Annotated in this window: 51 protein-coding genes, 1 tRNA gene and 1 pseudogene (1 of these 53 only partly in view); 32 read left to right on the top strand and 21 right to left on the bottom strand. The window is 69.0% G+C overall.

Going from position 1 to position 56,382, the window contains the following annotated elements; genetic code table 11:
- Both ACP7CD_RS06580 and ACP7CD_RS06575 read left to right on the top strand, forming a co-directional pair.
- Positions 1-3,373, top strand: partial view of a DNA polymerase III subunit alpha gene (locus tag ACP7CD_RS06580; RefSeq protein ID WP_368828149.1) — the 3' portion only. 11 nt of this gene lie to the left of the window's left edge; 3,373 of the gene's 3,384 nt are visible here — the last part of the coding sequence; its start codon lies beyond the left edge, outside the window; its stop codon occupies positions 3,371-3,373.
- Between the two features lie 185 nt (positions 3,374-3,558).
- Complete coding sequence (locus ACP7CD_RS06575; protein WP_284563678.1) at positions 3,559-4,569, top strand: PRC and DUF2382 domain-containing protein; 1,011 nt, start codon at positions 3,559-3,561, stop codon at positions 4,567-4,569.
- Positions 4,570-4,642: 73 nt separating this feature from the next.
- Here the strand turns inward: ACP7CD_RS06575 and ACP7CD_RS06570 are convergent, their stop codons facing one another.
- Complete coding sequence (locus ACP7CD_RS06570; RefSeq protein WP_017834422.1) at positions 4,643-5,833, bottom strand: MFS transporter; 1,191 nt, start codon at positions 5,831-5,833, stop codon at positions 4,643-4,645.
- A gap of 205 nt (positions 5,834-6,038) precedes the next feature.
- On the opposite strand from ACP7CD_RS06570, the gene thrS reads away from it, so the two are divergent.
- Together thrS and ACP7CD_RS06560 are read left to right on the top strand one after the other, a co-directional pair.
- Positions 6,039-8,156 carry a threonine--tRNA ligase gene (thrS, locus tag ACP7CD_RS06565; RefSeq protein ID WP_052133061.1) on the top strand — a complete coding sequence of 706 codons (2,118 nt, stop codon included), beginning with the start codon at positions 6,039-6,041 and terminating at the stop codon, positions 8,154-8,156.
- Positions 8,153-8,731: an HIT family protein gene (locus tag ACP7CD_RS06560; RefSeq protein WP_017834420.1), complete on the top strand. Its 579-nt coding sequence runs from the start codon at positions 8,153-8,155 to the stop codon at positions 8,729-8,731. Before thrS ends, ACP7CD_RS06560 begins: the two co-directional genes overlap by 4 nt.
- A 49-nt stretch (positions 8,732-8,780) precedes the next feature.
- Here the strand turns inward: ACP7CD_RS06560 and ACP7CD_RS06555 are convergent, their stop codons facing one another.
- The gene (locus ACP7CD_RS06555; RefSeq protein ID WP_426119523.1) at positions 8,781-10,868 is read right to left on the bottom strand and encodes a M3 family metallopeptidase; all 2,088 of its coding nucleotides are present in this window, start codon (positions 10,866-10,868) and stop codon (positions 8,781-8,783) included.
- Between the two features lie 202 nt (positions 10,869-11,070).
- Between ACP7CD_RS06555 and ACP7CD_RS06550 the strand changes: the two genes are divergently transcribed.
- A complete protein-coding gene (locus ACP7CD_RS06550) occupies positions 11,071-12,207 on the top strand; it encodes a lycopene cyclase family protein (protein ID WP_426119521.1) in 1,137 nt (378 codons plus the stop codon).
- A gap of 307 nt (positions 12,208-12,514) precedes the next feature.
- Here ACP7CD_RS06550 and ACP7CD_RS06545 read toward each other — a convergent pair whose 3' ends face one another.
- Positions 12,515-12,934, bottom strand: coding sequence for a nuclear transport factor 2 family protein (locus tag ACP7CD_RS06545; protein WP_426119519.1), 420 nt, complete (start codon positions 12,932-12,934; stop codon positions 12,515-12,517).
- A gap of 403 nt (positions 12,935-13,337) precedes the next feature.
- On the opposite strand from ACP7CD_RS06545, the gene ACP7CD_RS06540 reads away from it, so the two are divergent.
- Both ACP7CD_RS06540 and ACP7CD_RS06535 read left to right on the top strand, forming a co-directional pair.
- Positions 13,338-13,408, top strand: a tRNA-Gln gene (locus ACP7CD_RS06540).
- 367 nt (positions 13,409-13,775) lie between these two features.
- On the top strand, positions 13,776-14,045 hold the full coding sequence (locus ACP7CD_RS06535; protein ID WP_336650698.1) for a hypothetical protein: 270 nt from the start codon (positions 13,776-13,778) through the stop codon (positions 14,043-14,045).
- A 240-nt stretch (positions 14,046-14,285) separates the two neighbouring features.
- On the opposite strand, the gene ACP7CD_RS06530 is transcribed toward ACP7CD_RS06535, so the two are convergent.
- Positions 14,286-15,095 (bottom strand): hypothetical protein, encoded by an 810-nt coding sequence (locus tag ACP7CD_RS06530; protein WP_426119516.1) that lies wholly within the window; start codon positions 15,093-15,095, stop codon positions 14,286-14,288.
- A gap of 654 nt (positions 15,096-15,749) precedes the next feature.
- On the opposite strand from ACP7CD_RS06530, the gene ACP7CD_RS06525 reads away from it, so the two are divergent.
- Entirely contained in the window at positions 15,750-16,343 is a 594-nt protein-coding gene (locus ACP7CD_RS06525; protein WP_426119514.1) for a recombinase family protein, read from the top strand.
- Between the two features lie 100 nt (positions 16,344-16,443).
- Here the strand turns inward: ACP7CD_RS06525 and ACP7CD_RS06520 are convergent, their stop codons facing one another.
- Positions 16,444-17,007: a hypothetical protein gene (locus ACP7CD_RS06520; protein ID WP_426119512.1), complete on the bottom strand. Its 564-nt coding sequence runs from the start codon at positions 17,005-17,007 to the stop codon at positions 16,444-16,446.
- A gap of 327 nt (positions 17,008-17,334) precedes the next feature.
- Here ACP7CD_RS06520 and cls (ACP7CD_RS06515) point away from each other — a divergent pair, with 327 nt between their 5' ends.
- Positions 17,335-18,810, top strand: a complete 1,476-nt coding sequence (cls, locus tag ACP7CD_RS06515) for a cardiolipin synthase (RefSeq protein ID WP_426119511.1) — start codon at positions 17,335-17,337, stop codon at positions 18,808-18,810.
- Between the two features lie 207 nt (positions 18,811-19,017).
- The gene (locus ACP7CD_RS06510) at positions 19,018-19,440 is read left to right on the top strand and encodes a hypothetical protein (protein WP_426119509.1); all 423 of its coding nucleotides are present in this window, start codon (positions 19,018-19,020) and stop codon (positions 19,438-19,440) included.
- Between the two features lie 94 nt (positions 19,441-19,534).
- Here the strand turns inward: ACP7CD_RS06510 and ACP7CD_RS06505 are convergent, their stop codons facing one another.
- Entirely contained in the window at positions 19,535-19,960 is a 426-nt protein-coding gene (locus tag ACP7CD_RS06505) for a hypothetical protein (protein ID WP_426119507.1), read from the bottom strand.
- Positions 19,961-20,368: 408 nt separating this feature from the next.
- Between ACP7CD_RS06505 and ACP7CD_RS06500 the strand changes: the two genes are divergently transcribed.
- On the top strand, positions 20,369-21,214 hold the full coding sequence (locus tag ACP7CD_RS06500) for a metallophosphoesterase (protein ID WP_426119505.1): 846 nt from the start codon (positions 20,369-20,371) through the stop codon (positions 21,212-21,214).
- A gap of 88 nt (positions 21,215-21,302) precedes the next feature.
- On the opposite strand, the gene ACP7CD_RS06495 is transcribed toward ACP7CD_RS06500, so the two are convergent.
- Positions 21,303-21,863, bottom strand: coding sequence for a hypothetical protein (locus tag ACP7CD_RS06495; RefSeq protein WP_426119503.1), 561 nt, complete (start codon positions 21,861-21,863; stop codon positions 21,303-21,305).
- A 204-nt stretch (positions 21,864-22,067) separates the two neighbouring features.
- Between ACP7CD_RS06495 and ACP7CD_RS06490 the strand changes: the two genes are divergently transcribed.
- The 4 genes from ACP7CD_RS06490 (at position 22,068) to ACP7CD_RS06475 (ending at position 27,259) form a co-directional block, all read left to right on the top strand.
- Positions 22,068-22,595, top strand: a complete 528-nt coding sequence (locus ACP7CD_RS06490; RefSeq protein WP_426119501.1) for an HPP family protein — start codon at positions 22,068-22,070, stop codon at positions 22,593-22,595.
- A 400-nt stretch (positions 22,596-22,995) separates the two neighbouring features.
- A complete protein-coding gene (locus tag ACP7CD_RS06485) occupies positions 22,996-25,485 on the top strand; it encodes a molybdopterin oxidoreductase family protein (RefSeq protein WP_426119499.1) in 2,490 nt (829 codons plus the stop codon).
- On the top strand, positions 25,482-25,943 hold the full coding sequence (locus tag ACP7CD_RS06480) for a hypothetical protein (protein WP_426119497.1): 462 nt from the start codon (positions 25,482-25,484) through the stop codon (positions 25,941-25,943). The genes ACP7CD_RS06485 and ACP7CD_RS06480 overlap by 4 nt, the downstream gene beginning before the upstream one ends.
- A gap of 146 nt (positions 25,944-26,089) precedes the next feature.
- A complete protein-coding gene (locus ACP7CD_RS06475) occupies positions 26,090-27,259 on the top strand; it encodes a cation:proton antiporter (protein WP_336649475.1) in 1,170 nt (389 codons plus the stop codon).
- A gap of 58 nt (positions 27,260-27,317) precedes the next feature.
- Here the strand turns inward: ACP7CD_RS06475 and ACP7CD_RS06470 are convergent, their stop codons facing one another.
- Entirely contained in the window at positions 27,318-29,219 is a 1,902-nt protein-coding gene (locus ACP7CD_RS06470; RefSeq protein WP_426119495.1) for a glycoside hydrolase family 15 protein, read from the bottom strand.
- A 60-nt stretch (positions 29,220-29,279) separates the two neighbouring features.
- Here ACP7CD_RS06470 and ACP7CD_RS06465 point away from each other — a divergent pair, with 60 nt between their 5' ends.
- From ACP7CD_RS06465 to gnd, 3 genes are all read left to right on the top strand, one after another.
- Positions 29,280-30,686: a glucose-6-phosphate dehydrogenase gene (locus ACP7CD_RS06465; RefSeq protein ID WP_426119493.1), complete on the top strand. Its 1,407-nt coding sequence runs from the start codon at positions 29,280-29,282 to the stop codon at positions 30,684-30,686.
- Between the two features lie 92 nt (positions 30,687-30,778).
- Positions 30,779-31,141: a DUF488 domain-containing protein gene (locus tag ACP7CD_RS06460; protein ID WP_081994526.1), complete on the top strand. Its 363-nt coding sequence runs from the start codon at positions 30,779-30,781 to the stop codon at positions 31,139-31,141.
- Between the two features lie 176 nt (positions 31,142-31,317).
- Positions 31,318-32,298 carry a phosphogluconate dehydrogenase (NAD(+)-dependent, decarboxylating) gene (gene gnd / locus ACP7CD_RS06455; RefSeq protein ID WP_237740464.1) on the top strand — a complete coding sequence of 327 codons (981 nt, stop codon included), beginning with the start codon at positions 31,318-31,320 and terminating at the stop codon, positions 32,296-32,298.
- Positions 32,299-32,337: 39 nt separating this feature from the next.
- Here gnd and ctaD read toward each other — a convergent pair whose 3' ends face one another.
- Positions 32,338-34,053, bottom strand: coding sequence for a cytochrome c oxidase subunit I (gene ctaD / locus ACP7CD_RS06450; protein ID WP_426119491.1), 1,716 nt, complete (start codon positions 34,051-34,053; stop codon positions 32,338-32,340).
- Positions 34,054-34,799: 746 nt separating this feature from the next.
- Here ctaD and ACP7CD_RS06445 point away from each other — a divergent pair.
- A pseudogene (locus ACP7CD_RS06445) lies at positions 34,800-35,156 on the top strand (recombinase family protein); the annotation flags it as partial.
- Between the two features lie 166 nt (positions 35,157-35,322).
- Here the strand turns inward: ACP7CD_RS06445 and ACP7CD_RS06440 are convergent.
- From ACP7CD_RS06440 to ACP7CD_RS06430, 3 genes are all read right to left on the bottom strand, one after another.
- Positions 35,323-35,781, bottom strand: coding sequence for a DUF4383 domain-containing protein (locus ACP7CD_RS06440; RefSeq protein WP_035928677.1), 459 nt, complete (start codon positions 35,779-35,781; stop codon positions 35,323-35,325).
- 110 nt (positions 35,782-35,891) lie between these two features.
- Positions 35,892-36,092, bottom strand: coding sequence for a CsbD family protein (locus ACP7CD_RS06435; protein ID WP_035928674.1), 201 nt, complete (start codon positions 36,090-36,092; stop codon positions 35,892-35,894).
- A 182-nt stretch (positions 36,093-36,274) separates the two neighbouring features.
- Positions 36,275-36,805, bottom strand: coding sequence for a hypothetical protein (locus ACP7CD_RS06430; RefSeq protein WP_426119488.1), 531 nt, complete (start codon positions 36,803-36,805; stop codon positions 36,275-36,277).
- A gap of 399 nt (positions 36,806-37,204) precedes the next feature.
- On the opposite strand from ACP7CD_RS06430, the gene ACP7CD_RS06425 reads away from it, so the two are divergent.
- Complete coding sequence (locus ACP7CD_RS06425; protein WP_035928669.1) at positions 37,205-37,807, top strand: hypothetical protein; 603 nt, start codon at positions 37,205-37,207, stop codon at positions 37,805-37,807.
- Positions 37,808-37,937: 130 nt separating this feature from the next.
- Here ACP7CD_RS06425 and ACP7CD_RS06420 read toward each other — a convergent pair whose 3' ends face one another.
- The 6 genes from ACP7CD_RS06420 to ACP7CD_RS06395 form a co-directional block, all read right to left on the bottom strand.
- Positions 37,938-38,501 (bottom strand): hypothetical protein, encoded by a 564-nt coding sequence (locus ACP7CD_RS06420; protein WP_035928665.1) that lies wholly within the window; start codon positions 38,499-38,501, stop codon positions 37,938-37,940.
- Between the two features lie 71 nt (positions 38,502-38,572).
- Positions 38,573-38,986, bottom strand: a complete 414-nt coding sequence (locus tag ACP7CD_RS06415; protein ID WP_035928661.1) for a hypothetical protein — start codon at positions 38,984-38,986, stop codon at positions 38,573-38,575.
- A 53-nt stretch (positions 38,987-39,039) separates the two neighbouring features.
- Entirely contained in the window at positions 39,040-39,462 is a 423-nt protein-coding gene (locus ACP7CD_RS06410; RefSeq protein WP_035928658.1) for a hypothetical protein, read from the bottom strand.
- A 340-nt stretch (positions 39,463-39,802) separates the two neighbouring features.
- On the bottom strand, positions 39,803-40,942 hold the full coding sequence (locus ACP7CD_RS06405) for an AI-2E family transporter (RefSeq protein ID WP_109223202.1): 1,140 nt from the start codon (positions 40,940-40,942) through the stop codon (positions 39,803-39,805).
- A gap of 225 nt (positions 40,943-41,167) precedes the next feature.
- Entirely contained in the window at positions 41,168-41,476 is a 309-nt protein-coding gene (locus ACP7CD_RS06400) for a hypothetical protein (protein ID WP_035928654.1), read from the bottom strand.
- A gap of 89 nt (positions 41,477-41,565) precedes the next feature.
- Complete coding sequence (locus ACP7CD_RS06395) at positions 41,566-41,808, bottom strand: hypothetical protein (RefSeq protein WP_426119484.1); 243 nt, start codon at positions 41,806-41,808, stop codon at positions 41,566-41,568.
- 525 nt (positions 41,809-42,333) lie between these two features.
- Here ACP7CD_RS06395 and ACP7CD_RS06390 point away from each other — a divergent pair.
- The 5 genes from ACP7CD_RS06390 (at position 42,334) to cls (ACP7CD_RS06370) (ending at position 47,340) form a co-directional block, all read left to right on the top strand.
- On the top strand, positions 42,334-43,041 hold the full coding sequence (locus ACP7CD_RS06390; protein ID WP_052133042.1) for a Pr6Pr family membrane protein: 708 nt from the start codon (positions 42,334-42,336) through the stop codon (positions 43,039-43,041).
- Positions 43,042-43,289: 248 nt separating this feature from the next.
- Complete coding sequence (locus ACP7CD_RS06385; protein WP_035928645.1) at positions 43,290-43,661, top strand: hypothetical protein; 372 nt, start codon at positions 43,290-43,292, stop codon at positions 43,659-43,661.
- A gap of 436 nt (positions 43,662-44,097) precedes the next feature.
- Entirely contained in the window at positions 44,098-44,625 is a 528-nt protein-coding gene (locus ACP7CD_RS06380) for a hypothetical protein (RefSeq protein WP_035928642.1), read from the top strand.
- Positions 44,626-44,909: 284 nt separating this feature from the next.
- A complete protein-coding gene (locus tag ACP7CD_RS06375; RefSeq protein WP_035928637.1) occupies positions 44,910-45,515 on the top strand; it encodes a hypothetical protein in 606 nt (201 codons plus the stop codon).
- 355 nt (positions 45,516-45,870) lie between these two features.
- Positions 45,871-47,340, top strand: a complete 1,470-nt coding sequence (gene cls / locus ACP7CD_RS06370; protein WP_426119481.1) for a cardiolipin synthase — start codon at positions 45,871-45,873, stop codon at positions 47,338-47,340.
- Between the two features lie 147 nt (positions 47,341-47,487).
- On the opposite strand, the gene ACP7CD_RS06365 is transcribed toward cls (ACP7CD_RS06370), so the two are convergent.
- Positions 47,488-47,823: a hypothetical protein gene (locus tag ACP7CD_RS06365; protein ID WP_207307522.1), complete on the bottom strand. Its 336-nt coding sequence runs from the start codon at positions 47,821-47,823 to the stop codon at positions 47,488-47,490.
- Between the two features lie 181 nt (positions 47,824-48,004).
- Entirely contained in the window at positions 48,005-48,499 is a 495-nt protein-coding gene (locus ACP7CD_RS06360) for a DUF6326 family protein (RefSeq protein WP_426119478.1), read from the bottom strand.
- Positions 48,500-48,622: 123 nt separating this feature from the next.
- Here ACP7CD_RS06360 and ACP7CD_RS06355 point away from each other — a divergent pair, with 123 nt between their 5' ends.
- The 4 genes from ACP7CD_RS06355 to ACP7CD_RS06340 all read left to right on the top strand — a co-directional run bounded on the left by ACP7CD_RS06355 (position 48,623) and on the right by ACP7CD_RS06340 (position 52,994).
- On the top strand, positions 48,623-49,291 hold the full coding sequence (locus ACP7CD_RS06355; protein ID WP_426119476.1) for a TetR/AcrR family transcriptional regulator C-terminal domain-containing protein: 669 nt from the start codon (positions 48,623-48,625) through the stop codon (positions 49,289-49,291).
- A 17-nt stretch (positions 49,292-49,308) separates the two neighbouring features.
- Positions 49,309-50,274: an NAD(P)-dependent alcohol dehydrogenase gene (locus ACP7CD_RS06350; RefSeq protein WP_426119474.1), complete on the top strand. Its 966-nt coding sequence runs from the start codon at positions 49,309-49,311 to the stop codon at positions 50,272-50,274.
- A 447-nt stretch (positions 50,275-50,721) separates the two neighbouring features.
- Positions 50,722-52,035: a heparan-alpha-glucosaminide N-acetyltransferase domain-containing protein gene (locus tag ACP7CD_RS06345; protein WP_426119472.1), complete on the top strand. Its 1,314-nt coding sequence runs from the start codon at positions 50,722-50,724 to the stop codon at positions 52,033-52,035.
- A 182-nt stretch (positions 52,036-52,217) separates the two neighbouring features.
- Positions 52,218-52,994: an HAD-IIA family hydrolase gene (locus ACP7CD_RS06340; protein ID WP_095650922.1), complete on the top strand. Its 777-nt coding sequence runs from the start codon at positions 52,218-52,220 to the stop codon at positions 52,992-52,994.
- Positions 52,995-53,256: 262 nt separating this feature from the next.
- Here ACP7CD_RS06340 and ACP7CD_RS06335 read toward each other — a convergent pair whose 3' ends face one another.
- A complete protein-coding gene (locus ACP7CD_RS06335) occupies positions 53,257-53,976 on the bottom strand; it encodes an alpha/beta hydrolase (RefSeq protein ID WP_109222679.1) in 720 nt (239 codons plus the stop codon).
- Positions 53,977-54,144: 168 nt separating this feature from the next.
- On the opposite strand from ACP7CD_RS06335, the gene ACP7CD_RS06330 reads away from it, so the two are divergent.
- The 3 genes from ACP7CD_RS06330 to ACP7CD_RS06320 all read left to right on the top strand — a co-directional run bounded on the left by ACP7CD_RS06330 (position 54,145) and on the right by ACP7CD_RS06320 (position 56,102).
- Positions 54,145-54,969, top strand: coding sequence for a sugar phosphate isomerase/epimerase family protein (locus ACP7CD_RS06330; protein WP_426119469.1), 825 nt, complete (start codon positions 54,145-54,147; stop codon positions 54,967-54,969).
- Positions 54,970-54,998: 29 nt separating this feature from the next.
- Complete coding sequence (locus ACP7CD_RS06325) at positions 54,999-55,772, top strand: SDR family NAD(P)-dependent oxidoreductase (protein ID WP_031282360.1); 774 nt, start codon at positions 54,999-55,001, stop codon at positions 55,770-55,772.
- A gap of 75 nt (positions 55,773-55,847) precedes the next feature.
- On the top strand, positions 55,848-56,102 hold the full coding sequence (locus ACP7CD_RS06320) for a hypothetical protein (RefSeq protein ID WP_419966927.1): 255 nt from the start codon (positions 55,848-55,850) through the stop codon (positions 56,100-56,102).
- The last annotated feature ends 280 nt before the right edge of the window (positions 56,103-56,382 follow it).

Here is a 56,382-nt window from a genome sequence, read left to right as displayed (position 1 = left end):
GCACCTGCACGTCGCCACCGCCTTCAGCGCCCACTTCGGGGTCAGCCGACCTGCCGTCCTGGCGGCCGCCGCCGCGGCGGACGGCGCGGACGCGCTCGCCTGCACCGACCGGGACGGGCTCTACGGCGCGATCAAGCACCTGGGCGCGTGCCGGGAGCACGGCATCGACCCGGTCCTGGGGGCCGACCTCGCCCTGCTGGACCCCGGCCGCGAGCGCGCCCTCGGCCGCGTGGTGGTCCTGGCGGCCGGCGGCACCGCCGGTGCGGGCTACGCCGCCCTGTGCCGGCTCGTCTCCACCGCCCACGCCGCAGCGGGCCCGCCCGGGGTGACCGCCGCCGAGATCGCGGCCGCCGCACACTCGCCCCGGCACGGGGAGCCGGTCCTGACCGTCCTGCTCGGGCCCTCCTCCGACGTCGGGCAGGAGCTCGCGGCCCGCCGCTACCGCACCGGGCGCGCCGCCCTGGCCCGGTGGCGGACCCTGCTCCCCGCACCGGCGCTCGCCGTGGAGGTGGTCTCGCACCTCGCCGCCCCCGGCACGGCGTGCAGCACCTCCCACGCGGCCCGGATGCTGCGCGCCGCCCTCGAGGCGGGGCTGACCCCCGTACTGACCAACGCGGTGCGCTACGCCACGCCCGCCGAGGCCGCCACCGCCGACGTCCTCGACGCCGCCCGCGCCCTCACCCCGCTCGAGACCCTCGGGGCGCGCACCGGCCACGCCCCCGGCGGCAGGGCCACCGGGCGGACCGGGACGTCCCGACGGACGACGGCGCCGGAGCCGCTGCAGCCCAACGGCCAGGGCTGGCTCAAGTCCGCCCGGCAGATGCGCGCGCTCGCCGCGGAGATCGCCCGGGCCGCGGACCTCGGCGCGGCCGGGGCCGCGGCCCTGCTGGCGGGCACCCAGCGGGTGGCCGACCGGTGCCGGCTGGACCCGGTCGCCGACTGCGGCTGGGGGCGGCCGGTGGTGCCCGAGGCCTCCGTGCTGGGCCTGGACCGGCCGGCGCCCGCAGAGCTGCGGGCCCGGTGCGAGACGGGGCTGGGCCGCCGCTACCCGGGCCGCCGCATGACACGGGCCGTGCGGGACCGGCTGGAGCAGGAGCTGGGGGTGATCGAGGACCTCGGCTTCGCCTCCTACTTCCTCACCGTGGCCGAGGTCTCGGCGATGATCGGGCAGATGGGGGTCCGCCACGCCGCCCGCGGCTCGGGGGTGTCCTCGCTCGTCAACTATCTGCTCGACGTCTCCCAGGTGGACCCGCTCGAGCACGAGCTGCTCTTCGAGCGCTTCCTCTCCAACGACCGCTCGACCCTCCCGGACATCGACATCGATGTCGAGTCGGCCGAGCGCCACCGCGTCTACCGGCGGATCTTCGAGCGCTTCGGCCCCGAACGGGTGAGCCTCATGAGCATGCAGAACGCCTACCGGGCCCGCGGTGCCGTCCGGGACGCCGGGCTGGCGCTCGGCATCGACCCCGAGACCGTGGACGGCGCGGCCAAGCAGCTGTGGCACCTGCCGGCCTCGGCGCTGCGGGAGACCATCGCCCGCCAGCCGGAGCTGCGGGACTTCGCCGAGCAGGTGGCCCAGGAGAAGCAGCTCGACCTCCTCGTGGACCTCACCGAGCGCCTGGACCGGCTGCCCCGGCACATCTCCATGCACCCGTGCGGGGTGATCCTGGGGGACCTGAGCCTCCTGGACCGCACCCCGGTGCAGTCCAGTGGGACGGGGATGCCCATGAGCCAGTTCGACAAGCACGACATGGACCCCATGGGCATGCTCAAGCTCGACATCCTCGGCGTGCGGATGCAGTCGGCGCTCGCCCACGCCGTCGACGAGGTGGCCCGCACCCACCCGGACCGGCCCCGCCTGGACCTCGAGGCGATCCCCGTGGACGACGGGAGGACGTTCGAGCTCATCCGCTCGACCCACACCCTGGGGTGCTTCCAGATCGAGTCCCCGGGCCAGCGCGAGCTCATCGGCAAGATGGCGCCCACGAGCTTCCGCGACCTCATCGTGGACATCTCCCTGTTCCGTCCCGGGCCGATGCACTCGGACATGGTGCGCCCCTACCTGGAGCACCGCCACGGCTGGTCCGCGCCCGTCTCGATCCACCCGTCCCTCGACCCGATCCTCGCCGAGACCCACGGCGTGACCGTCTTCCACGAGCAGGTCCTGCGCATCCTCGACACCTTCACCGGATGCGGTCTCGCCCGGGCCGACGAGCTGCGCCGCCGGCTGGGCTCCGAGCGCCAGCTCGAGGTGGAGGAGTTCTTCCGCGAGCGGGCCCGTGCGCGGGACTACCCCCTGGATGTGGTGGACAGGGTCTGGGAGACCCTGGCGGCGTTCGGCTCGTTCGGCTTCTGCAAGGCCCACGGCGCGGCGTTCGCGGTGCCCACCTACCAGTCCGCGTGGCTGAAGGCCCACCACCCGGAGGCGTTCCTCGCGGGGCTGTGGGAGCACGATCCCGGGATGTACCCCAAGCGCCTGCTCGTGGGGGAGGCGCGGCGGATGGGCATCCCCGTCCTGCCCGTGGACGTCAACCGCTCCGACGAGCACTACCGGGTGGAACGGCTCGACGACGACCCCGCCCGCCTGGGCGTGCGCCTGGCCCTCACCGGGATCCACGGGGTCTCCCGGGCCGAGGTCCGCCGGATCGTGGCGGGGCAGCCCTACGCCTCGCTCGCCGAGCTGCGGCAGCGGGCCCGTCCCGCCCGGCGCACCCTCGAGCGTCTCGCCGCCGTGGGGGCCTTCGACGGCCTGCTGCGCCGCTCCGGCGGCCCCGCGTCCCGCGCCGACCTTGTGCACGCCCTGCGGGCCCGGGCGGACAGCGGCCGGCCCGCCCGGCCGGCCGGGGAGGTCGAGGGACAGCTGGCCCTTCCGCTCGGGGACCTCGAGCTGCGCGCCCTGCCCGCGGAGCGCCCCGAGCCCACCCTGGCGGAGAAGGTCCGCACCGAGCTGGACCTGCTCGCGGTGGACGTCTCGGCGCACCTGCTGGAGAGCTGGGCGCCCCTGCTCGGCGAGCTCGGGGTCACGCCCGCGGAGCGGCTGCTGGAGCTGCGCAACCGGTCCGAGGTGCTCGTGGCGGGGGTGCGGGTCTCGACCATGACCCCGCCCATGCGCAGCGGCCGGCGGGTGGTCTTCGTCAGCCTCGACGACGGCACGGGCGCGGTGGACTGCGCCTTCTTCTCCGACGCCCAGGCCCGCTCGGGGCAGCACCTGTTCGGCACGCGGATGCTGCTGGTGCGGGGCCGGACGCGGCGCACCGGGCCCCGGGGGATCAGCATCAGCGCCGAGCAGGCCTGGGACCTCGCCGACCCCGGAACCCCGGCCGCGGTGCGCGCCGCGGCCCCGCCTAGCCTGCGGGGAGCCGGGGCAGGATGAGCCGGGAGACCGTCCGGATCCAGGGGTTTCACTCTCGGTGAAGCCATTGGCCAGCGAACTGATTGCCAGTATGGTTACTAATAACAGCGGACGAGCTGCACCCCGCCTCCCCGGGCGGAGATCGTCCGCGGCGAGCCCCCCGTCCAGGGGAGCCCGTTGCCTCGCAGAATAGAGAAGGAGTTCTCATGGCTACGTACGACGTGAACGCACTGCTGTCCGCCACCGCCTACGGGTCGGACGGCGACAAGATCGGCAAGGTCGAGCAGGTCTTCCTGGACGACAACACCGAAGAGGTCACCTTCGTGACCGTCAACACCGGTCTCTTCGGCACCAAGGAGAGCTTCGTCCCCGCCGACGGCGCCCAGCAGGACGGCGACCGCCTCGTCCTTCCCTACACCAAGGACGTCGTCAAGGACGCCCCGAACGTGGACGCGGACCAGCACCTCTCCCCGGCCGAGGAGGAGGAGATCTACCGCTACTACAAGATGAACTACTCCGGCACCGACGACCGCGACCGCACCGACCGTGACCGCACCGCCGGCGTTGCCGGCACCGCTGGTGCCGCCGGGACCGCCGGCGCCGCAGGTCTCGCCGACCGCGACGACCGCTACGCCGCGGACACCGACCGCAACGCCGTCCCGGCGACCGGCACTGCCGGCTACCCCGAGAACGACGGGTACGCCGACACCGACCGCGACCGCACCGCGGGGATCGCCGACGTCGACCGCGACCGCACCGCCGGGCTCACCGACCGTGACCGCACCGACAGTGTCGACAACGGCGTGGTCCGCCACGAGGAGCAGCTGCACGTCGGCAAGGAGCGCCAGGAGACCGGCCGCGCCCGTCTGCGCAAGTACGTGGTCACGGAGAACGAGTCCGTGGACGTGCCCCTCGAGCGCGAAGAGGTCCGTGTCGAGCGCACCCCGCTGAGCGGCACCGAGGCCACCGCCGGCACCATCGGCGAGGAGGACGTCGACGTGACCCTCCACGAGGAGCGTCCCGTCGTCGCCAAGGAGACCGTGGGCGTCGAGAAGGTCGGCCTGGAGAAGGAGACCGTCCGCGACACCGAGCGCGTCGACGCCGAGGTCCGCAAGGAGCAGGTCGAGGTCGAGACCGACGCCGAGCGCGGCACCGGCCTGACCGACCGCAACCGCGGCACCGGCCTGACCGACGACGATCGCCGCGACCGCATCTGATCGCACCCGATCGACTCCGGGGCCCCCGTCACCGTTCTGGTGACGGGGGCCCCGTCGTCGTGCCGGACGCGGTTCACCCCGCTGCCCGCCGGGCCCGCGTGCCGGGCACGGCCGCGTAGTAGACCAGGCCCAGCGCGACCACCGCCGCGGCCGCCACGTACATCCCCCGGTAGCCCAGCGCAGGGACCAGGGCCCCCATGAGCATCGGGCCCAGGGCCACCCCCACGTCCATGCACAGGAAGTAGGTCGACGTGGACAGCCCCACGCGGGTGAGCGGGGCCGAGCGGACCGCGGCGGCCTGGGCCGCCGAGAGCACCGCCCCGTAGCCCACGCCCAGCACCGTGCCCGAGGCGAGCACGAGGAACGGCGAGTCCGCGGCCGCGAGCAGCAGCAGCGCCACCACGAAGAGCAGCAGCGACGGGTACAGCACCGCGTTGTCCCCGCGCCGGTCCTGCAGCCGGCCCGCGAACGGGCGGCTCACCAGGACGGTGACGGCGTAGGCCACGAAGTACGCGCCCGCGGGGCCCACGAGGTCCGCCTGCACGGCGAACGGGTTGAGGAAGGACAGGACCGCCGAGTACCCCACGCCCACGAAGAGCATGAGCGCCGAGACGGGCAGGGCCCGCGCCTCCACGAACTGCCCCACGGAGAAGGAGCGCAGCCCCGCCCGCTGCTCGGCGGAGAGGCTCAGCTCGGGGACCCGGGTGACGGCTCCCACGGCGAGGCCCAGCAGGGCGACCGTCGTGCACACCCCGAAGAGCGTGTCGTAGCCCACCGCAGTGGACAGGCTCAGTCCCGCCAGGGGACCCAGCGCGGCGGCCAGGGTGGTGGAGAGCATGAAGTACCCGGTGCCCTCGCCCCGCCGGTGCGCGGGGATGAGGGCCTGGACGGACGCGGGCAGCACGGTGGTGGCCATGCCGAAGCCCACGCCGTTGAGCACCCGCACCACCAGCAGGCCCCAGAAGCCGGTGTCGAGCAGGTAGGCGGCGGCGCACAGCGCCAGCAGCACGAGCGCGGCGAGCAGCACGCGCCGGCGCCCGAGCAGCTCCATGTACTTGCCGGTGAGCAGCCGCGCCAGGACCGCCCCGACGATGAAGGCGCTCGTGGCCACCCCGGCCAGCGCCTCGTCCGTGCCGAAGCGCTCCATGGCGTAGAGCGCCATGACGGTCATCAGCAGGTAGAAGTTCATGGAGATGAGGAACTGGCCCGCCCACATCAGCACGAAGCCGGCGGTCCACAGCCGGTGCGGCGGGGGAGAGGGCACCTCCCCTCCCGGTGCGGGCGGGTCGGGCGGTCCGGGAACGTCTGCGGGCATCGGGTGGCCTCACCTCCGCCGGCCATCATCTCACCGCCGCGGTCCCCACCGGCCGACAGGTACCATCGATGCAGTGCGCGCCGCCCGCCGGTGCCGCTGCCACGCGCCCCCCGTACCGGTGCGTGCCGATCCCGACCCGAGGAGCACCTTCCCCATGACCACCGTGCCCGAGCACCAGCCCGAGTCCGCCCCCCTCACGATCACCGTCGACGGCGAGCAGCGCACGGTGGGGACCGGGACGTCCGCCGCGGACCTGTACCGCGAGGACCGCTCCGTGGTGGTGGCCCGGGTCAACGGCGTGCTCAAGGACCTCGCCACCGGGCTGGCCGACGGGGACGCCGTGGAGCGGGTGCTGATCTCCGAGCCCGAGGGCCTCGAGGTGCTGCGCCACTCCGCCGCCCACGTCATGGCCCAGGCCGTGCAGCAGCTGCACGAGGACGCCAAGCTCGGCATCGGCCCGTACATCACCGACGGCTTCTACTTCGACTTCGACGTCGAGCAGGCGTTCACGCCCGAGGACCTCAAGGCCATCGAGAAGCGGATGCAGCGGATCGTGAACTCCACCCAGTCCTTCCGCCGCCGTGCGGTGAGCGAGGAGGAGGCCCGCGCCGAGATGGCGGACGAGCCGTACAAGCTCGAGCTCATCGGCCTGTCCCAGGGCCCCGGCTCCGGCGCGGACGTGGACGCCGCCGCGGAGGGCGCCTCCGTGGAGGTCGCCGCCGGCGAGCTGACGATCTACGACAACGTGGACCGCAAGACCGGGGAGACGGTCTGGAAGGACCTGTGCCGCGGCCCGCACCTGCCGGACACCAAGCTGATCGGCAACGGCTACGCCCTGATGCGCTCGGCCGCCGCCTACTGGCGCGGCTCCGAGAAGAACAAGCAGCTCCAGCGCATCTACGGCACCGCGTGGCCGTCCAAGGAGGACCTCACCGCGTACAAGAACCGCCTCGCCGAGGCGGAGCGGCGCGACCACCGCCGGCTCGGCTCGGAGATGGACCTGTTCTCCTTCCCCGACGAGCTCGGCTCCGGCCTTCCGGTGTTCCACCCCCGGGGCGGGATCATCCGCAAGACCATGGAGGACTACTCCCGGGAGCGGCACACGGAGGCCGGCTACGAGTTCGTCTACACCCCGCACATCACCAAGGGCCACCTCTACGAGGTCTCCGGCCACCTCGACTGGTACCGCGAGGGCATGTTCCCCGCGATGCACGTGGACGAGGAGCGGGACCCGCAGACCGGGGAGCTGACCAAGCAGGGCCAGGACTACTACCTGAAGCCCATGAACTGCCCGATGCACAACCTCATCTTCCGCTCCCGGGGCCGCTCCTACCGGGAGCTGCCGCTGCGCCTGTTCGAGTTCGGGCAGGTCTACCGGTACGAGAAGTCCGGCGTGGTGCACGGCCTGACCCGGGTGCGGGGCATGACCCAGGACGACGCCCACATCTACTGCACCCGGGAGCAGATGAAGGCGGAGCTGACCACCACGCTCGGCTTCGTGCTGGACCTGCTCAAGGACTACGGGCTGGACGACTTCTACCTCGAGCTCTCCACCAAGGACCCCGAGAAGTTCGTGGGCTCGGACGAGCTCTGGGAGGAGGCCACGAACACCCTCGCCGAGGTCGCGGCCGAGTCCGGGCTGGACCTGGTCCCGGACGCCGGCGGCGCCGCGTTCTACGGCCCGAAGATCTCGGTGCAGGCCAAGGACGCGATCGGGCGGACCTGGCAGATGTCCACCATCCAGCTCGACTTCAACCTGCCGGAGCGCTTCGACCTGGAGTACCAGGCCGCCGACGGCACCCGGCAGCGGCCCGTGATGATCCACCGTGCCCTGTTCGGCTCCGTGGAGCGGTTCATGGGGGTGCTCGTGGAGCACTACGCCGGGGCGTTCCCGGCGTGGCTGGCCCCCGTCCAGGTCGTGGCGATCCCGGTGGCCGAGGCCTTCAACGACTACCTGCAGGGCGTGGTGGACACGCTGCGGGCCCGCGGCGTGCGCGTGGAGCTCGACGCGGGCTCGGACCGGTTCCCCAAGAAGATCCGCACCGCCTCCAAGGAGAAGGTCCCGTTCGTGCTCATCGCGGGCGGGGAGGACGCCGAGGCGAACGCCGTGTCCTTCCGCTTCCGCGACGGCTCGCAGGACAACGGCGTCCCGGTCGGCGAGGCCGTGGAGCGGATCGTGGCGCACGTCCAGCGGCGGATCAACGAGGAGCCGACGGCCGCCGCCGCCGAGGACCCCCGCGCCGCCGCGGAGACGGCCGGGGTGGGGCAGTGACCGGTACGGCGCCCGACGCCGGGCCCCCGCACCACTGGATCCGCCAGGACGAGTTCGAGATCCCCGGGGTGCCCGACAGCTTCCAGCGGCTGTGGACCCCGCACCGGCTCGCCTATGTGCGCGGCGAGGACCCGTCCGTGCGGGAGGACCCCGGGTGCCCGTTCTGCAACGGCCCGCAGCGCGCGGACGAGGAGTCGCTGATCGTCCACCGCGGCGAGCACTGCTTCGTGATCCTCAACCTGTTCCCGTACAACCCCGGCCACCTCATGGTCTGCCCGTACCGGCACGTGGCCGATCTGACGGAGCTCGAGCCGGCGGAGCTGCGGGAGCTCACGGACCTGACCCGCACCGCGGTCGCCACGATCCGCGGCGTCGCGTCCCCGCACGCCTTCAACGTGGGCATCAACCTGGGGGCCGCGGCCGGCGGCTCCCTCTCGGGGCACCTGCACCAGCACGTGGTGCCGCGCTGGAACGGGGACGCCAACTTCATGCCCGTCCTCGCCGGGACCAAGGCCATCATGCAGACCCTCGGGGACACCCGCCAGGACATCGCCGACGCCTGGCCCGCGGCCTGATCCGCGTCGTCGTCACACCCGGGCCCTCCGCCCCCGGGCGCCGCGGCGCTCAGTCGCGGGCGTCCCGGGCGGGAGCACCGCGCCGCCGGTGGACGAACTCCTCCCGCGGCTGGAGGCCCCGCCGCTCCAGCAGCGCGCCGAGGTGCGGGCGGCGTCCCAGCAGGGCCTCGAAGGCCTCCATCGGAGCGGTCTCGTTGCCCCGGGAGAGCACCTCCTCGGCGAAGCGCCGCCCGTTCTCCCGGGTCGGTCCGCCGCGGGACGTGAACCACTGCGCCGTGTCGGCGTCGAGGATCTCGGACCAGATGTAGGAGTAGTAGCCCGCGGAGTAGCCGCCGGCGAAGATGTGCTTGAAGTACCCGGTCCGGTAGCGCGGGGCGATGCCGTCCACGTCCACCCCGGCGCGGGCGAGCGCCTCCTGCTCCACGGTCCGGGGGTCCGGCAGCTCGGCGGGGTCCTCGATCCCGTGCCACGCGAGATCCAGGTAGGTCGAGGCGAGGTACTCGACGGTCCGGTAGCCCTGCCCGTGCGCGGAGGCCTCCCGCAGGCCCGCGAGGGTCTCCTCGGGGATCGGCTCGCCCGTGCGGTGGTGGCGGGCGTAGTGCCGGAGCACCTCCGGGTGCAGCACCCACATCTCGTGCACCTGGGAGGGGTACTCCACGAAGTCCCGCGGCACCTTCGTCCCGGAGAACGAGGGCAGGTGCACGTCGGAGAGCAGCCCGTGCAGCGCGTGGCCGAACTCGTGGAAGACCGTCACCACCTCGTCCAGGGTCAGCAGCTTGGGCCTGCCCGCGGGCGGCCGGGTGAAGTTCGCGTTGTTGACGACGACGGGGCGCTGACCGGTCAGCCGGTTCTGGTGCACCAGCGATCCCATCCAGGCGCCGCCCTGCTTGGTGGGCCGTGTGAACCAGTCGCCCAGGAACAGCCCCACGCCGCGGCCCGCCTCGTCGGTGACCTCCCACACCCGCACCTGCGGCAGGTAGCCGTCCAGGTCGGGGCGCTCGGTGAAGACCAGCCCGTAGAGCTCCCGGGCGGTGCGGAAGATCCCGTGCTCCAGCACGGACTCCAGCTCGAAGTGCTCCCGCAGCGCGGAGGCGTCCACGGCGTAGCGCTCCCGGCGCAGCCGCTCGGCCCAGAACGGCCAGTCCCACGCCTCGATCGGGTGCCCGGCCAGCTGCTCGAGCTCCGCCCGCTCCTCGAGGGCGTTGCGCACGGCGGGGCCGGTGATCCGCTCCAGCATCTCGTGCACCGCCTCCTGGGACGGCGCCGTGTTCCCGGCCATGACGTGGTCGCCGTGGCTGCGGTAGCCGAGCAGCCCGGCCTGCTCCGCGCGCAGCCGGGCGATCCGGGCGGCCACGGGCAGCAGGTCCGTGCGGCTCTGCGAGCCCTCGCCGCCGTGCTCGCCGGTGCCGCGGTTGACGGCGGCCAGGTGGATCCGCCGGCGCAGCGCGCGGTCCGTGAGCACCGACAGCACGGGCTGCACGGTGAACAGCGAGGGCGTGAGCAGGTACCGGCCCGGCATCCCGTTCTCGGCGGCCGCGGAGGCGGCGGCCTCGACGTCCGTGGGGGACAGCCCGTCCAGCTCCGCTGGGTCGTCGACGACCACGGCGGAGGCGTTGACCTCCCGGATCAGGTCGTTGCCGTAGCCGATGCTCAGCTCCGAGAGCTCGTCGTTGATCTCCCGGAGCCGCCGCTGGTCGTCCAGGGTCAGCTCCGCGCCGGAGTTCGCGAACCAGGAGACGTACTCGTCCAGGGCGCGCAGCTGCCACGGCTCCAGGTCGGTGCGGTCCACCCGCCTGACCCGGGCGTAGAGCTCCTTGTTGAGCGTGAAGTCCGCCTTGTGCTCCGACAGCCGCGGGGCGAGCTCCTGGTAGATCCGCTGGATGCCCTCCGTGTTGTGGGCCGCGGTCAGCGTGAAGAAGACCGACTCGACCCGGTCCAGGGCCAGACCCCCGCGCTCGAGGGCCTCGATGGTGTTGGCGAAGGTGGGCGGGTCCGGGTCGGCCAGGACCGTCCGCACGCACTCGAGGTCCTGGGCCATCGCAGCCTCGAAGGCCGGCAGGAAGTGCTCCTCCTTGATCCGCCCGAAGTCGGGCAGCTCGTAGGGGAGCGGGCTGGGGCGCAGGAGTGGGTTGTCCAAGGGCCGGCTTCTGTCGTGGTGGGCGGACTGGTGCGACCAAGACTAGCCTCCCGTGCAACGGGTGTGGACGCGGGTGCCGCCGCCGATGACGACGTCGACGACCCCTGACAGATCGGCCAGACTGGACATCGCCCCGAGGGCCACTGACGGTTTTGAGAGTGGCCGCAGAGATACCTGCGTCCGGAGAAGGAGTGCCCTGCTCATGACCTACCCCGCGAGGGAGTACGACGTCGTCATTGCCGGCGGTGGACTTGCCGGGCGCAGCCTCGCCTATTTCCTGAGCCGGGAACCAGGGTTGTCCGGGGCGCGGATCCTCATCATCGACGACGCCGGAGATCGATATTCGCACCGCTCCCTGATCTACTGGCACGACGGCGCCCTCCCGCTGCCCCTGACGCCCGCAGCCACGTTCACGAACCTCGCGGTTGACGCAGGACCTGCCCAGCGGGTGCTGCCGCTCGAGCGCCACCGCCTGTGCCTCACCTCGTCACGGGACGTTTTCCGATGCCTCGACGACGTCATCGATGCCAACCCTCAGATCAGCCGTCTCGACGCACGGGTTTCACGAGTACGGGCCCATGCCGACTCGGTGGACGTGGCCCTCTCCGATGGCCGGCTCGTCACGGCATCCCACTGCTTCGACAGCACCTTGCCCCCCACCGGGATCAAGGCACCGCTGCTCATGTCGGGTGAGGTTCGTCGGGTGCGGACTGCGCACGCCTCCTTCGACCCGTCGATCGCCACCTTCATCGATTTCCGGTCCGGTGAACATGACCCCGTGCACTTCCACTGCGTCCTGCCGATCTCAGTCCGGGAAGCCGTCGTCGAAATCACCCGGATCGTGCCGGGGAAGGTGTCAAACTCGGAATTCTCGTTCGAACAGGCAATGTCGGACTATCTGCGCAAGGTCTGGGGTGTGAGCGAGTTCTCCTTGTTGTCCGTGGAGCGAGGATCCATCCCCTTGGGCATCCGCCCCCGCTCTCCCCGCGGCCGCCATGTGCGCACCGGATGTCCCGCCGGGGCCGTCAAGGCCACCACGGGCTACGGCTTCACCCGGATCCTTCGTCAGACCCAGCACCTCGCCTCCACGCTGGCCTCCACCGGGTCACCCGACGCTCCCCGGCCGTCCCCACGCTTCCGCTGGTACGACAGGCCCTTGCTCAAGATGTGGGAACACGACCCCGAACACGCGGTGCACTTCATGAGAGCCGCATTCACCTCCGGCGATGCTGATCTCGTCCTCGACTTCCTCGACGAGCGGACCACGTTCGCACAGGAACGGGGGCTGCTCGGGTCCATGCCGGTCACGATGCTCCTGCAGCCGCGTCTCTGGATCTGAGCCCGGTCGAGCCCATGCATTGGGGGTGGGGACGGCCCTCGGTGGCGGACGCGGACAGGCCGGCCTATGCGACTCATCTGCGCGAGGCAGGTCGTCCGACAAGGGAGATCGTGGCCGAAACCGGGACCACCCGCACCGCCCTCTATCGGCATCTCCCGCCCCGGCCCCCGGAGCGGGTGACCCCTGGGCCGGTCACGGTCGCCGAATCCGATTCCGGTGCGACGGCCTGACGGGGGTCACTTCATGCGAGGGCCTGCGAAGATGACATCGCACGGGATCGGCGTCGACAGCCGGCCGCGACCATCTCTCAGCCGTTGGTGGGCAACGGGGAGTGATGCTCGTGGGCGATCAACCACTGTCCGTTGCTGTCCACGAAGACCAAGGTCGACCGGGACCGGCCCGAGATGAATTCCCCCTCGACCTGACAGTCCCACACGAAGATCCCGGTGGCGATGGCCACGGGGCCGAACACATCGATCTTCAGGTCATCGAACCGGCCGTGGAAGTCCTCCATCCCGGTGAACTGCTCCACCTCCAGCCGCATACCGGTTTCGGCGTCCTGACGGTCCAACGGCTCGACGTCGTCGAACTTCGTGAACTTCGGTCCCGCCAGATGGTAGGACGCCAGACGGTCGAAGTCCTTGGCTGTCGCAGCATCCAGGACCTGCTCGATCCGCGTCTGCACGGAAGCCTGCGCGGCCTCGAAGGGATCAGCGATGATGTCCATCAGTTCCTCCCGGAACGCCTTCCACAGCACCGTGTCAGCCATCGGCCGGAGTCAGCCGGTATCGCGATCACTGCCATGGTTGCTCTGCATCCTCACTATCGTCCTCCGGACCCACTACGCCCCACCACCCGGGGCCGCATCACGATCTGGCTCCGCCCGGGCGTGGTGACCTCGACGAGTGGGCCGGACACGCCGTGGCTGACTGAGGCGATAACCGTCTGGGTCGGCGGAGGCTTTCCTTGTCCTCGGGCCTGGGGGCGATACTAGCCACCGGCCAAGCCGTGGGTTCCCCTTGTATATTGGAGCCGTGAACTTCTGCCGCCACCACCAAGAGCACCGCCAACGCGTGCTGCTAGTTGAGCGGCGACGGCTCTAGCTATCCGGCGTTCCCGCTCAACATCCTTCCGGCGTGGTGTAGCGGCAACACGGCTGACTTTGGATCAGCAATCCGAGGTTCGAACCCTCGCGCCGGAGCATCCAAACCCCCAGCTCTCACTTTGCTCGTTGTGTTCTCCCGTGCTTCTTTCCACTGACGCTCCACGAATACATATGGCTCGGAAGCTGCGGCTACGTCCGGGGTGAGAGATCACGGGGTGCCATGGTGCGTGGGCAGGAGCGGCTGCGCACCTCGGCGATTCTCACGTGGGGATCCGCGAGTACCCGTTCCGGCGGTCACCGCTGGAGGCGAAGGCGGTCTTCTCCTCCCCGTTGGACGGGGGAGAACGGCTTCATAAACGCATGAAGATGCACGGACCCCTACCAGTGGGCCGGTTCGTCCCGGCACAGTAGCGCCATGACGTCGGGGATGGCCTGTGCGGTGAGTGGGTGCGGTCACGAAGCCGTGACCGTCCTACCGGTGGTGGCCTGGACGGCGGCGACCTTTCTAGAACTGACGGCAGCGCCCATGCACCAGTACTGTCCCGTCCACGAGCCGGTGATCAGTGACCGCTACGCGGCCGCGGTGGACTGGACGGTGTGCCGGGACAGCGCCGAAGGTCACCGTCTGGACCCGGAGACGGTCCAGCAGATCTGCGGGCATCTGAAGGCGATGAGGACCCCGAAGGCCCTGGCGGTGCACACCGCCCTCCTCCGTCTCACCGGGACCCCCTGAGCCCAGGGCATCCTGGCCGCGGATCGGCGCCGGCGCCTTTTGGTCCGGGCGCGCTGGTCCGGGCCCTCCCTCCTCGCTCCCGGGCACAGCATGTCCTCCGGCACGGCGGCCAGGTCCTGGCAGCGATGGGCATTGGCGACCACCGTGGACTGGCTGATTGTTCGGGAGTGGCCGGGGCGAGTCCGAGCGGCACACGCACCTGGAGATGTCGCGGGCCCTGGTGGGGTCGTGGGGGTGCGCTCAGGCGCCGGCGCGGTGGGCGAGGTGCTCGAGAACGCGGCGGGTCTTGGTTTCCTGACGGCTGAAGGGGTTCAGCCCGCGGGCGGCTGCGGCGGTCGAGAAGGCGATCAGGCGATCGAGGGGATCCTCCTTGCTGCCTTCTGCGAGCTGGATCGACAGCTCGAGGAAGTCCAACCCGTCGAGGGTCCATCGCTCCACCATCGTGGTGAACGTCCCGACCTCCACGTCCTTCCACCGGGTGGCCTCGATGGGGCCCAGGGCAGTGAGCGCGTCCAGGACCACACGGCGATCGGCGCAGGCGGCCAGGAACTGCTGGTGGTGTTCGCTGAACACCTCCTGGGGTGGGAACCCGCCCCGGTGACTGTCTCGGGGTGTGTGCCGTGGTGTCAGGCGATCGGGGTCGATATCGCCTTTCAGGGAGGCGGCCAGAGACCGTCGTGTCCCGGCCCAGTCCTCCTCGATGCGGTACTCGTAGCCGTCCGTCTCGTCCTTTGCGCCGTCTGCCGAGTGCGCCCGGTCCCAGGGGTGGGGCAGTTGCGTGCGGCGTGCTGGGCGCAGTTTCACGGTGGCGTCGGCTTCCCAGCTGCCGTTCTTCTTCTCGTCGAGGCGGACCCGGAAGATCTGTCCGGTCTCCAGCATCGGCAGGTGCTGGGGCAGACCGGGGGTGAGGTCCTCGAGGAACCAGATCCGCCGGGCCCGGCCGCCGGAAAGCTCCAGGTCCTGCACGGCCTTGTCGACTGTGCCCGGGGGAGACTCAGCAGGATCGCCGCCGACGGTGATCTTGATTTCGATCGGGTGTTCCAGGGGCATGGTCGGCTCCTTCGGTGCTGCGGGCCCCGGGGCGCACGGTTCCCGGGCCGTGGGGATGAGTGCTGTGGCGTGACGCCCGTCTGGTGATGGTTCGGTCGGAGCGACCCTCGGTCAACCCGCAGGTGGGATGGCTGCAGAGGATCCGCGGGAAGGAACGCTGGCAGACTGCGGTTGGTCGGTGAGCAAACCGGGGTGGGACAGCTACACAGCTGTCCCGTCCCGCCGTGCTCCCTGATCCTGCGACCGGTGGCCCGTCATTCTCGTGGAAGCGGGTACGGCCGCAGGACGCAGTGACGGAGATCCTCTCCGACAACCCGATGTATCGCCAGGTCACGCCAGGATGAGCCCGGTGCACCGACGGGTCAACAGCGACCGGGATCATGACATGTCCGACCCAGGCTGAGAGGCACTGCGGTGACGCCCTGCCGGCAAGGTCACCGTGACAGCGAGCAGATCACTGTGGACCAGGCCCCGCGCCCAATGGAACCGGTAACGGCGAAGTGGGCTTCTTGGAAGGTATGGGATGCGAGACGTCTCGTCCGGAAAATTTGCGCCCGTATGTTTCCGCGGTTCAGGGTGTCTCGCATGCTTGTGCTTTTTCTTTGCCCCTAGAATCGGATACTCAACGTTAGTTACGAGACAGATGGGGTGGACATGGGGAAGCTGATCGGGTATGCACGCGTGTCAACACGACAACAGGATGCGGACCGTCAAGTGTCTGACCTCTTGGCCGCCGGCGTGCGGCGCGATGACATCTATGTAGACAGTGGAGTGTCTGGAGGTCGTGCGTCCCGCCCGCAGTTCGACCGTGCCGTGGCTGCGCTCGAGTCGGGTGACACCTTGGTTATCACCACGCTGGACCGGCTGGGGCGGTCGACGCAGAACATGCTGGCCTTCGCCGAGGCGCTGCGGGGAAGGGGTGCCGGGCTGCGGGTGCTGAACCTCGGTGGGGGAGACGTGGACACCGCCACCCCGATGGGCTCGATGGTCTTCACCGTGATGGCGGCCCTGGCGCAGATGGAGCTGGAAATCAAACGCGAACGCATCACCGACTCGGTGGCCAAGCGGAGGGCCACCGGCAAGGACCTGGGTGGGCGGCGCCAAACCTTCACCGACTCCCAGATCCGCAACGCCGTCCGGCTGATCGACGGCGGTGAGCCGGCCACCCAGGTGGCGCGCGACCTAGGGATGTCGCGGGTCACGCTCTACCGGCGGATCAGGGATCTGCCACAAGCGACGACGACCTGAGGCCGTCTTCTTTTGTGGGCATCCTGATGCATGGGACGTTACTGGATGTCATTGGCTGATGTGACTGGCTGACGGGCTCGTTGTGTTGGTATCTAGCCGCTCAGCCGGCTGTTGCCGACGCTGAGGGGGCCGGGCTGTTCACAGCTGTCGCCCATACGTAGGGTTGCCCGTGGTAGTGCGCCAGCACGTCGTCCTTTGGGGGCTCGCGGAGGTTTTCTTCCACGGCGGGCACGTTGTAGGCCGCGTGCACGGTGCCGGTGACCTCTACGGGGTCGCCTTCGGTCAGTGGCTGGTTGGGGTCCTCCCGCACGACCAGCAGCGGGGGGACCGAGGGGTCCTGGGGGTCGCTGATCGCCACGGATACCGGGTTGATCACTTCGTGGACCACGCCGGTGAGGGTGACCTCCACCCCTTCGTAGTCGCTGATCTGCCCGGTGTCGGGGTAGGTGCCGATTTGGGCGGCGAAGTCGGCGTCATACGGGCCGGTGTAGGGCTCTGCGGGTCCGGCCTCGAGCAGATCGGGGGTCGGTTCCGCGGTCGCGCTCATGGCCGAGGCCTCGGTCTGTGCGCCGGGTTCCGGCTCGGACGCGGCGCACCCGGTCAGGGCCACCCCGGCTGCGGTCACCACGACGGCGACGAGATGTCTGGGCTGGGTGCGTAGCACGATCCTCCTTCATGGAGGTCCAGGCGGTGTCAGCGCGCCGGGACCTCATCCGGGTTGTTTCCTGCCTTTGACCATAGGCAGGTGGCGCTGACCGTCACCACCGCTGGCGGTATATTCACAGAGCCCGGACACGGCCTCGTGACACCCCCGTGACCTGCTTAGATCCGCTCTGGCCACCTCTCGACAGGCCTTCAGGCCGGCCTGCCGGCGGCGTTCTGTGGGCCCGCTCCGGTGGAGCGTGCATCGTCGGGATGGCGCGGTGCGTGTGCTCGGTCTGGTGTTCTCGACGGGCGGGAGGCGGTGGATGGGGGACCGTAGGGTGAGCGGATGGACATTCCTCACCTGCTATGGGCCACCGTTCCCCCGTGGGCGGCGGCCGGGTTCTTCGCCGTGGATCTGGTCATCCGGCTGCTGGCGCTGGGGGTGGTGCCGCACAACCGGCGGCCCTCGGCGGCGTGGGGCTGGCTGCTGGTGATCTTCTTCTTCCCGATCCTGGGCGGGCTGGTGTTCCTGGTTCTGGGGAGGGCAGATCTGCCCGCAGCGCGCCAGGAGAAACAGCGCAAGGCCGCGGAACTGGTCGACGCGCACGGCCCCGGTGCCCAGGCACCGGAGGTGGAGTCGCTGCCGGGATGGTTGGCCGAGACGGCGCGGCTGAACCGGCACAACGGCGCCTTCCCCGTGGTGGGGGACAACCGCCTGGTGATCTTCGACGACTACGGCACCTCGCTGGCAGCGATGGCTGAGGCGATCGGGGCCGCGGAGCACTATGTGCACTTCGAGTTCTACATTGCCGTGGCCGATCCCACGACCGAGCCGGTGGTCGCGGCCTTGGAGGAGGCCCAGGCCCGCGGGGTGAAGGTGCGGGTGCTGGTGGATCACCTTGGGGCGGCCGGCTATCCGGGGTACAAGCAGCTGGTGCGCCGACTGGAGGGCGCCAGGATCGCTTGGCGGCGGATGCTGCCGGTGCGCCCCTGGCGCGGGGAGTACCAGCGCCCGGATCTGCGCAACCACCGCAAGATTTTGGTGGTGGACGGGGCGGTGGCGTACACGGGGTCGCAGAACGTGATCGATCGCAGCTACAACAAGGCCAAGAATCAGCGGAAGGGCCTGCAGTGGATCGATCTGATGCTGCGCGTCCACGGCCCGGCGGTGGGACACCTGGACGCGCTTTTTGCCACGGACTGGTACTGCGAGACGAACGAGATGGTTCTGGGTGAGGACCGGGCTCCTGCGGCGGAGCCTTCCGGTGGGGAGCTGGTGTGCCAGGTGCTGCCCTCGGGGCCGGGGCTGGCCCAGGAAGCGAACCTGCAGCTGTTCAACCACCTCTTCGCCGCCGCCAAAGAGCGGATCACGGTGTGCAGCCCCTACTTCGTGCCGGAGGACTCGATGTTCAACTCCTTGCGCACCGCGGTGGGCCGCGCGGTTCAGGTGGATCTGTACCTGGGGGAGACCTCCACCCACGCGCTTACCCATCACGCTCAGCGGTCCTTCTACGAGCGTCTGATCCGTGACGGGGTCCGGATCCACCTCTACCGGGCCCCCTACGTGCTGCACACCAAGATGGTGCTCATCGACGACAACGCGGCGGTGGTGGGGTCCTCGAACATGGACATCCGCTCCTTCGTGCTCGACCACGAGGTCAACCTCCTGGTCGTCGGGGAGGACTTCGTGGGCCGGCTGGACGAGGTCGTGGCCGGATACCGGGAGCACAGCCACGACCTGGAGCTGGCGGACTGGCTGGGCCGACCCTGGCATCAGAAGTACCTCGACAACACCGCCAGACTGACCTCCGCCCTGCAATAACGCCGGGGAAACGGTCCAGGGCCGCAGGCCGTAGGCCCTTCGGCAGCTCGTGGCCGGTGCACGGGCATGGAGCGATTGACAAGGTGGCGCCCACACGATGCCTAGGGCTTCGTGATGTCCGCGTGACAGGTTTCGGGCGGTTCGAGGAGGCGGTGCTCCTACGGTGGAAGGACCAGTAGCGAACCATCGAATCGAACGGAGAACATCATGTCGACCAGCTCGAAGAAGAAGTTCGCCCTGCCGGCCGCGGCCGCTTTCGCCTCCGTGCTGATGGTCGGGTGCGCCGAGGAGACCCCGGTGCAGGAGGCTCAGGAGGCCGGGCCCGCCGCTGAGGCCGCGATCCTCAGCGAGACGGTCACGATGCAGAGCGAGGTCACCGAGATCGTGGGCCCGAACCTGTTCACCGTCGGTGAGGACGACACCCCGGTGGTGGGCGTGGATGCGGCCGCTCAGGACATCCAGGACGGGGACAGGGTTCAGGTCACCGGCACGGTGCGTCAGATCGTGCAGACTGACATCGAGTCCGAGTGGGACTGGGACTTCGACGGCGACGAGATGGACTACCTCGTCGAGCGTGATCTGGACCTGGCCGTGATCGCCGACCAGGTCGAGGAACTGCCCGCCGAGTAGCCCCTGCCCCGTAGTGCCGTCACGCAGCCCCCGTGCACTCCTGGTGCGCGGGGGCTGGTCGGGTGATCCGGGTGGCCTCGAGGGGCCCCGGGTGTTAGTCGACGATGGTGACGGTGGCCTCGGTGAGGTAGGGCTCGGGGCCGCGGTTGACGAGGTAGTTGGCGGTCTCCTCGTCGGTGAGCAGGAACAGTTGGTCCCGGTCTCCGGGATCGCTGAACAGGTCACCGGCGGCCACGGTGCCGGTGGCCTCGATCTCGTCGCCGGGGCGCAGGTCGGCCGGCATTTCGGTGACGTACACCACCGTCTGCTCATCGCCCATGGTGAGGAACTCCTCGCCGTAGATGCCCTTCACCTCATTGACCAGGGTCATTTCCCGGCCCACTAGTTCCTCGGTGGACACCTCGGACTGGTCCAGCTGGGTCAGTTTGGTCTTGTCTTGGCAACCGGTCAGCAGTAGCGCCCCGGCCAGACCGGCCGCGGATAGGGACACGGTGCGGGGAATCAGGGTGCGGTGGGTCATAGCGTGCTCCTCGGTGCTCCAGTGGCGGGGTGTGCAAGGTGGCCTGTCCTCGACCGGTGTCGTCCCACCTTAACCACCGCAGCTGGTCACCGGACGGGGCTCGAGGGCGGGGTAGTGTGCGACGGCGCGGGTCGGATCTGTTTCCACCACATCTGCAGCCATGACGGGGCCCGGGAGCCCGCAGACGCTGAAACCTTCGGTGGCGTGATGCCTGCGCTCAGCACAGTGCATCGGCAGGGTCGGGCCCCCACCGTGTGGGGGCTTCAGCGCAGGGTCCGCCGCGCGCTGATCAAAAATGTCGATGAAAGGGCCACGATGAACTCCTCAGCCGCTGGGAACGACCGGAGGTCTCCTGGCCGCCGAGAACATCGGCGCGGTCGTTGGCGCCGCCGCCTCACTGGATCGCTGGTGGGGGCAGCCGTGGCCGGGCTGCTCGTGGGCACCTACGGGGTCGCGATCGAGCCGCGGTTGATCCTCGACGAGGAGCCCATCCAGGCCCGCATTCCAGGACTCGGCGCCGGCTGGGAGGACGCTGAGGTGATGGTGTTCTCCGACCTGCAGGTGGGCATGTGGTGGGACAACACCGCAATGATCGAACGCGTGGTGGAGACTACCGTGGCCGCCGACCCGGCGGCGGTGCTGCTGCCCGGGGACTTCCTCTACCAGAGCGAGACCAGCCTCCAGGAACGGATCCAGCACGGGAGCCGGCTGCTCGAGCCGCTCACCGCAGCCGGCATCCCGGTGTACGCGGTGATGGGCAACCACGACTACGGCCTCGGGGCTGTGGAAGAGCTCACGGTGGCCTTCGACGAGCACGGGATCGAGGTGCTGGCCAACGAGGCCGTCGCGGTGCCCGGCACCGCCCCTGGCCCAGGGCTGTTCGTGGTCGGGATAGGTCCCTCCGCCGTCGGGGAGGCCGACCCCTCGGCGGCCTTCGCTGAGGTGCCCAAGGACGCGCCGCGGCTGGTGATGATGCACAATCCCACTAGCTTCCCCGAGGTGCCCGCCGGTGCGGCCCCGATGGCGGTGGCCGGGCACACCCACTGCGGCCAGATCGCGGTGCCGCTGCTGTCCCGGTGGTCCTATCTGGGGCTGACCGAGGAGGAGGAACTCGTCGCCGACGGCTTCGCCCCACCCGACTACGGGGCTGAGGGCAACGAGATGTTCGTGACCTGCGGGATCGGCTTCAGCCTGGCCCCGGTGCGGATCAACGCCCCGCCCCAGCTGCTGACCATCGAACTGCACCCCGCTTGACCACCACGGCGGACCGCAGAAGCTCACCCGGGCCAGACAGCGCCTGTGGCCGGCCTCGGCGCCGTGCCGGCTCCCCGCCGCCCGGTCACTAACCGGCCGGTTCGGTAGCCCTCATCTCGGCCTCGTCCAGATAAGGCTCTCCAAGGTGACGGTCGTAAAAGCCGGCCTCTTCATCACCCTCCACGGCTTCCTCCACGACCGGGGCGGTGAAGTCCTCCCGCACGGTGCCGGTGACCTCCACGACCGTGCCTTCCTCGGCCTCGGTGAAGGTGTATCGGGCGGTGACCAGCAACGGGTCCACCTCCGGGTCCTGCGGGTCGGTGAGCACCAGAGCGGAGCGGGAGGGAATCAGATCGGCGACCTCCCCGGTCAATCTCACCTGCTGGCCGGCATGGGCGGCCAAGCCCTCCCGCACATGCGTGGTGTAGGGCCCCAGATCAGAGCTCGAGGTGCCGGTGGCCCGCCCCGAGTCGGGCGTCCGAGTAACTCCACGGGTCTCCTCGGACGGCGTCGCTACCTGCCCGATTCCGGTGTCAGCACCCGGGGCGGGTTGCTCCGTCTCGGCGCACCCGGACAGCATTCCCGCCGCGCCCATCAGCGCTGCCGTGACCAGTGCCCTCGCGTGAGGCGTCCGTGGGGTGGTGGCCATGGTGCTCCTCCTCCCGGGCAGGATGTCTCATCCCAACACGGTACCGCCCTGCCGCACAAGAGCCCACCCCGCGGCCCTTCTAGCTGGGTGGGGCACAGCTCATGGCAATGACGACACGATCCCGCTTTACATATAACGGTTTAGCGGCGAACTGTGCTGCGGTGGGGGTTGGTGCAACGGGTCGATCGAACGGAGGCAGTCAGGATGGAACCACCCGAGCGCATGCGGCGCAGCGACCCGGAGGCGGACTGGAAACGTGTCGCCATGGTGGGTGCGGCCACGGTGATCACCGTGGTGCTGATGATTGTCGTCGTCGAGCAGATCGCCCGTCAGGCGGTGCTCGTCACCTCCCTGGCCGCTTCAACGTTTCTGCTGTACTACCAGCCGCTGCATCGGATGAACCGCTTCGTGCCCGTGGTAGGAGGACACCTGATCGCGGCCGGGGTGGGGTTCCTCTCCGACAAGTTCATTCCTGGTGGCACCTTGGCCCCGGCCGTGGCGATCACAGTTACCGTTGCCGCCCTGGCCGGTTTGCGGATCATTCACCCGCCGGCGGTCAGTACCAGTGTCGTGTTCGCCTACCGGCCGCACGAGGTCAGCGCTTTGTTGACGTTCAGCCTGACGCTGGTCGTTGTCGTCGCCCTGGCCGCGGTCTACCTCCTGTTGCGGCACGTGATCGCTCCCAGACGATGGGCATACCTATTCGGTCTTGACGAACATCCCGACGGGTGAAATTCCAGGGCTTGGACTGCTCGATCGTCTCCGTCCGCTCCCGCGCCGCCGAAGGTCCGTGCCGGGGCAGTTGTCGCTGGGTCAGGTGTTGGTCCGATCCAGCGTCCTGTTCGACAGTGTGGCTGGCCTTGACTTCGAGGCTTAAATGCCGGCCGGGCGGTATTCGATGTTCTGCCGCCCTTTTCGGGCGGATGAGCCCGAGCTAATTTCTGGGGTGCCGCGCCGGGCATGGTGGGGGGATTTCTGTGGGGGTGAGGCAGGGGAGGTTCCGTGGTGAGGCCTCCGGTGGGTTTCTTCCCAAGGGGAGGAGCGTTAGCGTCACGGGTGTGAGGGGCGGCACGTCGAGGGCCGCTTCTGTCATTCGATGCAGGATTCCGGCGCTTTGATGAGAGGTACGGCCATGGTGGATCGAATAGCAGATGTGTGGGGGTCCAGGACTCCGTTCGCCCGTGGGCAGCGGTGGCCGGTGCGGGTGGATCAGGTCCTGGCCGAGGGGCTGGCCGAGGAGGACGTGAACCGGTGGGTGCAGTCGGCGTGCGTGTTGTGCAGCAACGGCTGCGGGGTCGACATCGCGGTCAAGGACGGGGCCATGGTCGGGGTCCGTGGCCGGGCGGTGGACATCGTCAATCACGGCCGGCTCGGGCCGAAAGGCCTGTTCGCCTCCTGGCAGGGGGTGAGCAATGAGGACCGCCTCACCCGTCCCCTGGTCCGCGAGAACGGGGAGCTGGTGGAAACGGACCGGGACACGGCCATGGAGCGGATCGTCTCCCGCAGCCAGGCGCTGCTGCAGGAGAAGGGGCCGTTGACCCACGGGTTCTACACCTCGGGGCAGCTGTTCCTGGAGGAGTACTACGCGCTGGGGATCCTGGGCAAGGCGGGGCTGGGGACCCCGCACATGGACGGCAACACCCGGTTGTGCACCGCTACTTCTGGGGCGGCGATGAAGGAGTCCTTCGGCTCGGACGGGCAGCCGGGCAGCTACGTGGACATCGACGAGTGCGACGCGATGTTCCTGTTCGGGCACAACATGGCCGAGACCCAGACGGTGCTGTGGATGCGGGTGCTGGATCGGTTGGCCGGCCCGGACCGCCCGAAGGTGGTGTGTGTGGACCCGCGCAAGACGGAGGTGGCCCGGCACGCCGACGTGCACCTGGCGGTGCGGCCGGGCACGAACCTGGCGCTGATGCACGGGTTGATCCGTGAGGTGGTCCGCAACGGGTGGATCGATGAGGACTACATCGCCGCGCACACGTTGCGTTTTGAGGACCTGGCCGAGCAGATCGAGCCCTGGACGCCGGAGGCCGTGGCCGAGGAGTGCGGTGTGGCCGCGGCGGACGTCGTCGAGGCGGCCCGGATCTTCGGGACCTCCGAGCGGGTGCTGTCGACCGTGCTGCAGGGTTTCTACCAGTCCTCCCAGGCCACGGCGTCCTCGTGCCAGGTCAACAACCTCCACCTGCTGCGGGGGCTGCTGGGTAAGCCGGGGTGCGGGATCCTGCAGATGAATGGTCAGCCCACCGCCCAGAACACCCGGGAGACCGGCGCGGACGGGGACCTGCCGGGGTTCCGCAACTGGGAGAACTCCGCGCACATCCAGCAGCTGGCGGAGCTGTGGGACGTGGACCCGCTGGTGATCCCCCATTGGGCTCCGCCGACCCATGCGATGCAGATCTTCCGCTATGTCGAGCAGGGCTCCATCGAGTTCCTGTGGGTCTCGGCGACCAACCCGGCGGTGTCCCTGCCCCAGCTGCCCCGGATCCGGGAGATCTTGGACCGGGAGGGGTTGTTCCTGGTGGTCCAGGACATGTACCTGACCGAGACGGCCCGCTACGCCGACGTGGTGCTGCCGGCGGCGGCCTGGGGTGAGAAGACCGGCACGTTCACCAACGTCAACCGCACCGTGCACCTGTCCGAGAAGGCCGTGGACCCGCCGGGTGAGGCCCGCAGTGATCTGGACATCTTCCTGGACTACTCGAGACGCATGGATTTCCGCACCCGTTCCGGGGCCCCGCTGTTGGACTGGTCCGGGCCGGAGGACGGGTTCAACGCCTGGCGGGAATGCACCCGGGGGCGTCCGTGCGACTACACCGGCATCAGCTATGACCGGCTGCGCGGGGGCAGCGGCATCCCCTGGCCGGTCAACGAGGACCACCCGGACGGGACGGTGCGGCTCTACCGCGACGGGGTGTTCTCCACCGACCCGAACTACAGCGAAACCTACGGCCACGACCTGGCCACCGGCGCCACGGTGGGCGAACAGGCCTACCGGGCGATGGCCCCGGGCGGGCGGGCGATCTTCAAGACCGCCCCCTACCAGGGTTCGCATGAAACCCCACGCGAGGAGTACCCGTTCCGGTTCAGCACCGGGCGGACCGTCTACCACTTCCACACCCGCACCAAGACCGACCGGGCGCCGCAGCTGCACCAGGCGGCCCCGGATGCGTGGGTGGAGATCTCGGTGGCCGACGCGGCGGAACTGGGCCTGGTCGAGGGCGACGTCGTCCGGGTGGAGTCCCCGCGGGGGCACCTCGAGGCCCCGGTGCGGGTCGGTGACGTGCGCACCGGCACGGTGTTCGCGCCCTTCCACTACGGGTACTGGGACACCGCCGACCCCAGCGGCGGCAACCCGCGACAGCGGTACCGGGCGGCCAACGAGCTGACGCTGACCGAGTGGGACCCGGTCTCCAAGCAACCGGTGTACAAGGTCGCCGCCGTGCGCCTGACCAAGATCGCCGAGTCGACCGGTCCCGCCCCGGCCCCGACCACCACCGCCTCACGCCCTGCCCGCGGTGGCCGGGTCCCGGTGACGGTTGGTGGTGCCGCGGCCCAGGTCCAGGAAACGATCGCCCCGACCGATCCCCCGGCGGTGGCCACGAAGGAGGAGAGGGCATGAAATTCCCCGTCTACCTGGGCTTGCTGCACAAGTCCGAACAGACCCTGGCCGCGTCCTTCCAGCAGGTCGCCGAGGGCCACGGCGCCGAGCCCGATGTGTACTACCTGTGCCAGTCGTTGGCCGACCAGTGTGAGGCCCACGTCCAGGCCCTGGCCCCGATCGTGGACCGCTACGGCGAGGCAGAGGAGGACGATGAGCCAGAGCGCCTGCACGCCGATGGCCTGTCCGAGACCCGCTCCGGGCCGGTGGGGCTGCTGCGGGACCTGCAGGATCTCTACCTGTTGGCCAGTCTCGTCGATATCACCTGGACGGCGGTGAAGCAGGCCGCCCAGGGGCTGCGGGACAAGGAACTCATCGACGTGGTGGAGCGCTGCGAGAGCGAGACCCAGGTGCAACTGGGCTGGCTGTCCACGAGGATGAAGCAGGCCGCCCCCCAGGCCCTCATCGTCGCCCAGTAGCATCCCCGGCTGTGCCGGGCCGGTGCCGCAGCCCCTGGCGGGCCGGGTCCGGTACAGCCGGGGCCCACCCGTCCCTGCACACCCGGCTCCGGGCGGGCACAGCACCACGGATACGGTGTGCAGGCCCACCGGAGTCAGGAGAGCCCATGTCCTCACCCCTGCTGCTGAGTTTCGCCGTGGTGCTGCTGATCGGGGTGCTGATCTCCGAACGCGCCAGCCGCACCATCATCTCCACCGCGGTGCTGTTCCTGCTGGCCGGCTTCGTCCTCGGTGAAGGGGTGCTCGGGGTCCTCGACATCCGCTCCGGGCACCCTCTGGTGGAGACCCTGGCCGAGCTGGCGCTGTTCTCGGTGCTGTTCACCGACGGCATGCGCGTGGGTCTGCCCCAATTGCGCTCCGCCTGGCAGCTACCCGGGCGGGCGTTGCTGCTGGGGCTGCCGCTGACCCTGGCGGCCACCGCGGTGCTTGCCCACTACGTCGTCGGGTTGCCGTGGTTGGAGTCCTTCCTGCTCGGAGCCGTGCTCGCCCCGACCGACCCGGTGTTCGCCTCGGCCATTGTCGGGCGCGAGGAGGTCCCCGGGCGGCTGCGCCACCTGCTCAACGTGGAATCCGGGGTCAACGACGGGCTGGCCCTGCCCATCGTGCTGGTGCTGTTGGCCGCCGCCGGCGGCACCGACGCCCACGGCTGGCAACTGGCCGAGGAGATCGGGCTGGGCATCGTTGTGGGCGTGCTCATCCCCTTGACCGTGCTGACCCTGGAACGGGTCCCGTTCCTCAAGGCCCACGAGAAGCTGCAGCCGTTGCTGACGGTGTCCATCGGGCTGCTGGTGCTGGCAGTGGCCACCACCACGCACGCCAACCTCTTTCTGGCCGCGTTCTCGGCCGGCATCACCGTGGTGAACTACCGCCCTGAGTTCCGGGAAGAGTTCGAGCAGTTCGGCGAGCTGGTCACCGAGTTGCTCAAACTCGCCGCGATCCTGGTGTTCGGGGCGCTCATGACCCCCAGCTTCCTTTTCCAGGAGATCCAGTTCACCGGGTGGGTGTTCGCCGTGCTGGCCCTGGTGCTCGCCCGCCCGGTGGCCCTGTACCTGTCCTTCCTCGGCAGCGACCTCCCCGCCGGGCAACAGGTGGCCGCGATGTGGTTCGGCCCCAAAGGATTCGCCTCGGTGGTCTACGGTCTGATCGTGCTGGAGTCCGGGATCGACCAGGCCGATCACCTCTTCCACCTGGTCGCCCTGGTCATCGTGATCTCGATCATCGCCCACTCCTCCACCGACGTGGTCGTGGCCAAAAAACTCGAGGACCGCATGCGCTGAATACCCCGGGCCAGACACCGGAGCGCCCGACCGTGGGTCTTGCGGGAACGGTCCTGGTTCAGGTCCGTGCGGTGGCCTCGGCGACGGCGTCCACCGCGCGGATGAAGCCGAGGTGGCTGAAGGCCTGCGGGAAGTTCCCGGCCAGCCGTCCGCTGTCGGGGTCGTACTCCTCGGCGTAGAGCCCCAGATCGTTGGCGTAGCCGGTGAGTTGCTCCAGCAGCTGCTCGGCATCGCCCACCCTCCCGCTGCGGGCGTACTGCTCCACGAGCCAGAACGTGCAGATCAGGAACGGGTACTCATCTCCCTCCAGTCCGTCCAGCCCCGAGGTGGTCCGGTACCGGTGCACCAGCCCATGGGCTCCCCGCAGGTCCTGTTCGATGCGGGCCACCGTGCCCAGCATCCGGGGATCGTCGTAGGCGATGAACCCGGTGTGCGGCAGCTGGAGCAGGGAGGCATCGACCTCGGTGCCTCCGTAGGTCTGGGTGAAGGTGTTCAGGTCCTTGTCGAAGCCGTGCTCCAGGACCTCTTCCTGCAACCGGTCTCGCAGGTGGCGCCAGCGATCGAGGGGTCCGTCCAGGCCGTGCCGCTCGACAGCGCGGATGCCTTGGTCGAAGGCGGCCCACATCATGGCCCTCCCATGGACGAAGTACGCCGGTTCCCCACGCATCTCCCAGATGCCATGACCGGTGCGGTCGTAGTTGTCCTCGACGAAGCGCAGCAGGTTCTTCTGCAGTCCCCAGGAGTACTCGTCCTCGGCGATCCCGGCCTCGCGCAGGGAAGCCAGGGCCAGCATGACCTCACCCACCACGTCGGCCTGATACTGGCCGGCGGCCCCGTTGCCGATCCGCACCGGGGTGGAGCCCTCATAGCCGGCCAGGTGGCCCAGTTCGGCCTCGGGCAGCTGGCGTTCCCCGGCGACCCCGTACATGATCTGGATGTCTTCCGGGTCCCCGGCCACGGCCCGCAGCAGCCAGTTGCGCCAGTGCAGGGCGCCGTCGGTGAAGTGGTGGGCGATAAGGGTTTCGATGGTCAGAGCCGCATCGCGCAGCCAGGTGTAGCGGTAGTCCCAGTTGCGTACCCCGCCGAAGTCCTCGGGCAGGGAGGTGGTGGGGGCGGCCACGATGCCGCCGGTATCGCTGTTGGTCAGCGCCCGCAGCACCATCAACGAACGCAGCACAGCCCGGTCGTGGTCGTCGTGCACGTTGACCTGCGCCGACCACTGTTCCCAGTACGCCACGGTACGCTCCAGGGCCTCCCCGGGGTCTTCGGGGGTGGGTGGGTCCACGTGGGACGGGTGCCAGGTGAGCACCCAGTCCAGGGACTGCCCAGCCCGGAGCGGGAACACACCGGTGAGCCGATCCGAGACCGCACCCTGGTAGTCGTCGGAGTGACCGTGCTCGGAGGCCTCGTGGCGCTGCTCCATCCCGGCCTGCGGCTCCTTCTGCTGGGCCTCGTGGGGGTGCAGCAGCGGGCCGGTCAGCAGCAACCCGTCCGGGCCGGCCACCGAGAGCAGCCCGCAGGTTCCGGCGCCATCGATGTCCACCCGGCGGGTCCAGGGCTTGGCGCGGTTGTAGTCGAAGCGGATCCGCAGGTCGTGTTCGACCTCCACCTGCCCGTCGGTGCACTCGACCCGCCGGATGAGATCGGCCCGGTGGCTGCCCGGGGGCATGAAGTCGGTCACCACGAGGGTGCCGGTAGGGGTGGACCAGGTGGTCTTCAGCACGAAGGTGCGCGGCCGGTAGCGGCGGGAGAGCACCCGCCCGTCCACCGCCGAGACCTTCCACCGTCCGTCCTCCGGGCCCCCGAGCAGGGCGGCGAAAACCGAGGGGGAGTCGAAGCGGGGAAAGCACAACCAGTCGATGCTGCCCTCGCGCGAGACCAGCGGGCCGGTGTGCAGATCCGACAGCAGCGCGTAGTCCGCCAACGGCGTGGAAGCAGGTGCAGTGGAGGGGCGATCCATGGGGCCATTCAATCAGCCGGGCCCACAGACACCCACACTCAGGCGGCGTAGCGTGCAGGTATGGAGAACACCAGCGCAGGAACCCCGAGAGAACCGGAAGATCGCGGGGAGGCCGTCGGAACCCTGGTGATCCTGGGCGCCACCGGGGACCTCACCTCCCGGCTGCTGCTGCCAGGGCTGGGGCGGTTGCTCACCGAGCAGCCTCAGCGGCGTCTCCACCTGATCGGCGCCGACCTCGCCCCGCTTGAGGCCCAGCAGTGGGCCGAGACCGTCCGGGCGGCCTTCGGATCCGTCGATGCCACGGGCCCGGCGGTGGACCATGTCCTGGCCCACGCCGAGTACCTGGTCACCGACGCGTCATCGGCCGAGGACCTTCAGCAGGTGCTGGCCTCAGCCGCGGGCATCCCGGCCCTGTACTTCGCGCTGCCGCCGGCGGTGACGGCCCAAGCCATCGAGGCCCTACACCAGGTCGATCTGCCGGCGGGCACCGTCCTGGCCCTGGAGAAGCCCTTCGGGGTGGACCGTGCCAGTGCCGCGGCGCTGAACCGGCGGCTGGCCTCCCTGGTGGAGGAGGATCAGGTCTTTCGGGTGGACCACTTCCTGGGCAAGTCCACGGTGCTCAACATCCTGGGGCTGCGCTTCGCCAACTACCTGTTCGAACCATTGCTCAACCGCGATCACGTCGCGAAGGTCGAGATCGTCTACGACGAGCAGCTGGGCCTGGAGAACCGTGCCGGCTACTACGACCGGGCCGGGGCGATGATCGACATGATCCAGTCCCACCTGCTGCAGGTCATGGCCCTGACCACCATGGACGCCCCGCAGTCCGTGCACGCCACCGATCTGCGCGCGGCCAAGACCGAGGCCCTGCGCGCCGTGCGTCCTTTCGGCGGCGACCCGGTAACGGCCGGCCGGCGCGCCCGCTACACCGCCGGCACCATCGGAGACCGCCGACTTCCCTCCTACACCGATGAGCACGGGGTGGACCCTGACCGGGACACCGAGACCCTGGCCGAGGTCACCCTGGAGTCGACCACCTGGCGGTGGTCCGGGGTGCCGTTCGTGCTGCGCTCGGGCAAGGCCCTGGAAGCCGCCCGGCGGGAGATCGCCATCACCTTCCGAGAGGTCCCGCACCTGCCTGCAGGTTTGGACGGGCATCTTGAGCCGACGGTGCTGCGCGTCTGTCTCGGGCCGGACGCGATGGTGCTGGAGCTCAACGTCAACGGCCCCGGTGACCCCTTCGTCCTGGACCGCGGCCGGCTCAGCGCCGACTTCGGCGCCGGCCGGTTGAACCCCTATGGGGAGGTGCTGCACGGAATCCTGGACCGAGATCCTTCACTGTCCCTGTCCGGGGAGGCCGCTGAGCACGCCTGGCGGGTCGTCGACCAGATCCGGGCCGCCTGGCAGTCTGGGCAGGTGCCCCTGGAGGAGTACCCTGCCGGCTCCTCCGGACCACAGACCTGGTAGCCCTGAGACCACGCTGCAGCTGCGTTCCGGGGCTCCCTGGAAACACAAAGTTGCACCAGGGCCGGGACGGCTCGCGGGAAGGTGAGGAGATGATGGCGAACAAGTATGCGGTACAGGTCCGCCGGGCCTACGAGGAGCCCGCCCCGGGGGACGGCACCCGCGTGCTGGTCGACCGGCTGTGGCCCCGCGGACTGAGCAAGGAAAAGGCCGATCTGGACGAGTGGTGCAAGAGCGTCGCACCCTCGACCGCGCTCCGGAAGTGGTACGACCACGACCCCGAGCGTTTCGAGGAGTTCACCCGCCGCTACCACGCCGAGCTCCGCGACCCCGAACGCGCTAAAGCCCTCAAGCGTCTGCGCGAGCTGGCCGAGCACGGGCCGCTGACACTGATCACGGCCACCAAGACTCCGCAGATCAGTGAAGCCGCAGTCCTGGCCGATTTGCTGCGGCGCTGACCTGCTGATCACCGGCGCCCCAACCGCCCTGGAGGCCGGCGTGTGCCCGGGGCGGATGAGAGGTCCAGGTCCGCCCTGTTGCTCACCATCCCCACCGCGCCATGATGGGGCACGAAGGGTTACCCGGCGGACCGAGATGGGTGATCCCGGACGCACTACCGGGCGTGAAGCAGCACATGACCAACAGCAGCCGGCTGGACGAAGGAATGGGGGCCACCATGCAGATGGGACTGGTAGGGCTGGGCAAGATGGGCGGGAACATGCGTGAACGCCTGCGCGAGGCCGGGCACACCATCATCGGCTACGACACCAACCCGGAGCTCTCCGACGTCGAGGACCTGACCGCGATGGTGGCCCGGATCGACCGCGAACCCCAGGTCGTGTGGGTGATGGTCCCGGACCGGGTGGTGGATCCGGTGATCGAGGAACTGGCCGGGCTGCTGGGGGAAGGCGATGTGATCATCGACGGCGGGAACTCCCGGTGGGTCCACGACGCCCCCCGGGCGCGGAAGCTGGCCGAGAAGGGCATCGAGTACCTCGACTGCGGGGTCTCCGGGGGCGTGTGGGGCATCACCCAGGGCTACGCCCTGATGGTCGGCGGGGAGGAGACGACCGTGGCGAAGGTCCAGCCGATCTTCGACTCCCTGAAACCCGCCGGGGAGTTCGGTTTCGTGCACGCCGGGGACCACGGTGCGGGTCACTTCGCGAAGATGGTCCACAACGGCATCGAGTACGCGATCATGCAGGCCTACGCCGAGGGCTGGGAGCTGCTCGAGGCCGCCGGCCACGTCACCTCGGTGCGCGAGACTTTCAACTCCTGGCGCGAGGGCTCGGTGATCAAGTCCTGGCTGCTGGACCTGGCGGTCAACGCCCTCAACGAGGACGAGCACCTGGACCGGCTGGCCGGCTACGCCGAGGACTCCGGGGAGGGCCGGTGGACGGTGGAGGCCGCCCTGGACCTGGCCGTGCCGGTCCCGGCCATCTCCAACGCCTTGTTCGCCCGCTTCGCCTCCCGCCAGGACGAGGCCCCGGCGATGAAGATGATCGCGGCGATGCGCAATCAGTTCGGCGGCCACGCCGTCAAAGACGCCGCCGCCGGCCCTGAACATGTTGAAGCAGCTCCCGGGGAGGAACCGGCCCACCCGGCCGAGCAGTAGACCCGCCCTCCTCCGATCGCCGGAACCCAGGACCGGGTCTCAGGTATCCCGGGTGGCGATGGCGGCGTCGTCGACCGGGGACTGCTGCGGGGACTCCGCGGCCAGCTCCGGGTGGTGCAGGTCCAGCGCCGGCCGCTCGGAGCGGATGCGCGGCAGCGAGGTGAAGTTGTGCCGCGGCGGCGGGCAGGACGTCGCCCACTCCAGCGATCCGCCGAAGCCCCAGGGGTCGTCGACCTCCACCTTCTCCCCGTGCCGGGCGGTCGTCCAGACGTTGTAGAGGAACGGGATCATCGAGGCCCCTAGAAGCATCGCGCCCACCGTGGAGATCTGGTTCATCCACATGAAGTTGTCCTCCGGCAGGTAGTCCGCGTAGCGGCGCGGCATGCCGTCCACGCCCAGCCAGTGCTGGATCAGGAAGGTCATGTGGAAGCCGAGGAACAGCAGCCAGAAGTGGATCTTGCCGATCCGCTCGTTGAGCATCTTGCCGGTGAACTTGGGCCACCAGAAGTAGAACCCGGCGAACATGGAGAACACGACTGTCCCGAAGACCACGTAGTGGAAGTGGGCGACCACGAAGTAGGAGTCGGAGACGTGGAAGTCCAGCGGCGGGGTGGCCAGGATGACGCCGGTCAGGCCGCCGAACAGGAACGTGAACATGAAGCCCAACACCCACAGCATGGGGGTCTCGAAGGTGATCGAGCCCTGCCACATGGTGCCGATCCAGTTGAAGAACTTCACGCCGGTGGGCACGGCGATCATCATGGTCATGAACGCGAAGAAGGACAGCATCACGGCCCCGGTGACGTACATGTGGTGTGCCCACACGGTCACCGACAGGGCGGCGATCGCGATGGTCGCGAACACGAGGCCCTTGTAGCCGAACAGCGGCTTGCGGGAGAACACCGGGATGATCTCGGAGACGATGCCGAAGAACGGCAGCGCGAGCACGTACACCTCGGGGTGGCCGAAGAACCAGAAGAGGTGCTGCCACAGCACCGCCCCGCCGTTGGCCGGGTCGAAGATGTGCCCGCCCAGGGTCCGGTCCATGCCGAGTGCGAACAGCGCGGCCGCCAGCGGCGGGAACACCATGATCACGAGCAGCGAGGTGATGAGCGTGGTCCAGGTGAACAGGCCCATCCGCCACACGGTCATGCCGGGGGCGCGCATCGCGATGATCGTGGTGATGAAGTTCACCCCGCCCATGATCGTGCCGAAGCCGGACAGGGCGAGGCCGAAGACCCAGAGGTCCCCACCGGCCCCGGGCGAGAACGAGGAGTTGCTCAACGGCGTGTACGCGAACCAGCCGAAGGAGGCCGCGCCCTGCGGGGTGAGGAACCCGGCGGTCGCGATCAGCGAGCCGAACAGGAAGAACCAGAACGCCAGGGCGTTGAGCCGCGGGAACGCGACGTCGGGTGCGCCGATCTGCAGCGGGACGATGACGTTGGCGAAGCCGACGAACAGCGGGGTGCCGAACATCAGTAGCATCAGCGTGCCGTGCATGGTGAACAGCTGGTTGTACTGCTCCTTGGTCTCCAGGATCTGCATGCCCGGCTCGAAGAGCTCGGCGCGGATCAGCAGCGCCATGACGCCGGCGATGCAGAAGAAGGCGAAGGAGGAGATCAGGTACATGTACCCGATCGTCTTGTGGTCGGTGGACGTGATCCAGTTGACGACCATCCGCCCCTTGGACCGGGGCACCACCTGCGGGGCGGGGACCGGACGGCGTTCCTCAGCGGTGTACTCGTAGATGGCCATCGGAAGAACCTCCTGGAGTCTCACGGGAAATGCTGGATTTACCAGCCACGAGAGTTCTTCGCCGTGTTGCCAGAAACCAGGCTTGAAAACCCGTTGTCTCCCCAAATTGCAGCCGAGCGGTGAGCTCCGACAGTACTCCTGCGCCCCCGCCGTGCCCAACCCCGCGACTACGCCGCCGAGACCCTGATGAAGCCCTTCCGTGCCCGGTGAGCTAGGAGACCAACATCGCGGTAATCAGGGTCGGGCGTGATCAAGGGTGGGGCGCTGCTAGCCGCCGGCACAATCTTGGTGGTGGTCTATGGCGGGTCACCGCTGACGATGGCGCTGCGCCAACTGGCTATCGGCGGTGGGACCGGCACAGCCACTGATCCCGGAGCCCTGCCCGTGGGCACCACCGTGGCCTGAATACCACCTACCAGTGGGACAGCCCGGGACTGCCCCGACTTCCATTGACTCTCTGACCTGCCCCATGGCTTGGTTACCCCTGTCAAGGAAACCCGGGGCAGTCCCGCCCGGTATCACCAGTCCGCTCCACTGGTGGAATCGTGGTGCTCTCCCCGAACACACCAGCGCTCCTCCCTCTGATGATCTAGCCGACGTGCACACCGGGGCGTCGGCGGGGGTCAGGTTCGTGCTCGCGGAGGATTTTCCGGACCACGGGGGCGGTGTCGCCCTCGCCCAGCAGCAGGTATCGCAGCAGCTGGGAAGCTCCGACGCGGCCGCAGGGCGCGGATGTTTTGGGCTGATCGACGCAGGACATGCCCGCTTTCGCCGAGGCATTGCGGACCTGAGTGCCGGATGGCGGGTGCTGAAGGTTGGTGGGAGAGACGTGGACACCGTCACCCCGATGAGGCCGATGATGTTCACTGTGATGACCGCCCTGGCGCAGATGGAGCTGGAGATCAAGCGCGAACACATCACCGACTCGGTCGCCAAGCGAAGGGCCGCCGGCAAGGACCTCGGCGGACGACGCCCGACTCCCCGATCCGTTCTGCGGTGCGGCTGTTTGAGTTCGGGGAGCGGGCCCCGGGGGCGCACGCGGCTTAGGAATGTCGAGGGCCACTTTGCGGCGGATTCGTGAACTGCCCACAGCGGCAGCCTGAGCACATCAAGCGGTACATCCAGGCACCCTGGTGTCGGACCGATCCGGGTCGCTGGGGATCGGGCGGGGACGAGATGGTGCACCTGGTGCTGGTGCAGCTGGGTGGCCACGGTCTTGGTATGGGTCGGTATCAGCAGGCAGCGGCTGATTTGTGTCGACCCCGGTGGTCAGTGGGTCGGTCCGGTGGCGGTCCGGTGGGGGGCGCGTGGCAGGAAGGACAGGCCGACCATGGTGACGCCCAGGACCAGGTGCAACCAGTCATCGGCGGGGTTCAACGGTACGAAGTTGGCCGCTGAGTCCTGGCCGCTGAGCAGCCCGTAAATCCACAGCCCCAGGTAGACCACCCCGCCCCACAGCAGGTAGTGCCGGGCGCTGGTGGCGGAACCGGTCAGGACCATCCCGATGCCGCCGTAGAGCAGGTGGACAACGTTGTGCAGGACGGAGACTTGGAAAACGCCCAGCAGCATGGCTTGGGAGTGATGGCCGATGAAGCGCATGGTGTCGTAGTCGGTGGTGATCCCCGGAATGAATCCGGCGATTCCGATGAGCAGGAAGACAGTCCCATAGGCCAGGGCCGCGGTTTGGACCGCGGAGCGGTGAGCGGGTCGAGCGGTACGGGTAGGCATCGTGGGTCCTCTTTTCAGCACTCTTCGTTCTGGTAAGTGCCTCCGAGCGGGCATCGTGGGCTGCACCTCTTCCTGCATTACGTAGGCCGGGATTGGATGCCCGTGCCGGTTTACCCGGGTCGGTCGGCGATTTCTCGGGCCCTCTCCTCGAGGTTCCCGGAGTCGCTGTCGGACTGTTTGGCATGACCCACGGCGTTCTGTGCGTGCCCTTCGGCCTGCAGGGCGGGATCATGGGTGACAGCGCCGATCTTCGCCTTAGCCGACCCGGCGGTCTGGTCCACGGCGGCCCTGATCTTGTCTGTGAGTCCCATCAGGTACTCCCTCCGATTTCTCACTAGCCCCGACTCACCAGGCTGCACCAGCACGCCCGGACAACCCTCTGGGGTGCTTCTTTGTGCTGACAGGCGGCCGCGTGTTCTCGGCCTCCGCCACCGGCATTGACGCCCCTTGCGTCGTAGTGGGCCTGGGGTCCGCGGTGGGGACTGTCGGGGACCTACTCCTCTGGGATCAGTTGCACGTCTGTGGCTTCGAGGTAGGGCTGTTGGTCATAGTCCTGGTAGAGGTCGTCCTCGAGGTCCTTCTGGGTCTCATCCTCGATGGTGGGCAGGTCGAAGGCTTCCCGAACCGTGCCGGTGACCTCCACGACCTGGCCTTCTTCGATGTCGATCTGATCCATGTTGTAGAGCACCAGCAATGGGTCCACGGTGGTCTCGGCGGTGCCGGCGATCACGAAGGCGTCGTCGTCGAGGACGTCGTTGACCTCCGCGGACAGTGTCACCTCTTGACCCGCATAGGTTTCCCGCTCGTCGTAGAAGTCCTGGTCGTAGTTGCCGATGAAGGTGTCCCCGGCGGTGGGGTTGTTTTCCGGGGCAGGGGAGGACTCCAGGACTTCGCCTTCGGTGACGTCTTCTACGTCGGTGCCGGTTTCGGGTCCCTCGGTGCCGCACCCGGTCAGACCGAGGCCGGCGGCGGTGATCAGGGCCGCGACTGCCGTGCGAGTGGTGTGTCGATAGTGGGTGATCACGGGAATCCTCCTGAAGTCAGCGGGCGGGTCTCGGGGTTTGTCCGTGGAGTGGTTCGAGGCCCCGTTCTTCCACCGTGGGCGCCTGGCACTGCGGCGACAATGGATGAGGCGAGATTCTGCGTGGCCTCCCCGGCGGTTGTAGCGCAATACAGAGGAAGCTGAAAGCCCATATGGCGGAACCTGCGGGGTTCCGCACCGGAACCTGTGACCGGCTCGTGATCCCCCCGGGAACGGGACGGCCGGCATGAGTTCTCCTGGTATGAGGACCGGTGAGCTCTTTCCCGGCGGGCTCACAGTGGCCTCCTGCACGGTGGGCCCCAGGCTTATCCGGGAACGGGCGAACCACCCCAATGGCCCAAAGGCACGAGCGGGATGACACCACGGATAGGAGCGAGCAGCATGACCACGAGGACCAGGGTGAGTTCGGGGATCTTCCTCGCCGCGGTGGCTGCCGCGGGGCTCAGCGCGGTGGCCATGGGGGTGGCCGGACGCTGGGAGGCGGTGCTGCGGTTCGCGGTAGTGGCCGGGATCATGCTCCTGGCCCGCCGGGCGAAAGTGCCGGTGGGGTTCGCGGCGGCTTTCGCGGTGCTGATCCTGGTGGCGATGTGGGGTTCGGTCCAGCATTGGTATCGGTCACCGGGGGAGGTGGATTCGCTGGTGCACTTTCTGACCCCGGGCAGTCTGGCGGCGGTGTGCTATTTCCTGCTGGTCCAGGCCCGGCTGTTGCCCGATGCCCGGGACCCGTCGGTGCGGACCCGTTCGTGGGCGCCGATCGTGTGGGTGGGCACCACCGGGACGACGGCGGCGGTGGTGTGGGAGTACTACGAGTGGGCGGTCGAACAGCTCAACCCGGAGGGCATGATCGTGGGTTACACCGACACGGTCATCGACATCTTCGCCGGCATGGCAGGTTCCCTCGTGGCCGGGGCCCTGGTGGTGTGGTGGGCCCAACGGTCCCGCACCGCAGACGCCGGGACCCCACCTGGGGCGGAGAACACGTGAGCTGACACCGGCCGAGGACACCACCCCGGAGTCTGCTCCTGCATCTGGTGTGGCAGGGGCGCGGTGGCTGACACCGCGGGCAGCCGGTGAGGACCCCACGTGCTCCACCGCCGGGTGATGGGGGCGGGAGTCACGAGGCGGGGGAGTCCAGGATCTCGACCTGCGCTTCGTCCAGGTAGGGCTGCCCGAGGTGTTGGTCGTAGAAGCCGGCCTCCTCGTCTCCTGTCACCGCCTCCTCCACCACGGGTGGTTCGAACCCTTCGCGGAGGGTGCCGGTCACCGTGACGGTGTCGCCGATCTGCAGGTCCGGGACCGCGTAGGCGGCGCTGATCAGCAACGGATCCAGATCCGGGCTGGTGGGGCTGGTGAGCTCGTAGGCGGAACGAGAGCGGATCAGGTCACCGACCTCCCCTGTGAGACTCACCTGTTGGCCGGTGTAGGAGGACAGCTCGGCGTGGAAAGCCTCGTCATAGGCCCCGACATACCCACCGGTCGACTCGTTTCCGGTCCCCGGAGCGGGGGCCGCGGCCGGGAGGGATGCGCTGGACTGGGCGGTGGAGCTGCTTTCAGCAGTCCCGGTCCCAGGGGCAGGATCCGGGGACTGGGTGGATCCGCAGCCGGCCAGGACGCCGGCGGACAGGCACAGCATCACCACGCTCAGGCGTGGCGTCGTCGTCGTGGGGGTGGTGCTCATGGCGCTCCTTCGGTCCGTGGACATTCTCGACTGACCTGTGGCGGCACCTGCCCGGTGCCGGTGCCCGTGGGTCAGTCGGTGCGGGTGACGGTGGCGTCGGTGAGGATGAGTTCCTCTTCGCGGTTCACGAAGTACTGGGCGGTCTCCTCATCGGTGACCTGTTGGAGGGTTTCGAGGTCGTCGATGGTGAAGACGTCGCGCTTTTCCACGGTGCCGGTGACCTCCACGTCGTCGCCTAGGCCCAGGCCCTCGGGGAGCTGGTTGGCGATGATGATGGTGTCTTCGGCGCCGATGGTGATGATGCCGTGGGGCAGGACCTCCTGGACCTCGTTGGTCAGGGTCATGGTGTCGCCGATGAGTTCCTCGGTGGGGATATCGGACTGGTCGGCCTGGGTCAGGTCGGTCTCACTGGTGCACCCGGTCATGGTGGCGGCCGCCAGCAGTGCGGCGGCACCGGTGGTGAGGGTGCGGGTGGTGATGTCCATGGTGGTCCTCGTCTTCCGTGATCGTGCGGGGCGGCGTCGTGGCCTCAGCCGGGTCAGGGGGCCGGTGCCGTGGCCTGTGGGGCTGTGGTCTGTACGGAGGTGGCGTTGAGGAAGGGTTGGCCGTCGTAGGCGGCCAGCACCTCCGGCCCGGGTGGGGCCCCGAGGTTCTCCTCGGTGTCGGGGACGTTGTAGGCGGCATGGACCGTGCCGGTGATCTCGATCTGGTCACCGGGATTCAGAACGGGGGAGGGGTCGTCGAAGTCCATTACCAGCAGCGGTGCGAACTTGCCGCTTTCCTCGGTGTCCTCGCCGGAAGGATCGGGGGTGGTGATGGTGAAGGCCACCGGGCTGACAACGGTCTGCACCTGGGCGCGCAGCGTCACCTCCTGCTCGGCGTAGTGCTCGAGGTCCTCGGCGAAGGCCTGGTCGTAGGGCCCGGCGTAGGGGCCGGTGGGTACCGCCTCGGGGTCTACCAATTGCTCCACAGGCGCATCCGGCGGTGGCGTGGTCGGCCCGCCGCAGGCGGTGAGTGCCAGGGCGGCTACAGCGATTGCTGCGGCGGTGGGGGCCCTGCGGGGCCGGTTGTTGTGGTGGAAGTTCATTATCGTTCCTGGTCGGTGGCGGCGCCGCCGAAGGCGGATGTGGCTTCAGCGAGGTGGGGCGGGACCGGGCAACGGGTGTGGGCTCGAAACCGGCCCTGTCTCTCCACGGTATGGCTCGGGGAGGCCCTGGGAGGAAAATTCCAGGGGATGTTCAGACAGCTGGCCGCGGGCGTACACGGGATCGGTAGGCAACCGATAGGAACCTTCTGCTCATTTACCGGGCGGAGATTTCAGGGCTCTGGCCGGAGGGGGGTGCGGGAGGAGGGCTTTGTTGCCGCATTCGTCGGTACTTGCGGCGGTGCCGGCGGCTGGCCCGCTCAGCGACCCCGTGCCCGGAGACCGGGTCGGTTCCCAGGACCGGGTCCTGGCCTTGCTGGTATCGGGTGGTCCAGACCTGCAGGACCGCCCACGCCACCGCGGTCAGGGGGACCGCCAGCACGGCCCCGGCCACCCCGCCGAGCAGGGCGCCGACCGACAGGGCGAGCAACACCACCAGGGCGTGCAGACTCAGGGTGTGGCCCATAATCACCGGTTGCAGCAGGTTTCCCTCCACCTGGTTGACCACGATCACGATGCCGAGAACAATCAGCGCCGCACCAGGCCCCTGAGTCACCAGGGCGACCAGGGCGGCCAGTACACCGGCGGTGACGGCCCCGATGATGGGCACGAAGGCGGCCAGGAAAGTGATCATCGTCAGGGGGATGACCAGGGGCACGCCCACCCAAAACAGGCCCAGACCGATGAAGGTGGCATCGACGGTAGCGACCACGGCGATGCCACGCACGTAACCGCCCAGGATGCTCACCGCCCGATCACCGGACTCCGCGACCTTGGCCCGCTGTACGCCGGTGAACCACCGCAGCACGAAGTTCCACAGCAGCGGACCGTCCTTGAGGAAGAAGAACAGCACGATCGCCGTCAGAACGGTCCCCGTGATGATTTCGGTGATTACCGTGAGCCCGCTGATCGCGTTGCGCCGCGCCGCCGTACTGGTGAGGTAGTCATTGAGTTCCGTCAGCGCCGCGTTGACCGTGGCCGAGTCCACCGGCAACGGCGGAGGCCCAGCTGCGGTGAGCTCCTGAAGATGCTGCCACCCGGCGACCGTGGAGATCACCAACTCGTCCAGATCATCACTGATCCGCAGCACCACCACAGTGATCACCCCACCCAGGGCGAGCACCAGAGCACTGAAGACCAGGACGGCCGCCCAGAAACTGGGCCAGCCACGGCGCTCGAGCCGGCTCACCAGCGGCCGGGTCGCCGAGGCAAGGATGAGGGCTACCAGCACTGCCAGCACGACCACCTTGACGGCCATTAAGGCGTAGGCCACCGCGGCAGCAACGAGGGACAGCACCAGTACCTGGAGATCGCGCGACCCCGCCCGTCCCAGCCCATCGGCCCAGGGCGACACGACTCGCCGTGCCCCCAGCGAGGCCGGCACAGATGAACCATCCCCAGGGTGCGGAAAATCGCCGTCAGCGATCTCGGAGGAATCCGGATTCGGCTACGAGCGGCCTGGCAACGGTGGAAACGCAGGCATGAGAGCTCCTACTTCCTGAGACCGGGTGGTGGCAGGGGCTCATGGTAGATCCGCCCCCACGCCACCGACCACGTCCCGGTCCTGCAAGCGCTGATCGACCTGGCGGCCCGCATCGAAGGCGCCAGCCGGTATCCGCTCATCGCCGACAGGGTCCACCGCCACGTGGAGGTGCTGCTGGAGCAGTTCCAGGCCAGTCACCCGCACCCGCACGACCTCGCCCGCCTCGACGAACACGCCGCAATCCGGGGCGCGAATCCGGTGGCTCATGACGATCACCGATGACAGGTCCCCCAAGTGCCTCCTGAGCACATGCGCGTCCTCGACAACCCCCAGGGTGGTGGCGAGCACATTCCTGGACTCGCCGTTGTCCGGCCGGGAGTCAAACGGCGGCATCCGAGGCATCGCCGCAGGCGAGCATGCAGAGTGCCGGCTGCGATTCAGCGGCGGTTCTGGCACGTGTCGGTCAGCCACATCCGGATCTGCTCGAGTGCTTCCTGAAGAGCGAGGTCGTCAAATCGTGGTTCTGCGGCAGGTGCCCGGGTGGGGGCTGGGGTGGGCGTGGGGGAGGCGTCGACGGTGAGGTCCTCGCCGTAGGAGTCGACCGCCAGCTGGATCCGGGCATAGGAGGAGGCCACTGCTGGTGGGGCGGCCTCGAGCATGGCCTCGACTTCGTCCTCCACCTGTTGGACGTCCTCCACCCGTTGGCTCACCGGGAGACTGGAGGGGAGCAGAGACAGCGTCACCACATCACCGGCCACCCCCGCACACGCCTGCTCCTGACTCCCGTACGCGCCCCACGGGCCGTGCACCGGCGAAGGTGAGGTGGTGTTCGGGCTCGGCACCCCCGAAGCATCGGGGCCCTCCGGGCTTGGGGGCGTGGGGTCGGTGCATCCGCTCAGAATCGTGCACAGCACCGCTGATACCACAACCCATTTCAGGAAGCGGGCGTGAGGGACACCGCGAAACCCTCGGGCAGGTCCAGGCTCCACCATCGCTTCCCCTCCTGTCATCGAACTAGGGCGTTCCCACTGTAGGCGCCTGCCGAGTCCGCCGGTGGTGGACCTGACTCTTGCACAGACGTCATGATGGCCTCGGTCCACCCCCTAGCCTGGGGCGGGAAAGAAGTGGCGGGCGTTCCTCCGAGGTGAGCGCAGCGGGTTTCCGCGGTGGTGGTCGCTTCCGGGTGGGGTGAGGAAGGGGAAGCCGTGCGGTTCTTCGTCCTCGCGGTGCGTGTCACAGCCCTGGTCGTCGCCGTGTGGGCTGTGACTGCCCGGGCGGACTGCGCCCTGGTCACCGGCACGTGCCGGGGTACCAACCTGTTCAGCTACTTCACCATCCACAGCACCTTCCTGCTGATCCTGGCCGTGCTGCTGGCGGCGTTCCACATCACGGCCACCGGGGCGGAGCCGGTGTGGCTGACCGTCTTCCGCGCCGTGGCCACCACCTACATGGTGGTCTCCGGAACCGTGTTCGGCCTGCTGCTGGCCAACGCGGAGTTGTTCGGCCACCTGTTCCTGGTCCCGCTGTCCTCGAAGGTCCTGCACTTCGTGCTGCCTGTCTACGCGGTGGCCGATTTCCTGCTGAGTCCCGGCCGGCACCGGCTGCGGTGGTCCACGGTGTGGGTGGCGATGATCTTTCCCGCCCTGTGGGCGTTCTACACCCTGGTCCGGGGCCGCATGGTGGGTTGGTACCCCTACTTCTTCCTCGACCCCCGCATGGTGGGCGGCTACCACGCCGTGGCCATGTACGCCCTCGGGGTGTCCGTGCTCATCCTGCTGGTGGCCCTGTCCGTGGTCGCCGCAAGCCGCCTGCCCCGTCTACCGGGTGCACCTGAGGAGCAGCACTCGGCAGGAGGGGGGCTGCGCTCAACGAACAATATGGGCACGAGAAATGTCCCTTCAACAGACCAGTGAACGCACTGGCCACCACTCACCACCAGCAACGACACCGGGCCCCCGATTCCGAGAGTGCCGCTGTTTCTGGGGATCACCAGGGTGAGGGCCCTGTTCTGATGAATACTGTGAGGGGTCTGCACCCGGGGCTCATTCGCTGGTGAGGCTTGCGGGGCCTTCTGTCCTACGGACAGGTGTCCTGCCGGACTCGAGGTCCTGGCCCCTGCGGTGGCCACCCGGATCAGCCGGCCACGAGAGAGGACGTCTTGATGCGTCAACGCAACGTCACCGCTTACGTCCTCGTGGGCCTGCTCGCTGTGGGGGCGATCAGTGTGGGGTATCTGCTGCAGATGAGCTACGCGGCGGCCGGTGTGCTCATGGCCGTGGTGGTGATCATGGTCTTGATCATCCACCAGCGTTCGACCGTGGACGAGCAAGCCAGCGTGGCCATGCCCGGGGCAGAAAATGCGGTGCTGATCGTGATGACGTTCTTCCTGGGAGTGGGCGTGCTGAGCGTCCTTCTCACCGGGGTGTTCCGAATCCTTGAGGGCGCAGCACTGCAGGGAGCATCATGGCTGGCCCTGGGCTGTCTGCTGGCCGTTGTCGGCCTCAAATTCCTGTCCCACCACTGGTCCCGCTGAGCCCCTCCTCCCCACCGCCACCTCGACGGCGCCGTGTGCCTGTGACAGCAGGGGCGGCACGGAGATGCACCAGCCCCTCAACACCCCTTCCGGCCAGAACCTGAAGCGAAGCACCGGGTGCAGGCAGGCCAAGGATTCATCCCGCGCCGCCCCCGCCGAGGTGCCCCCGGATCCACTGCTGCGAGGGCTCCCGGGAAGGCAGTGAGGTCACAGGGCGGTCACAGCTTCCGGTGCGAGCCCTCGCAGCTGCTGAGGTACTAGCCTCCAGCTTCCCTGGTATTGCGCTACCAACCCCGGGGAAGGCTCGCAGAGTCCGGTGTTTTCCCTTGTGGCGCCAGGGAACTGGTTCCACGGTGGAAGTACGGGCACTCGAGCCGCTGACCATTCACTGAGCAGCGGGAGCCGGGCGCCACCTACCAGTTCCAGGGAGCACACCATGGACACGCAGAGGCGATACACCACCCGCAAGGCCGCGGCCGCCCTGGTCGCCGCCGCAGGGCTCGGGTTGGCCGGGTGCGGCACCGAAGGCCCGGAGGCCGGCACCGACGTCGAGGACATCACCGACGGCGAGGTCGTCGAAAGCTCCGCCCCTGCCACCGATGACGCCACGGAGGGGGCCGCAGTGATGGCCTACGACGGTGCCTACAACCAGGAGTTCTACGACGAGGCCACGACCTATGTGGGTCAGCAGGTCACCGTCTCGGCGGAGGTGAGCGAGACGCTGTCACCGGACTCCTTCGCCATCGCCGGCGCTGTGGATCCGTTGCTGATCGTCGAGGACGAAGAGGTCCCCGCCGTGGACGAAGGGCAGGTCATCCAGGTGACCGGCACCGTGCAGGAGAACTTCAGCGTCACCGGCGTCGAGGAGCAACTGGGCGTGGATCTCGACGACGAGCTGTTCACCGACTTCGAAGGCGAGCCCTACATCATGGCCACCAGCGGCGAGATCCTCGAACAGGAATGATCCGGCATGCCAGCCCCTCGCCTTCGGGCGAGGGGCCGGCGCACCACCATGCCTGGTCCATCCGGTCACGGCGGCCCGAGGGCGCGTTCAGAAAGCCACCGTATTCGGACGCGATGGCGGTGTCGGGTTCCGAGGTTCTCACCGTGCGCATCCATGTCCACAGGGCCCGGACCACGACCCAAGAGAGACCCTGAGGTGCTGGTGCCGTGTACTCGGCCCGTTCAGTTCAGACCGCCACCGCCAGAGCGGGCACCGCCGCTGCAACACCCCAGAAGGAGCACAGCATGAGCGACCAGCACTACTCCGGGGCTTCCACCCCCAAAGGCCGGCGCGATGAGGTGATCGCGGCCGAGAAACGAAAGTTTGGAGGGATGAAGTTCGGCTCGGCGTTCTTCGGTTGGCTCACCGCCACCGGCATGACCGTGCTGCTCACCACTCTGGCCGCAGCCATCAGCGCCGGGGTGGCCACCAACATCGACCCCGGCCAGATCGCCCAGGACGCCACCACGGCGGGGATCATCAGCGGGATCGTGCTCACGGTGGTGCTGTTCATCGCCTACTTCTGCGGCGGCTATGTAGCCGGGCGCATGGCGCGTTTCGACGGGGTGAAGCAGGGGATCGCGGTGTGGCTGTGGGCGATCCTCATCGCCGTCCTCTTGGCGGTGCTCGGTGCCGTGGCCGGTCCCCACCTCAGCCAACTGGGCCAGCTCAACGGTCTCCCCCGGATCCCGATCGGGGACGGGAACCTGACGGTCGCGGGAATCATCGCCCTGGTCGTTGCCGTGCTGGTGCCGCTGGCCGGGGCGGTGCTGGGCGGGCTGGCCGGGATGCGCTTCCACCGCAAGGCCGACCAGGCCGGCGTCGACCACCAGGCCGGTCTCGTCCGCTGAGCAGCAGCCCCACCGAACCCTCGGCCACGCCCGGCCCACCCCTCCACGATGCGTCCCGGGGGACGTCGCGGCCAGCACGGCGGGAGAAGCGGTATCACCAATAGCAAAGGAGGAATCACATTCCGACGCCGACGCATCCTTCTCGCCCCTTGAAAGCTCTTCGTGAACTCGGCGGAGTCCGGGACAGGTTCAGGAAGACCCCAGAGAACTCGATGCACAGCACAGGCCGGTGCACCGGACCCGGGGGCACCCGTGCCCCCGGGTCCGGCCCGGGGGCATCGTGCTCGCCACGGTCTGAGGGGCGGGGAGCGAACGGTTGGTGGGGCACCCGCCCCCGCCGGGAAGAGCAATCACCGTGATCCAGTTCCTCCTCGAGACACCCCCGCAATGGGTCACCATGGGCATCATCGCGCTCACCGTGATCATCGGACTCATCGCCGCAGGCATCGTGCCCCGCAACCGGCCCGCCGGGGCAGGATGGGGGTGGGTGCTGATCATCCTCATGCTCCCGATCCTGGGAGTGGTGGCCTACCTGGTGTTCGGGCGGGCCCAACTACCGCAAGCCCGCAAGGACCGACAACGCCGCGCCCCGGAGCTCATCAGCGACACCGGTCCCGCCGCCGACCCCGACCCACCCGATGGGACGGGGCCCTGGCTGGCCCGCACCGTGAAACTCAACCGGAACAATGGCGGCTTCCCCCTGGCGGCCGACAACCAGATCGAGATCCTCGACGACTACGACTCGTCCCTGACGACCATGGCCCAGGCGATCCGAACCGCGCGCTCGGCGGTGCACTTCCAGTTCTACATCGCCGTGGCCGATCCCACGACGGAACCGGTGATCACCGCCCTGGAAGAGGCCCACCGTCGGGGAGTCACCGTGCGGGTGCTGATCGATCACCTCGGCTCGGTCGGCTACCCCGGCTACCAGAAGCTGGTGCGGCGCCTGGAGGCCGCCGACATCCCGTGGCAGCGGATGCTGCCGGTGCGGCCCTGGCGCGGGGAGTACCAGCGCCCGGATCTGCGCAACCACCGCAAGATCCTCATCATCGACAGGACCGTAGCGTTCACCGGATCGCAGAACATCATCGACCGCAGCTACAACAAGAAGAAGAACCGGAAGAAGGGCCTGCAGTGGGTGGGCCTGATGCTGCGGATCCAGGGCCCCGCGGTCGGGCACCTGGACGCGGTCTTCGCCACCGACTGGTCGTGCGAGACCGGCGAGCTCGTTGCCGAGCAGACCCCCGCACCCCGCCCGCAACCGGCACCCGGCACCATCACCTGCCAGGTGCTGCCCTCCGGGCCGGGACTGGAACAGCAATCCAACCAGGAACTCTTCCACCACATCTTCGCCACCGCCGAAAAGCACATCACGGTGTGCACCCCGTACTTCGTGCCCGACGAAGCACTGCTCACCGCCCTGCGCAGCGCCGTGAGCCGCGGAGTCCAGGTGCGCCTCTACGTGGGCGAGACCTCCACCCACGCGGCGACCCATCACGCCCAACGCTCCTACTACGAACAACTCATCCGCGCCGGGATCCGGATCTTCCTCTACCCGGCCCCCTGGGTGCTGCACGCCAAGTTCGTGCTCGCCGACGGACAGGTCGCGGTCGTGGGTTCCTCGAACATGGACATCCGCTCCTTCGCCCTGGACCACGAGGTCAACCTCATGATCATCGACCCCGGCTTCCTCACCCGCATGCACACCATCGCGGAGAACTACCACCAGGACAGCCACGAACTGCACCTGCAGGAATGGCTGGCCCGCCCCCGGCACCAGAAATACCTGGACAACGTCGCCCGACTCACCTCCGCCCTGCAATAGCAGCTTCACCCCTCCGCTTTACATATGGCCCGGCTACCGGACGTTTCCCCATCGTTCCGCGGGGATGCCGAGTGCGTGAGTTCATGGTGTTCTCCTGTCTCAGTCGGTTCATGGGCATCGCCGGAGGGTTGGAGGGCGCAGTTCCAGTCATCGGTGAGTCGTGACCGGCGCGCTCTGCTGCCGCACCGAGTGCACGACGGCGGCCGCCGCGAGAGGGACGACAGCATAGGCGGCCATCACGATCAGACTCGCCTGTGCGGAGAGGTAGGCACCTTGCATCTCGGCTGCTCCGGTGGTGAGGAGTGCTGAGGACGCCGGCAGCGGTAGGCGGCTGACGATGGTCTCTGCCCAGTCCAGGCGGATGAAGCTGAGGATGCCCGGCAGCAGCAGGACGAGCAGGCCGTTCCGGACGGCGACCGCACCGATGTGCTCCGCGGCGGTGGTGCCGCCGCAGCGCTGGGTGAGCTCGTGTGCCTCGATCATGACCGAGACCTTCCAGGGCGGTGGCGGACCTGTGTGCGCATCCCCTGACCTGACCTGCCGGTAGGGGCCTTGGCAGGCCCCTACGCGACGTCCCGGTGGAAGTCGGTGTCCCACCGCCAGGAGGCCCGCACCGCGGCACCGAGGCAGATGGCTGTGAACAGGACGGGGACTGTTCTCAGGTTCACGCTTGCTGCTGGATGCGAGCGGCTTCCCGGTCCGGGCTGGTCGCCGTGGTTGCCGGCGACGCGGTGCGGGGCCAGGTCCAGGCGGAGCGCAGGATGAAGGCCAGGAGCGCCACCTCGATGGTGATGTGGAAGCCGTAGTAGAAGGCCCAGTCCCAGGACGTCCCGACCGCGTTGAACACCGTGACGGGGATGTAGAGCGATGCCACGACGAGGTTCGTGGCGCGGTTCAGCCGGGCGGGCAGTGCCATGGAGAGCATCACCATCAGGGCCGGGATCCCGATGACCATGACGAAAATGATCAACAACGTCGGGGTGATGTCGAACTCGAAGATGCCGCCACCCCGGATCTGGTCGATGGCGCCGGGCTGGTAGAGGTGGAAGTAGTCGATGTAGATGTAGAAGAACATCAAGCTGGTCCAGGCTGCCGCGAGCTTGGCCTGCACCGGGGTCCGCGGGTTCTCCAGCGTGGTGGTGTGTCGACGTGTTCTCATCGTGGGCTCCGTTGTCGTGTCGAGGATCGCTAGGCCCTCGGGTTTCGCCGAACATGCGCCTTACGGCTGTAAGGGGTGATCACCAGCTTAGACTTACGGTCGTAAGTGCGCAAGGATGGGAAAATGACGCGACGCACACCACTGAGCAGGGAGAGGATCATCGACGCCGCCGCCGCAGTCGCCGACCGCGCGGGTGTCTCCGCCGTGAGCATGCGCAGTGTCGCGAAGGAGCTCGGCGTCGAGGCGATGTCGCTCTACCATCACGTCCCGAGCAAGGAGGCGATGCTCGACGACCTCGCCGACTGGGTGTTCGAGCGGATCGAACTGCCCCAGGTCGGCGCCACGTGGCGGGAGGCGCTGACCGGCCGGGCACGATCGGCGCGGTCGGTGCTCACCGCTCATCCGTGGGTGCTCGGGATGATGGAATCGCGCCCCAACCCCGGCCCCGCGCTGCTGCAGCACCACGATCGTCTCCTCGGCGTGCTGATGGCCGAGGGCTTCAGCGCTGCGCTGGCAGCACACGCGTTCTCCGCGATCGACGCCTACGTGTACGGGTTCGCGCTGACCTGGACGAGCCTGCCGTTCGAACCGGGGGACGGCGCCGAGGAAGCGTTCGCCGTCAAGGTCGCGGCGTCGGCGGAGCTGTATCCGCACATTGCGCGCTCGCGCACCGAGCTGTTCGGCGATGGCGTCTACGCGTTCGCGGACGAGTTCGACTACGGGTTGGAGCTGCTGCTGGAGGGCCTGGAGCGTCGGGTCGCCGACGAGAGCCCCGCGCTGGGCGAGCGTTAGCGCATGGTCGTGCGGGCATGAGAGCGATCGTCCATGACCGCTACGGGTCGCCCGATGTGCTGCGGCTCGACGATATCGCCACGCCGACGCCGGGGAGAGGCCAGGTGCTCGTGCGGGTGATCGCGACCTCGGTCAATCTGAGCGATTGGGAGGGGCTGCACGGGTCGCCCGCCTATGCCCGATTCGGCGGCCTGTTCAGACCCGCCCGCCGCACGCTCGGTTCGGACATCGCGGGAGTGGTCCAGGCAGTGGGCGCAGGGGTCACGCTGTTCCGGGTCGGTGACGATGTCTACGGCGACAATCTCGCGCTGAAAGGCGGCTTCGCGGAGTACGCCGTGGCGCCCGAGCACGCTCTCGCGCTCAAGCCGGCCGGACTGTCATTCGCCGAGGCGTCGACACTGCCGCAGTCCGGGGCGATCGCGGTGCAAGCAGTTGCGCGCGCGAAGCCCGGTGAGCGGATGCTGATCAACGGCGCCGGCGGAGGAACTGGAGCGTTCGCGCTCCAGCTCGCCGTTGCTTCCGGCATCCGTGTCACCGGGGTGGACAACGCCGGCAAGCTCGACTTCATGCGATCCCTGGGGGCCGCCGAGGTCATCGACCATCGCGCCGACGACTTCACGCGCACCGGTCCGTACGACCTCATCATCGACCTCGTCGCCCGGCGGTCGGTGTTCGCGTATCGCCGTGCGCTCGCCCCCGGTGGCACCTGCCTGATCGTCGGCGGGACGACGCGCGCCCTGCTGCGAGTGGTGACGGTCGGCGCACTGATCGGCGCGATGACGGGTCGGCGTTTGGGCGTTCTTGCCGTCAAGCCGGGGCCGGCGCATTTCTCGCCTCTTGCCGACCGATGCGTCGCGGGAGATGTCCGTATCCACATCGACCGCGTGTTCCCGCTCGAGCAGGTGCCCGAAGCGCTCACCTACGTCGGCGACGGGCACGCCCTCGGCAAAGTGGTGGTCGAGGCGGGGACAGGTGCCGACTGAAGACCGCGCGAACCGACGAGAGGGTCGATCCCCACACTTCGGGGAGCAGGCAGGCCGCGGCGACGAACAGCAGGGCGACCAGGACTGTGGCGGCCACGTACAGCCACAGATCCTGGATGTGGAATCGCGCCCCAACCCCGGCCCAGCGCTGCTGCAGCACCCGCGGGTCCCGCAGATCCGTCTCCTGCTCGGTCATGGTGTCCACCTGTGCTGATCGCCCGTGACGGTCTGCCCGCTCCCTGCGCCGACGCCAGGAGCCCGACGGGGGCGCGGGGAACGGTCCGCTGGATCCGCCCTGGTCAGCGACCGATTCCCAGCCCCGACACAGAGGTCTGATAACTGGGACATATCGGTGGCTGATCCAGTGGAGTTCGTCCTGGGCCCACCGGTCCGGGCCGGTGGGCAGGGGACTCACCGACACATCGCCCGGGGGAGCCCACACCTGTCATGACCGATTCCGACCGCCGTCCGGCCTCCGCATCCGGAGCAGTCTCCGCGGAGACCACACCGTGGGCAACCACCCGTGCGGGAGCTCCCGCAGGCACAACCTCCGACGACGCCACGGAAGCTGCCGCCGCCGCCGGTGGCAAGCGGCGGCTGGTCGGGATCGACGCCGCCCGCGGCCTGGCACTGATCGGCATGGTCTCCATCCACATCCTGCCCGCCTGGGACCCGGAGACCTTCGCCCCCACCGCCCAGTGGACGCTCTTCGCCGGACGGTCCGCAGCCCTGTTCGCGCTGTTGGCCGGGGTGAGCCTGGCCTTCACCTCCGGAGGACGCACCGCCCACACCGGCCGGGCGATGACCGCCACCCGGGCCGGGATCCTGGTCCGGGCCGGGTTGATCACCGCCCTGGGCCTGGCGATCAACCCGCTGATCCCGGGCGCCACCGCCGAGGAGATCCCGGCGATCAACATCCTGATCTACTACGGGGCCTTCTTCGTCCTGGCCATCCCGTTCCTGGGCCTCTCCGCCAAGGCCCTCTTCGGCTGGGCGGCGGTGTTCGCCCTGGCCGCCCCGGTGCTCATGCACGCCACCCGTGAGGCCCTGTCGGCCGCCGCGGCGCTCAACCCCGGCTTCGTCGACCTGGCCGCCGCCCCCGGGGCCACCCTCGCCCACCTGTTGCTGACCGGCACCTATCCGGCCCTGCCGTACCTGGCCTACCTGCTGGTCGGTCTGGGGATCGGGCGGCTGAACCTGTCCGGCCTCCAGGTGCAGGTCGGCCTGTTTCTGGTCGGCCTCGGGGTCGCCGTGGTGGCGTGGCTGGCCTACTGGGTGCTGATCCTCCAGGCCGGCGGCTACGACCAGCTCATGACCCACACTCCGGCCCTGACCGAGGACGGGATCGACGACATCATCGTCTTCGGCCCGGACCCGGTGCTGCCGACCACCACCTGGTGGTGGCTGGCGATTGCCGGCCCGCACACCAACACGCCCCTGGCCCTGGTGATGGGCCTGGGCTCGGGGACGGCCGTGCTCGGGGGCTTCCTCCTGCTCACCCGCCGTTTCGGGAGCTGGTTGCTGCCGTTGAGCGCGATGGGCACCATGACCCTCACCCTGTACTCGGCTCATCTGCTCGCCCTGTCCGCCGAGGTGCACTACGACCAACCCTACCTGTGGTTCTTCCTCCAGATCGGGGTGGCCGCGCTTCTCGCCACCGCCTGGCACCGCGCCCTCGGACAGGGACCTCTCGAACGCGTCGTGGCCCGTGGCGCGAACCTCACCCGCCGCCTGGTCCTTGCCGGGCACCGCACGCGCTGACAGCACGGCAATCTGCATGCCGACGGACACCGGGCGATCCGACGGGCCGCGGCCAGTTGCCCTCGGCGTCGATGACGGCCGGTGCCGGTCACCGTGCACAGGGCGTGGGAAAAACGCAGGGGGTATCAGATGGCGGCAGTAGCATCGTCGACAGTTGATGACGAATCTCAGGAGGTGTGGTGATGGATCGTTCCCGCCCGGAGTGCTGGTTGACGGACATGGACGGGGTGCTCGTCCGTGAGGGCGAGGCTCTTCCGGGCGCCGCTGACTTCTTGCAGCGCCTCGTCGACCAGGAACGCCGTTTCCTGGTGCTGACCAACAACTCGATCTACACCCCTCGGGACCTCGCGGCCCGGCTGGCCAAGAGCGGGCTGACCGTGCCCGAGGAGTCGATCTGGACCTCGGCGCTGGCCACCGCCGGGTTCCTCGCCGACCAGGTCCCCGGTGGTTCGGCGTACGTGGTCGGTGAGGCGGGTCTGACCACCGCGCTGTACGAGGTGGGCTACACCCTCACCGATGTCAGCCCCGACTACGTGGTCCTGGGGGAGACCCGGACGTACTCCTTCGAGGCCATCACCAAGGCGATCCGGCTGATCGAGTCCGGGTCACGCTTCATCGCCACCAACCCGGACGCCACCGGACCCTCAGCCGAGGGGCCGCTGCCGGCGACCGGTGCGGTCGCGGCCCTGATCACTCGGGCCACCGGAGCCGTTCCGTACTTCGTCGGCAAGCCCAACCCGATGATGTTCCGCAGTGCGATGAACCGCATCGAGGCCCACTCCGAGACCACGGTGATGGTCGGTGACCGGATGGACACCGACGTCGTCGCGGGCATCGAAGCCGGGCTGGAGACGATCCTGGTGCTGAGCGGGTCCACCCGAGCCGCCGACATCACCACCTACCCGTACCGTCCCGGACGGGTCCGGGACTCGATCGCCGACGTCATCGAGCTCATCTGACACAGGACCCCCACGACCTCCGGTCACCCGGGGCGCCATCCACTGACGTATGTTCGGCCTGCCCCGGGCAGCGGCCACAGCCCCGGCCCGGGGGTGTGGTCGCGCAGCCGCCGGCTCGCCTGTGGACGCCGGGGTCAGACACGGATCGTTTCGACGACGTCGCGTCAGGCCCGGTTCAGGGCCGGCAAGCGATGGACATCCTTGCTGCTGCCCTCCTCCTGCCCAGTCGCTCCGGTCCCGTCGGTGCGGTGTCGCGCCGGGATCACCGCGGCCATCCCAATGCGGACAGCCATGCCGCGCACAGTCCCGGCCAGGCTTCTGGCTCCCCGCTGCCCTCGGCCAGTCCGAGGCCGTGCGTCCCTGCGGGAAAGACGTGCAGAGCGTGGGGTACGTCCGCGTGTGCCAGGGCCAGAGCCAGAAGGTAGGAGTGCTGCACCGGCACTGACGGGTCGTCGGCGGTGTGCCAGATGAAGAACGGTGGTGCCGTCGTGGTCACCAGGCGGTCAAGGGACGTTGCGACCCGTTCCTCGGTGCTGGGGGAGGGACCCAGGAGTTCCTCCTGGCTGCCCTTGTCGGTGTCGAGCTCCATGGACACCACCGGATAGCAGAGCATCACCGCGTCGACTCGCTCGAGGGCGGAAGGTGCAGCGCTCAGGGCGGCATGGCCGGCCAGGTGCCCGCCGGCGGACGATCCGAGCAGGGCGACCCGTTCGGCACCGTTCGTCCGGATCCGGCGGATCTCGGCCCGTACCGCTTCCAGCGGACCCGGGTGCCTGGCGTGCACCGGATAGCGGAACACGCTCGTTGACAGTCCGAGCTGCCCGAGCCACTCGGCGATGGGCTCCGCTTCGTTGTCGGCGTGACCGGCGTACCCGCCTCCGGGAAGGACGATGACGTGCGTGGCCGGGTCCGGCTCGGCGGGGCGCGTGGCGGTCTCGGCCGAGGTAACAGCGCGATCCGCCGAGGACTGTGGTGAGTTCATGACGTCAGCATTCCAGGGTCTGTGGTCCCCGCGCGGGTTGGGCGCAGCCCTTTGGCTTCCTGACGAAAGAGTCACACCGAGATGACGAATGTTGACTGTCAACAGTCGGCCGCGATAGCGTGATGCACAGCACACGTTCTCGACGGCTACAGGCAAGGACGGCATCGCATGATCTCTTCCCGGTTGGGCTGCTCGTCCATCAGCTTCCGGCACCAGCCGCTGCCCGAGGCGCTACGCACCATTGGAGGGCTCGGCTTCGAGGAGATCGATCTGGGGGCCCTGCCGGGGGTCTGCGACCACGTCCCCTACGTGCTGGACGCCGCTGCCGTCGAGCAGGTCGCCGCCGACGTGCACCACTCGGGTCTGCGCGTGCGCTCGGTCAACGGGGACGTGGGTGATCTCAACGTGGTCCTGGACGAGGCGCAGCGTGCAGAGCGCGCGGACCACCTCGACATGCTCCTCGAGCTCACGGCCGCTGTCGGCGCCGAGGCCCTCGTCCTGCCCTGCGGGGCGCTGGACCACGAGCCGATCCGCTCCCTCGAGGAGGACATCCGCACGGTGGCCGGGGAATTGGCCCAGGCATCCCGGCGGGCCGCGGCGGCCGGCGTCGAGCTGTGGTGCGAGTCGTTGCACTTCTTCCGGCTGTGCTGGAACGAGGACCGCGCGCGGCGGCTGGCGGACGAGCTCGAGGGCACCGGCGTGGGTGTGGTCATGGACTTCAGCCACATCGTGGCCTCCGGCGGGGATCCGGTGCGCTTCGTGGAGGCCTTCGCCGAGCAGCTCACCCACGTGCACCTGCGCGACGCCACCGCGGGAAACATCAACCTGAGCATCGGCAACGGCGAGGCCGACTTCGCCGCCGGCCTGCGGGCTCTGAAGCGTGTCGGGTACACCGGCCACTTCTCGCTCGAGCTCGAGACCCGCGACGTCAGCCACGACCAGCGCCCGGCGGCCGCCCGCGTGGCCGCCGCGCACATCACGTCACTGCTGTAGAACCCATCATCACTCACCCTAGGAGCACCATGTCGATCGTTCAGCGCACCGCCGTCATCACCGGAGCCACGTCCGAGAAGGGCATCGGAGTCACCACAGCCCGCCGTTTCGCTCGTGAAGGATGGGGGGTGGTGATTCTCGATCTCGACGCCGAGAAGTCCGCCCGGGTCGCCCAGGACATCGGGCAGGAGTGCGGCGTGCCGGCCTTCGGCCACGCGATCGACGTCGCGGACGAGGCCTCGGTGACCGCCGCCCACGACGCGGTGGCCGCCGAGGTCGCTGCCGGCGCCCTTCCGCCGGTGGGGGCCGTGGTCAACATCGCCGGGATCACCTCCCCGGTCCCGTTCCTGGAGACCACCCTGGAGCTGTGGCACAAGGTCATGGACGTCAACGCCACCGGCACCTACCTGGTCACCAAGGCGTTCCTGCCCGAGATGATCGAGCAGGGCTGGGGCAGGGTCGTGAACATGTCCTCCGTGTCCGCCCAGCGCGGCGGCGGGGTCTTCGGCAAGGTGCCCTACTCCGCGGCCAAGGCCGCCATCCTGGGCTTCACCAAGGCGCTGGCCCGCGAGCTGGGCACGACCGGGGTCACGGTCAACGCGGTGACCCCCGGGGCGGTCGACACCAACATCCGCGTGGGCAGCACCGACGAGCAGGAGGCCGCCATCGCCGCGGGCATCCCGGTCGGGCGCACGGCCACCACCGAGGAGATCGCCGCGTCCATCACCTTCCTCGCCTCCGAGGACTCCTCCTACCTCACGGGAGTGACGCTGGACATCAACGGCGGGAGCCACATGCACTAGAGCGTTCTGCCCGCCACGTGCCCGCCGCCTCCCCGCACCTGCGGGGAGGCGGCGGAACCATACCCAGGAGAACCCATGCTTCGCCCCGTCCAGCCCCGCTCCGCCGCCGCCCTGGCCCGCCCGTCCGGGACGGGTGTGCAGATCCGTGCCGTGTCCGACCTCCGTGTCGGTGACGTCGTCGAGATCCGGACCTGGGACACGGTCCACTGCCGCGGAGAGGTCGACGCGGTCTGTCCCCGGCTGGGAGTGCTGTGGGTCCTCGACGGAAGACTTCGAGATCGGATGATGGTCGAGGCCTCCGGGCACACCGTGTGGAGGCTGCCGCGCTGACCGGAGCTGGCCTCCAGCACTGTGGCCCGCCGGCGTTCCGGGAGGCGACGGCGGGGGACGTCCTGCCTGCATGGTGGCAGGAGAGGCGCCGTGCTCGGCGCTCTGGGAACCGCGGGGCGGTGAGTTGCCGGTCGGCCGGATCGGACGGGTCGCGAGATCGGCGCAGCATCTGAGGTCCGGGCAACGACAGCGGTGGGGGGGCGGCGCCGAACAGGTGCCCCCCCCCCCCCCCCCCGTGGCCGGCGGGGAGGGGGGCGGGGCCCAGCCACCCGGACGGGGT

Source organism: Kocuria sp. LHG3120, assembly GCF_049897445.1.
Lineage (GTDB): Bacteria > Actinomycetota > Actinomycetes > Actinomycetales > Micrococcaceae > Kocuria > Kocuria rosea.
The sequence above is the reverse complement of the archived record's forward strand: the minus strand, read 5'-3'. Positions and strand labels throughout refer to the sequence as shown.

What these genes read in the sequence shown, in the direction of transcription:
- ACP7CD_RS06320 (WP_419966927.1), top strand. Translation starts at nt 55,848, where the DNA reads ATGCTTCGCCCCGTCCAGCCCCGCTCCGCCGCCGCCCTGGCCCGCCCG.
- ACP7CD_RS06420 (WP_035928665.1), bottom strand. Translation starts at nt 38,501, where the DNA reads ATGAGCACCACCCCCACGACGACGACGCCACGCCTGAGCGTGGTGATG.
- ACP7CD_RS06460 (WP_081994526.1), top strand. Translation starts at nt 30,779, where the DNA reads ATGGCGAACAAGTATGCGGTACAGGTCCGCCGGGCCTACGAGGAGCCC.
- ACP7CD_RS06440 (WP_035928677.1), bottom strand. Translation starts at nt 35,781, where the DNA reads ATGCCTACCCGTACCGCTCGACCCGCTCACCGCTCCGCGGTCCAAACC.
- ACP7CD_RS06470 (WP_426119495.1), bottom strand. Translation starts at nt 29,219, where the DNA reads ATGGATCGCCCCTCCACTGCACCTGCTTCCACGCCGTTGGCGGACTAC.
- ACP7CD_RS06490 (WP_426119501.1), top strand. Translation starts at nt 22,068, where the DNA reads ATGGAACCACCCGAGCGCATGCGGCGCAGCGACCCGGAGGCGGACTGG.
- ACP7CD_RS06340 (WP_095650922.1), top strand. Translation starts at nt 52,218, where the DNA reads ATGGATCGTTCCCGCCCGGAGTGCTGGTTGACGGACATGGACGGGGTG.
- ACP7CD_RS06480 (WP_426119497.1), top strand. Translation starts at nt 25,482, where the DNA reads ATGAAATTCCCCGTCTACCTGGGCTTGCTGCACAAGTCCGAACAGACC.
- ACP7CD_RS06415 (WP_035928661.1), bottom strand. Translation starts at nt 38,986, where the DNA reads ATGGACATCACCACCCGCACCCTCACCACCGGTGCCGCCGCACTGCTG.
- ACP7CD_RS06345 (WP_426119472.1), top strand. Translation starts at nt 50,722, where the DNA reads ATGACCGATTCCGACCGCCGTCCGGCCTCCGCATCCGGAGCAGTCTCC.
- ACP7CD_RS06525 (WP_426119514.1), top strand. Translation starts at nt 15,750, where the DNA reads ATGGGGAAGCTGATCGGGTATGCACGCGTGTCAACACGACAACAGGAT.
- ACP7CD_RS06380 (WP_035928642.1), top strand. Translation starts at nt 44,098, where the DNA reads ATGGACACGCAGAGGCGATACACCACCCGCAAGGCCGCGGCCGCCCTG.
- thrS (WP_052133061.1), top strand. Translation starts at nt 6,039, where the DNA reads ATGACCACCGTGCCCGAGCACCAGCCCGAGTCCGCCCCCCTCACGATC.
- ACP7CD_RS06475 (WP_336649475.1), top strand. Translation starts at nt 26,090, where the DNA reads ATGTCCTCACCCCTGCTGCTGAGTTTCGCCGTGGTGCTGCTGATCGGG.
- ACP7CD_RS06335 (WP_109222679.1), bottom strand. Translation starts at nt 53,976, where the DNA reads ATGAACTCACCACAGTCCTCGGCGGATCGCGCTGTTACCTCGGCCGAG.
- ACP7CD_RS06325 (WP_031282360.1), top strand. Translation starts at nt 54,999, where the DNA reads ATGTCGATCGTTCAGCGCACCGCCGTCATCACCGGAGCCACGTCCGAG.
- ACP7CD_RS06465 (WP_426119493.1), top strand. Translation starts at nt 29,280, where the DNA reads ATGGAGAACACCAGCGCAGGAACCCCGAGAGAACCGGAAGATCGCGGG.
- ACP7CD_RS06550 (WP_426119521.1), top strand. Translation starts at nt 11,071, where the DNA reads ATGACCTACCCCGCGAGGGAGTACGACGTCGTCATTGCCGGCGGTGGA.
- ACP7CD_RS06350 (WP_426119474.1), top strand. Translation starts at nt 49,309, where the DNA reads ATGAGAGCGATCGTCCATGACCGCTACGGGTCGCCCGATGTGCTGCGG.
- ACP7CD_RS06510 (WP_426119509.1), top strand. Translation starts at nt 19,018, where the DNA reads ATGTCGACCAGCTCGAAGAAGAAGTTCGCCCTGCCGGCCGCGGCCGCT.
- ACP7CD_RS06435 (WP_035928674.1), bottom strand. Translation starts at nt 36,092, where the DNA reads ATGGGACTCACAGACAAGATCAGGGCCGCCGTGGACCAGACCGCCGGG.
- ACP7CD_RS06425 (WP_035928669.1), top strand. Translation starts at nt 37,205, where the DNA reads ATGACCACGAGGACCAGGGTGAGTTCGGGGATCTTCCTCGCCGCGGTG.
- cls (WP_426119511.1), top strand. Translation starts at nt 17,335, where the DNA reads ATGGACATTCCTCACCTGCTATGGGCCACCGTTCCCCCGTGGGCGGCG.
- ACP7CD_RS06530 (WP_426119516.1), bottom strand. Translation starts at nt 15,095, where the DNA reads ATGCCCCTGGAACACCCGATCGAAATCAAGATCACCGTCGGCGGCGAT.
- ACP7CD_RS06365 (WP_207307522.1), bottom strand. Translation starts at nt 47,823, where the DNA reads ATGATCGAGGCACACGAGCTCACCCAGCGCTGCGGCGGCACCACCGCC.
- ACP7CD_RS06355 (WP_426119476.1), top strand. Translation starts at nt 48,623, where the DNA reads ATGACGCGACGCACACCACTGAGCAGGGAGAGGATCATCGACGCCGCC.
- gnd (WP_237740464.1), top strand. Translation starts at nt 31,318, where the DNA reads ATGACCAACAGCAGCCGGCTGGACGAAGGAATGGGGGCCACCATGCAG.
- ACP7CD_RS06330 (WP_426119469.1), top strand. Translation starts at nt 54,145, where the DNA reads ATGATCTCTTCCCGGTTGGGCTGCTCGTCCATCAGCTTCCGGCACCAG.
- ACP7CD_RS06385 (WP_035928645.1), top strand. Translation starts at nt 43,290, where the DNA reads ATGCGTCAACGCAACGTCACCGCTTACGTCCTCGTGGGCCTGCTCGCT.
- ACP7CD_RS06495 (WP_426119503.1), bottom strand. Translation starts at nt 21,863, where the DNA reads ATGGCCACCACCCCACGGACGCCTCACGCGAGGGCACTGGTCACGGCA.
- ACP7CD_RS06360 (WP_426119478.1), bottom strand. Translation starts at nt 48,499, where the DNA reads ATGAGAACACGTCGACACACCACCACGCTGGAGAACCCGCGGACCCCG.
- ACP7CD_RS06505 (WP_426119507.1), bottom strand. Translation starts at nt 19,960, where the DNA reads ATGACCCACCGCACCCTGATTCCCCGCACCGTGTCCCTATCCGCGGCC.
- ACP7CD_RS06575 (WP_284563678.1), top strand. Translation starts at nt 3,559, where the DNA reads ATGGCTACGTACGACGTGAACGCACTGCTGTCCGCCACCGCCTACGGG.
- ACP7CD_RS06485 (WP_426119499.1), top strand. Translation starts at nt 22,996, where the DNA reads ATGGTGGATCGAATAGCAGATGTGTGGGGGTCCAGGACTCCGTTCGCC.
- ACP7CD_RS06545 (WP_426119519.1), bottom strand. Translation starts at nt 12,934, where the DNA reads ATGGACATCATCGCTGATCCCTTCGAGGCCGCGCAGGCTTCCGTGCAG.
- ctaD (WP_426119491.1), bottom strand. Translation starts at nt 34,053, where the DNA reads ATGGCCATCTACGAGTACACCGCTGAGGAACGCCGTCCGGTCCCCGCC.
- ACP7CD_RS06375 (WP_035928637.1), top strand. Translation starts at nt 44,910, where the DNA reads ATGAGCGACCAGCACTACTCCGGGGCTTCCACCCCCAAAGGCCGGCGC.